The organism is Streptomyces sp. P13-3-3, assembly GCF_050571355.1.
Taxonomy (GTDB): domain Bacteria; phylum Actinomycetota; class Actinomycetes; order Streptomycetales; family Streptomycetaceae; genus Streptomyces; species Streptomyces althioticus.
In genome coordinates, this window is sequence record NZ_CP192228.1 from 3,510,878 (window position 1) to 3,566,924 (window position 56,047).

A 56,047-nucleotide genomic window follows, 5' to 3' on the forward strand; every position below is an offset into this window, starting at 1 on the left:
ATTTGGGCAGCCAGCCCCGCCCTTGACCCCCAGCTGCAGGAGCCACATCCCCGTGACCACGCTTGCGCTCGGCCCCGAGTGGCTGAGCCCGGACTACCTCATCGAGACCTTCAGCCTCCCCGGCATCCTGCTGATCGTCTTCGCGGAATCCGGACTCTTCGCGTTCCTGCCCGGCGACTCCCTGCTGTTCACGGCGGGCCTGTTCGTGGCCGAGGGCACCTACATCAGCCAGCCGCTGTGGCTGGTCTGCACGTTGATCGTGCTCGCCGCCGTGATCGGCGACCAGGTCGGCTACATGATCGGGAAGTTCTTCGGGCCCCGCCTGTTCAGCCGGCCCAACTCCAAGCTCTTCAAGCAGGAGAACCTGGAGAAGGCCCACGAGTTCATGGAGAAGTACGGGCCCAAGGCGATCGTCCTGGCCCGCTTCGTGCCCATCGTGCGGACCTTCGCGCCCATCGTGGCCGGCGCCGGCCGGATGAAGTACCGCACGTTCCTCACGTACAACGTCATCGGCGGCATCGCCTGGGGCACGGGCGTCACCCTCGCCGGTTACTGGCTGGGCCAGATCTCCTTCATCAAGGAGAACGTCGAGGCGATCCTCGTCCTGATCGTCTTCGTCTCCGTGGTGCCGATCCTCGTCGAGTACCTGCGGGAGCGCGGCAAGAAGAAGCGCGCCGCCGCCGAGGCCCCGGCCGCGCAGCAGCACCCGCAGCCGCAGGTCATGGACGACGCCACCACCCAGCTGCGCCGCATCACCCCGGCCGCCGCGCCCCAGCAGCCCCGCCCGCAGCAGTACGGCGGCCAGGGCGGCTACCCGCAGCAGCAGCCCCACCAGCCCTACGGCGGCCACCCGAACGGCAATCCGAACGGATACCCGCAGCAGCAGCCCCGCCGGCAGCCGTACGGCAACGACCAGCAGCAGTACAACCAGCAGCAGTACGACCAGCAGCAGCCGTACAACGGCGGCTACTGAGCGGTCCCTGCCGGGCGGCGGGCGGTGCGCGGGTCAGAAACCCCGCGTCCGCTTCGCCGCCCGTCGCTTCTCCGCCGAGCCGATCCGCAGGAACAGCCGGGAGATCTCCGAACCGAGGTTCACCCCGATCGCGATGGCCATCGCCAGCGCCACCGCCTTGGTGAGCGACGTCAGACCCGAGTCGACCTCGTTCTGCGCGATGCCCAGCAGACCGAAGTACGTGGCCGAACCGGGCAGCAGCGGCCCGATCGCGGCCGTCGTGTACGGCAGCGCCGACGCGAACCGGTAGCGGGCCAGCAGCTGCCCGAACAGGCCGACCACACCGGCCGCCACCGCCGTCGACGCCACCGGCGAGATGTCACCCGCGTCGTGCATCGCCCCGTACACCACCCAGGCGACCCCGCCGTTCAGCGTCACCATCAGCACGGTGGACCGTTCCTGCTGGAGCAGCACCGCGAAGGCCAGCGACAGGCCCAGGGACGCGGCGATCTGGAGCACCGGCTGCGGGTCCGACCCGCCGAGCGCCGCGTCCGGCACCAGATTGGCGCCCAGCTGCACGCCGAAGTACAGCACCGTCAGCACGCCGATCACGATGCCGACGAAGAAGTACAGCACCTCCAGCAGACGCGCCGACGCCGTGATGTAGAAGCCGGTCAGACCGTCCTGCACGCCCGCCACCAGTGCCCGTCCGGGCAGCAGCGCGAACAGCCCACCGGTGATCACCGCGGACGCCTTCACGTCCGCGTGCGCCAGGGTCAGCGCCACCCCGATCGCGGCCGGCGGCGTCGCGGCCACCGTGAACTGGTAGAACTCCGGCAGCCCGCGCCCGGCGCACAGCCAGGCCAGCCGGTCGCCGAGCATGGCGCCGACCGCCGCCGCGACGAACACCAGCAGACCACCGCCGACCAGGACCGAGGCGGAACCGGCGAGCAGCCCGCTCGCGGCCGTCAGCGCCCAGCCCGGATAGGGGTGCCGGTTACGGCGCATCTCCGCCAGCCGCCGGTACGCCTCCTCCAGGGACACCTGGGTCTCGTCGTCGCTGAGGTCGTCCACCAGCTGGTAGACGGCCGCCAGCCGGGTGTAGTCGGGGCTGCGGCGGCGCACCGTGCGGGAGGCCGTCACCGGGTCGTCGACCAGGGACGGCTGGTAGGAGACCGCGAGCAGGGTGAACGTGACGTTGGGCTCGCAGCGGTCCAGGCCGTAGGAGCGGCACACGGCGAACATCGCCGCCTCCACGTCCTCGGCGCCCTCGCCGCCGGCCAGCAGCAGCTCGCCGATACGCAGGCTCAGGTCGAGCACGCGCGGCACGGCCGGGCCGGAGTCGTCGTGCCGCTGCACCGGCTCCGGGGCGGGGCGCTCGGTCACCGGCATGCGCAGCATCGTGCGCATCCGGTCCTGCCAGGGCACGTCCTTGGTCAGCCGGACCAGCGGGACGCCGGCCGGCGGGGTGAACGTGGCATGCCGGGCGCTGTACGTCCTCGGCGTGCTGAACGCCGAGCCCTCCGGCTCGGGCTGCGGGGGCGGGGCGACGTCCAGACCGTCCGGAAGGGCGAATTCCGAGGTGGTCTCGGACTCCTGTCCGGGCTTCGGCACGGCCAGCCCGTCCGGCAGGGCGAACTCGGACGTCGTCGACGACTCGTTGTCGGCGGTCGCCGCGAGACCGGAAGGGGGTACGAAGGCGTTCCTCGCTTCGTCCGACTGCGGCTTGCGGTCCTCCGCGTCCGTCACGTGCCTTTCTCTCCCTGCTGACGACACCGTCCTTCAGTGTGCCCTCTGCCCCGCCAGTATGCGCACGCAGCGCGACGACGGGCCGCACGCGTCGGCGTGCGGCCCGTCGTCACGTCCCGTGGTGCGGGGGCTCAGTGGCCGCCCTGGTCCTTGAAGCGCTTGTAGGACCGCTCGATCTCCGCCTCGGCGTCCACCCGGCCGACCCAGTCGGCGCCCTCGACGGACTTGCCCGGCTCCAGGTCCTTGTAGACCTCGAAGAAGTGCTGGATCTCCAGGCGGTCGAACTCCGACACGTGGTGGATGTCGCGCAGGTGCTCCACGCGCGGGTCCGTCGACGGGACGCACAGCAGCTTGTCGTCGCCGCCGGCCTCGTCCGTCATGCGGAACATGCCGATGGCGCGGCAGCGGATCAGGCAGCCCGGGAACGTCGGCTCGTCCAGGATGACCAGCGCGTCCAGCGGGTCGCCGTCCTCGCCGAGGGTGTTCTCGACGAAGCCGTAGTCGGTCGGGTAGGCGGTCGAGGTGAAGAGCCGACGGTCCAGGCGGATCCGACCCGTCTCGTGGTCCACCTCGTACTTGTTCCGCGAACCCTTCGGGATCTCGATCGTGACGTCGAACTCCACCGGACGCTCCTCCATGATCAGCACATCGTTCTGGTGGTTAAGTGTCCCTCACGCAGGTGTGTGATCGCGAAAGGGGCTGGTGGTCGTGCCAGAGCTGAGGCCTTGGCGGGCCGCGGGACCGCACGTCGTGCGGATCGCGGACGCCGTACGACCGCGTCTGGCGCGGGTCGCCGCGGCCACCGGGCCGTGGTTCACCAGGGGACGCCGGCCGGGATCGCCGCAGGCCCCACGGGTCGCCCGGCCCGGAACCGGCTGGTACACCGCGACCGCCGCCACCGCCGGTCTGGCGCTGGCCGCGGGAGTGGCGGCCGCCGCCGGCCCCTGGGACTCCTCGGGTCAGCGTACGGCCGAGCGGCACCGGGCCGTGGCCCTGGAAGCCTCGCGTGGCACAGATCACGACGGATCCCGGGCGCGCGCCGGCACCCCGCCGCGCGGACCGCAGGCCGCCCCGCCCGCCCCGTCCGTGCTCACCGGCCTCGGCGGCACCGCCACCGCCGCCCGTTCGGCGCCCGCCGGGAAGGCGCTCGCCGCCGTCCTCGACCCGCTGCTGAAGGACCCGGTGCTGGGCCGCCGCTCCGCCGCCGTGGTCGACGCGGCGACCGGCCGCCGCCTCTACGGCGCGGACTCCGGGAACGCGCTCACCCCCGCCTCCACCACGAAGATCGCCACCGCGGTCGCCGCGCTGTCCGCGCTGGGCCCCGACCACCGGCTCACCACCCGTTCGGTCTACGAGCCCGACACCGAGGAGGTCGTGCTGGTCGGCGGCGGCGATCCCACGCTCACCGCCCGCAAGAACGCCAAGGGGGCCGCGAGCCTGCGCGACCTGGCCGCCCGCACGGCGGCCGCCCTCGCCAAGCGGGGCGTGCGCAAGGTGACGCTGTCGTACGACACGACCCTCTACAAGGGCGACACGGCCCACCCGATCGGGCGGGGCAACGAGAACCTCGCCGCCGTCACCCCCCTGATGGCCGACGAGGGCCGCACCGACGACTCCTCCAGCGGACCCGTCAAGCGTGTCGCCGACCCCGCGGCGGAGGCCGCCCGGACGTTCGGCGACCTGCTGAAGGAGCACGGGATCACGGCCACGCCGCCCGGTCCGTCGAAGTCGACCACGCGCGCCACCACCCTCGCGGCGGTCTCCTCGCCGCCGCTCTCCTCGCTCGTCGAGCGCATGCTGACCAACAGCGACAACGACATCGCCGAGGCGCTCGCCCGGCACACCGCCGTGGCCACCGGCAAGCGGGCCGACTTCGCCGGCGCGGGGGCGGCGGTCACCGCCCGTCTGAAGGCGCTGAAGCTGCCCGTGAAGGGCGTCGTGATCAAGGACGGCAGCGGGCTGGACCGGGGCGGGCGGCTCACGGCGGACCTGCTGACCGCCCTCCTCGTCAAGGCGGGCGACCCCGCCCACCCGGAACTGCGCTCCGCCCTCACGGGCCTCCCCGTCGCCGGCTTCACCGGCACGCTGTCCGGTCGCTACGCGGACGGGGCGGCGGGCCTGGTCCGCGCCAAGACCGGCACGCTGACGGGAGTCAACACGCTCGCCGGCACGGTCGTGGACCGCGACGGCCGCCTGCTGGCCTTCGCGTTCCTCGCGAACGACACGGCGGGGGCGGAGGCGGCCCAGTCGACCTTGGACAAGGCCGCGACAGCCTTGGCGACGTGCGGTTGCCGGACGCGGTAGGGGACTTCCGGGACGCGGTACGACGACGCCCTCCGTGGGCGTGGGGAGGCCGCACCCCTCCGGGCTGCGTGACAGCAACGCCCCTCCCGGGGCGCGGGCGGCGTCTTGTGCGGGGCTTGGCGGTGCCCTGTGAGGGGCGTGGACGAAGACGCCCCACAGGGGCGCGGGGAACTGCGCGAAGGGGGTCCGGGGGCGAAGCCCCCGAAATGGGCGGGGGAGTCTCCCTCACCTCTGCAGCGTGCGGCTGCACCGGCACACCTGGACGTGCGGCGTCCTGCCCCCCGTCTTCGGGGGCTCCGCCCCCGGACCCCCGTTCGCGCAGTTCCCCGCGCCCCTAAGGGCGCAGTCCCGCGCGCCCCTGAGGGCGCAGTCCCGCGCGCGGGAGCGCGAAGCCCCCGCGCCGCTGTCAGGGCGCCGTACAGCCGCAGGCTGTGAGGATCTGCCCGTTTCCCCACCCCTCACGTACCGTTGACACATGACGAGCATCGGTGGTGCTGCCTCATCCGGCATGGTCGACTGGAACCTCGCGGTCGCGACCGCGACCAGGCTCATGCGGCCGGGCCCCGACGTGAGCCGGGACGAGGCCCGCGCCGTCGTCGCGGAGCTCCGCCGCCACGCGCGGTCCGCGGAGGAACACGTCCGCGGCTTCACGAACCTCGGCACGCCCGAGACCCATGACACGCCCCTCCTCGTGGTGGACCGCCCCGGCTGGGTGCGGGCCAACGTCGCCGGCTTCCGCGAACTGCTCAAACCCCTGCTCGACAAGATGCAGGAACGACGCGGCACGAGCCCCGGCAACGTGATGATGGGGGCCGTCGGCGGCAAGGTCACCGGCGTGGAGCTGGGGATGCTGCTGTCGTTCCTGGCCTCCCGTGTCCTCGGCCAGTACGAGACGTTCGCCCCCGCCACCCGGGACCTTCCGGCCGGCGCCAACGGCGGCGGACGCTTGCTGCTGGTCGCCCCCAACATCGTCCACGTGGAGCGCGAACTCGACGTGGAGCCGCACGACTTCCGGCTGTGGGTGACGCTCCACGAGGAGACGCACCGCACCCAGTTCACGGCCGTGCCCTGGCTGCGGGACCACCTCGAGGGCGAGATCCAGGCGTTCCTGGCCGAGACCGACGTCGACCCGACGACCGTGCTGGAGCGGGTGCGCGAGGCCGCGCAGTCCCTGGTCGGCGGGCGTCCCGAGGGCGAGGAGGGCGACGAGGGGCGCTCCCTGGTGGAGATCGTGCAGACTCCGGCCCAGCGGGAGATCCTCGGCCGGCTCACCGCCGTGATGTCGCTGCTGGAGGGCCACGCCGACTACGTCATGGACGGCGTGGGCCCCGAGGTCGTGCCGAGCGTCGCGGAGATCCGCGAGAAGTTCCAGCAGCGCCGCGCCAAGGGCGCCTCCCGCCTGGACATGGCGCTGCGCAAGCTGCTCGGCCTGGACGCCAAGCTCCGGCAGTACCGCGACGGCGAGCGCTTCGTCCGCGCGGTCGTCGACGAGGTCGGCATGGAGGGCTTCAACCGGGTGTGGACGTCGCCGAACACCCTCCCCACCAAGGCGGAGATCGGCAAACCGGCGGACTGGATCACGCGGGTGCACCGCAAACCGGAGGCATAGGCGCCGCGCCCCTGTCGCGCAGGGCGTCCGGGCGGCGGCAGACGGACGCCCCGCCAATCACCCGTCCGAGGGACCGTAGGCATGGGGCAGGCGTGCAATGCTCGGGGAACGGCCCGGTTCTGTCACCATCTACACACTCTGCGTGACCGACTCCCGGGCCCAACCCCCCGGACATCATCAGAAGGGAACCGGACATGGGTCCCCATCCTGCGGTCGCGGCGATACGCCTGGCGGTCCGCCGCGTCCTGAACGACATCCTCGCCGAACACGGCCGGACGCCCGGCCGCCTCACGCCCGACGAGCGGTCCTCCTCCCCGCTCGTGCTCGTGGCCTGCTCCGGTGGCGCCGACTCCATGGCGCTCGCCTCCGCCCTCGCCTTCGAAGCCCCCCGCGCCGGTCTGCGCGCCGGCGGCGTCACCGTCGACCACGGCCTCCAGCCGGGCTCCGGCCCGCGCGCCGTCGAGGTCGCCTCCCGGCTGCGCGAACTCGGCCTGGACCCCGTCGAGTCGGTCGCCGTCACCGTCGGCCGCGACGGAGGCCCCGAGGCCGCCGCCCGGGACGCCCGCTACGCCGCCCTCGACGCCGCCGCCGAGCGCCACCGCGCCGCCGCCGTCCTGCTCGGCCACACCCGCGACGACCAGGCCGAGACGGTGCTGCTCGGCCTCGCCCGCGGCTCCGGCATCCGCTCCCTGTCCGGCATGGCCGCGGTCTCGGGGGCCGACGGCCGTTACCGGCGCCCCTTCCTCCAGCTCGACCGCCAGACCGCCCGCAAGGCCTGCATGGTCCAGTCCCTGCCCGTCTGGGACGACCCGCACAACACCGACCCCGCCTACACCCGCTCCCGGCTGCGCCACGAGGGCCTGCCCGCCCTGGAGAAGGCCCTCGGCAAGGGCGTCGTCGAGGCCCTCGCCCGTACGGCCCAGCTCTCCCGTGACGACGCCGACGCCCTCGACGCCTGGGCCGGGAAGGCCGCGGCCGGCGTCCGCGACGACGACGGCCGCCTGGAGTGCGCCGCGCTGCACGACCTGCCGCCCGCCGTGCGCCGCCGCGTGCTGCGCCGGGCCGCCATCGACGCCGGCGCACCGGCCGGTTCGCTGTTCGCCCGCCACATCGAGGAGGTCGACCGGCTGATCACCGGCTGGCGCGGTCAGGGGGCCATCAATCTCCCCGGCCGGGTCGTCGCCCGCCGGCAGGGTGGCAGACTGGTGATTCGGCAGGGCTGAATCCGGACCCCACCGACCGCCTCAGGTCGCGGGGCGGACCGGACCGGCCGGTGGGACGACCGAAAGTGATGCGGGTGGACGCGAACGACATGGGTGCCGACCTCGAGAAGGTGCTCATCACCAAAGAAGAGATCGACGCCAAGCTGACGGAGCTGGCGGCGAAGATCGACGCGGAGTACGCGGGCAAGGACCTGCTGATCGTCGGCGTGCTCAAGGGCGCGGTGATGGTGATGGCCGACCTCGCCAGGGCGCTGTCCACCCCCGTCACGATGGACTGGATGGCCGTGTCCTCGTACGGGGCGGGCACGCAGTCCTCGGGCGTGGTGCGGATCCTCAAGGACCTCGACACGGACATCAAGGGCCGCCACGTCCTGATCGTCGAGGACATCATCGACTCCGGCCTGACGCTGTCGTGGCTGATCTCGAACCTCGGCTCGCGCGAGCCCGCCTCCCTCAAGGTGTGCACGCTGCTGCGCAAGCCCGAGGCCGCGAAGGTCGCCATCGACGTCGAATGGGTGGGTTTCGACATCCCCAACGAGTTCGTCGTGGGCTACGGCCTCGACTACGCCGAGAAGTACCGCAACCTGCCGTTCGTCGGGACGCTCGCGCCCCACGTCTACGGCGGGTGAACCGCGGCGGCCCCGGCCGCCGTACGTGATCGGGAACCCCGGCGGGCTCCGCGGCGTTGGAGCAGGCGTGGACGCCATTGGCGGCTGTCCCTCGCAGCGTCGGGGGCCGATGCTGGGGTACCGTCCGAAGAACAGCCTTTATCAAACTCACTATGGCAGGAGGGACGGGGCGGCACCGCTCCGTATGGATGGACGTGAAGCGATACTTCCGTGGGCCGGTCATGTGGATCGTGCTGGCCGTCCTTGCCGTGGTCGTGTTGATGCAGGTCGTCGGCTCGTCCGGCGGCTACAAGACGGTGGACACGGGCCAGGTCGTCCAGGCGATCAACGAGAACAAGGTCGAGTCGGCCAAGCTGACCACCGGCGACGAGCAGACCATCAAGGTCCAGCTCAAGGACGGCCAGAAGGTCGAGGACAGCTCGAAGATCCAGGCGAGCTACATCGGCGACCAGGGCGTCACCATCGCCAGCACGCTGCAGGACAAGTTCCAGAACAAGCAGATCCCTGACGGCTACACGGTTTCGCCGTCGAAGCAGAACCCCTTCGTGAGCATTCTGCTGTCCCTGCTTCCCTTCGTCCTCATCGTGGTCGTCTTCCTGTTCCTGATGAATCAGATGCAGGGCGGCGGCTCCCGTGTCATGAACTTCGGGAAGTCCAAGGCGAAGCTCATCACCAAGGACACTCCCAAGACGACGTTCTCCGACGTCGCGGGCTCCGAGGAGGCCGTCGAGGAGCTCCACGAGATCAAGGAGTTCCTGCAGGAGCCGGCGAAGTTCCAGGCCGTCGGCGCCAAGATCCCCAAGGGCGTGCTGCTGTACGGCCCGCCCGGCACCGGCAAGACCCTGCTCGCGCGTGCCGTCGCGGGCGAGGCGGGCGTCCCGTTCTACTCGATCTCGGGTTCCGACTTCGTCGAGATGTTCGTCGGTGTCGGCGCCTCCCGTGTCCGTGACCTCTTCGAGCAGGCCAAGGCGAACGCCCCGGCGATCGTCTTCGTCGACGAGATCGACGCGGTCGGCCGCCACCGCGGCGCCGGCCTCGGCGGCGGTCACGACGAACGCGAGCAGACGCTGAACCAGCTGCTCGTCGAGATGGACGGCTTCGACGTCAAGGGCGGCGTGATCCTCATCGCCGCGACGAACCGCCCGGACATCCTCGACCCGGCGCTGCTGCGTCCCGGCCGCTTCGACCGCCAGATCGCGGTGGACCGCCCGGACATGCAGGGCCGCCTCGAGATCCTCAAGGTGCACCAGAAGGGCAAGCCGGTCGCCCCGGACGTCGACCTCGGCGCCGTGGCCCGCCGCACGCCCGGCATGACCGGTGCCGACCTGGCCAACGTGCTGAACGAGGCCGCGCTGCTCACCGCGCGCAGCGACCAGAAGCTGATCGACAACAAGATGCTCGACGAGGCGATCGACCGCGTCGTCGCGGGCCCGCAGAAGCGGACCCGGATCATGTCCGACAAGGAGAAGAAGATCACCGCGTACCACGAGGGCGGACACGCCCTGGTCGCGGCGGCCTCACCGAACTCCGACCCGGTCCACAAGATCACCATCCTGTCGAGAGGCCGCGCTCTCGGCTACACCATGGTCCTGCCGGACGAGGACAAGTACTCCACCACGCGCAACGAGATGCTGGACCAGCTGGCGTACATGCTGGGCGGCCGCGCGGCGGAGGAGCTGGTCTTCCACGACCCGACCACCGGTGCCGCCAACGACATCGAGAAGGCCACGGGTCTGGCCCGCGCGATGGTCACGCAGTACGGCATGACCGAGCGGCTCGGCGCCATCAAGTTCGGCGGCGACAACACCGAGCCCTTCCTCGGCCGTGAGATGGCTCACCAGCGCGACTACTCGGAAGAGGTCGCCGCGCTGGTCGACGAAGAGGTCAAGAAGCTCATCGAGACCGCGCACAACGAGGCGTGGGAGATCCTCGTCGAGAACCGCGACGTCCTCGACAACCTGGTCCTGGCCCTCCTGGAGAAGGAGACGCTGGGCAAGGAGGAGATCGCCGAGATCTTCGCGCCGATCGTGAAGCGCCCGCCCAGGCCCGCCTGGACCGGCTCCTCGCGCCGTACGCCGTCCACCCGCCCGCCGGTCCTCTCCCCCAAGGAGCTGGCCCTGACGAACGGGGCGAACGGCGCCACGCCGGCCATCTCCACCACGAAGAGCGCCACGACGGACCCCGCCCCGCAGCCGGAGCGGACCCCGGAGGAGCGCCCCGAGAGCTGACACGAGGCCCTCGGAGCCCCTCAGGGCCCGGAATGGATGCCGCGTCCCCCTGGTTCTAGCCTGGGGGACGCGGCATTTTGCGTACCCGCAGTTCGAGACGCGTGCCCGTCACGCGTGCAGGCACAGGAACGAGGCACCCATGACCGACCCCGTGACGCTGGACGGCATAGCCCCCATCGGTGAGTTCGATGAGAAGCGGGCCCGGAACGCCGTGCGCGAGCTGCTGATCGCGGTGGGCGAGGACCCGGACCGTGAGGGCCTGCAGGAGACTCCGGCGCGCGTGGCCCGTGCCTACCGGGAGATCTTCGCGGGCCTGTGGCAGAAGCCCGAGGACGTGCTGACGACGACGTTCGACCTCGGCCACGACGAGATGGTGCTGGTCAAGGACATCGAGGTGTACTCGACCTGCGAGCACCACCTGGTGCCGTTCCGGGGCGTGGCGCACGTCGGGTACATCCCGTCGACCAACGGGAAGATCACCGGCCTGTCCAAGCTGGCCCGCCTGGTGGACGTCTACGCGCGGCGCCCGCAGGTGCAGGAACGACTCACCACGCAGATCGCGGACTCCCTGATGGACATCCTGGAGCCGCGCGGGGTCATCGTGGTCGTGGAGTGCGAGCACATGTGCATGTCGATGCGGGGCATCCGCAAGCCCGGCGCCAAGACGATCACCTCGGCGGTGCGGGGCCAGCTGCGGGACGCGGCGACCCGCAACGAGGCGATGAGCCTGATCATGGCGCGCTGAGCCGCGATCACGGACACCGCGGTCACCGACGCTAGGAGGGGCACGGTCCGGACGGACCGTGCCCCTCCTAGCGTCTCGGGTGTCTCAGGCTGCCGGGGCCGTGCCCGGGTGGTCGTCGTCGTCCTCGTCGTCCGGGAGCTTGCAGACGTGCTCCAGCCACTTGGCGGCCGCTATCACGGCGATGCCCGCCACCACGGAGAATCCGGCGTAGATGGCCTGGTCGCGGCGGGCGGGGATGTCCAGGGAGCCCAGCAGCACGACGAACGTGCCGCCGTAGAGGCCGGCGACGAGGGCCGCCACCAGGGCGCTGGCCTGGCCGAAGACCACCGCGCGGGCCGCCTGCAGCGGGTCGACTCCCTTGGCGTCCGGACGGCGCTCGCGCTGTGCCTTGAGGCGGGCGCGCAGGGAGAGCGCGGTGGCCGCGAGGACCGTGGCGATCAGGGCGAGGACGATCGGCGCGGCCACGGGGACGCTCGGGAGGGTTCCCAGCGAGTTCCACAGGCGGGCGCCGGCCCAGGACAGGACACCGGCGACGACGAAGACGCCGGCCAGCACCCTGATGCGCAGCTCTTTCACGGTGTCCCTTCGCGTTCCCCCGGCCGGTGGCCCGGGCTGTGGCCGTCCTCGACCTTAACGGCTACTCGGGCAGCCGGAGTTCCAGGTCGGCGCGCGGCGTGACCCCGTCCCGGGTGACCGCGTCCAGCAGTTCGGCCACCGGACCGTGTCCGGGGAGCTCGGCGGCGGGGTCGGCGTCCAGCCAGGGGGCGAGCACGAAGGCGCGCTCGTGGGCGCGCGGGTGCGGCAGGGTGAGCTGCGGGTCGTCGGAGCGGAGGTCGGCGTAGGCGACGATGTCGACGTCCAGGGTGCGCGGGCCCCAGCGCTCGTCCCGCACGCGGTGGAAGGCCTCCTCGACGGCCTGGGCGCGCTCCAGCAGGGAGGACGGCGGGAGGGTCGTCCTCAGGACGACGACCGCGTTGAAGTAGGACGGCTGGCTGCCGGGCTCGACGCCCCACGGCTCCGTCTCGTACACGGGGGAGACCGCCTTGACCCGGATGCCCGGGGTGTCCTCCAGGGCGTCCACGGCCCCCTGGAGGGTCTCCAGACGGTTGCCCAGGTTGGCGCCGAGGGCCACCACGGCCCGTTTCGGGTTCTGGAGGGTGGTGTCGGCGGCGTCCACCTGCTCGACCACGGAGGCGGGGACGGGCTGGACGGTCGGGTCGGTGTGGCCCGTGGTGGTCGGCCTGGTCATGCGCGGCTCCGGATGATGGTGACGGTCACGTCGTCGAAGGGCACGGTGATCGGCGCGTCCGGCTTGTGGACGCGCACCTCGACCTCCTGCACGACGTCGTGCTTCAGGCAGACCTGGGCGATGCGCTCGGCGAGGGTCTCGATGAGGTTGAGGGGCTCGCCCTCCACGACGGCCACCACCTCCTCGGCCACGATGCCGTAGTGCACGGTCTTCGTCAGGTCGTCGTCGGCGGCGGCCGGGCGGGTGTCCAGGCCCAGGACGAGGTCCACGAGGAAGGTCTGGCCCTCCTCGCGCTCCTTCGGGAACACACCGTGGTGCCCGCGGGCCCTCAGGCCGCTCAGCGCGACACGATCCACGCGAATCACTCCTGCTGTCGTCGGTCCGGCCGGTCGGTGCCCCGTGCGGACGGCACACCGGCCCGTCCTCGAATCTACCCGCGGCGGGCGCCGGCCCCCGCGGTCCGGGGTCGCGGCCGCCGGACGGGTTCCTCGGGCTCTTCGGTCCGTCTGCCCAGGGTGAACGGCATGCTCACGGGCCGGAAGGGGCGGAGGCCCCGGGTCGGGTGAGTTCCGCCACGTGCGGGTCAGGGCGGGGTCGGGGTGTCGTCGTCCTCGTCGTCGTCCTCCTCGGCGAGGACCGGGGAGGCGTGGTGCGACCAGAGCTTCCAGCCGGACGGGGTGCGCCGGTACACGTTGGTGGCGACGACGAGCTGCCCGACCAGCGGCCCCAGCTCCTCGCCCTCCGCGGGGGCGGGCCCTCCGCTGAGGATGTTCTCCGTGCAGGTCACCACGGCCGTGTCCCCGGTGACGGAGACGTGCACGTCGGTGAGGAAGAACTGGATGTAGTCGGTGTTCGCCATGATCAGCGCGTACGAGCGGAGCACCTCGCCGCGCCCGGTGAGCGCCGGCCAGCCGGGGTGCACGCAGGAGACGACGCCCGCGTCGGCGGGGTCGTGGTACTCCTCGTCGACGCCGAGGTCGGCAGGGGTGAGCCAGGCCGAGGCGACCTCCTCGAAGTCGCCCCGCTCCAGTGCCTCGTAGAAGGCGGTGTTGGCGGCCTCGACCTGCTCGACGTCGGTGTGGGGTGCGGTCACCGGGCTCCTTCCGCACCGTGCTCGGGGGATGTGGGGTCGTCGTCGGGGAGCGCTTCCTGTATCGCGTGGACCACCCGTACGGCGTCGGCGCTGGCCCGGACCTCGTGCACGCGCACCGCCCAGGCGCCGGCCCGGGCCGACAGCGCGGAGACGGCGGCGGTGGCCGCGTCGCGTTCGCGGGCGGGCGGGGGCGGGGCGTCGGGGCCCGCCAGCACCCGGCCGAGGAACCGCTTGCGGGACGCGGCGACGAGCAGGGGGTGGCCGAGGCCCAGCAGACGGTCGAGGCGGGCGAGCAGCGCGAGGTCGTGCTCGGCGTCCTTGGAGAAGCCGAGACCGGGGTCGACGATCACGCGGTCGGCGGCGATGCCGCCTTCCAGGACTGCCTCCACGCGCGCGTGGAGTTCGTCGGCGACCTCGGCGACGACGTCCTCGTACACGCCCCGGACGTTGCCGCCCTCGAGGAAGCCGCGCCAGTGCATGACGACGAACGGGGCGCCCGCGGCGGCGACGACGCCGATCATGGCCGGGTCGGCGAGGCCGCCGCTGACGTCGTTGACCAGGGCGGCGCCGGCCGCGAGCGACCGCTCGGCGACGGAGGCGCGCATGGTGTCGACGGAGACGGTGACGCCCTCGGAGGCGAGCCCGCGGACCACCGGGATGACGCGCCTGAGCTCTTCGGCCTCGTCGACGCGGGTGGCGCCGGGGCGGGTGGACTCGCCGCCGACGTCCACCAGGTCGGCGCCCTGCGCGACCAGGCCGAGGCCGTGCTTGACGGCCGTGGAGGTGTCGAACCAGCGCCCGCCGTCGGAGAAGGAGTCGGGGGTGACGTTCACGACTCCCATGACCGCGCACCGGTCCCAGTGGGGGAGGCCCGCGACCTGACGGCGTCCGCTGTGAGTGCTCATACGTTCAGCGTAGGCCCAGGGAGGGTGCCCGGTGCCGCACGGGCCCGCCGCGCGGGAAACCCCGCGCGCGGACATTGGCGGCACCTTTCGGACCGCATTGCCGTGAGGAGGGACGCACGGAAGATCGGCGAGAGCGGGAAAGGAACGGAATCGAGTCCCGGAGGGTCGGGGAGAAGCGGATCTCCTCCGGGAAGACGCGGCCTGCGGCGAGCGGTCGCGGGAGAGGCGCCGAAACGGACCGGAAGGGGCGGGACGGAAGGGCGCCGGCGGGCGGAATCGGAGGGCGGGACGGGACCGGGGCGCACGGGTGGCGAGGCGCGGCCGGGGCCTCGGGACGGGGTGTCCGGCGGAGACCCCGGACAGGGGCCAACCGGAATGCGCGGAGGGCGAGTTGTCCGTCGGCCTGACCCCATAAAGGATCTTGACGAATATTCAATGGACCGCTTTTCACGCGTGGCCCGGTCCCTGACGGCATGTGAAACATTGCGTATGGCTTTCTTTTTGCGGGGCGGGGCACCATCATTCGCCTACGCGCGGTAAGTTTCTGGCCATGCCACGTGGACGTCACCGTCATTCCCCGCCTCTGCACAGGATGCTGCCCCCGTCGGCGATCGCAGGCGTGTCCGTCGTCTGCGCCCTGGCGCCGTGGGTGTTCACCCAACCGGTGGTGCTCCGTCTCCTGGCCGCGGCCGCCGCGGTCACGGCGATCGTGGGCGCCGTCGTGATGCGCCACTGGGACGCCCAGGCGGGCAAACGCGTCGCCGACCTCACGCGCGCGCGGGCGAGCGACGAGTGGCGTTTCGAGGAGAGGGTCGCCGAACTCGAGTCGGACCTCGATGAGTCGCGTGAGCTGCGTATCAAGCTGGAGCAGCGGCTGCGCGCCAAGCGCGCGGAACTGGCGGGGCTGCGCAACGAGCACGCCGCGCTGCTGCGCCGGTACGCGGCGGCCGAGGCGGAGCGCGCGAACGTCCTCGAGGAGCGCCGGGTGCTGGAGATCGAGGCGGCCGTCCCGGCGCGCGCCCTGCCCCCGGGTGCGCCCGCGGCGCCCGCGGCGCCCGAGCCGGAACCCACGGTCCCCGAGGTGACGGCGGACGTGGAGCGGACGGAGGACGCCGGGCAGAAGGAGACGCAGGACGAGAAGTCCTCCGGTGTCTTCTCCCCGGAGGGGTCGAAGCTGTACCTGAAGGCCGACGCGGCACTGGCGCGGTTCGCGGCCCGGCCGGAGACCGACGAGCGGGTCCAGCCGGAGACCGACGAGCTGGCCGAGGCGGAGGCCGGGAGCGAGGCGGACTCCGACGCGCCGGAGGAGACGGACGCGCGGCCCTCCGTGCCGGCCGCGCGCAAGGAGAGCGCCCCCGGAGCGGCGAAGGCCGGGGACGCCCCGGAGAGCCCCGCCGTGAGGGCCACCGCCCCCCGGGGCGGCGGCACCCCCGAGGACGACGGGCCCGAGCCGACGAAGCGGCGCAGGCCCGACCCGGCGCAGGAGGACGAGGCCGGGGGGCAGCCCCGGGCGGCCGGCGACCATGAGCGCGCGGCCGCCCCCACCGCACCGGCCGCCTCCGCCGCACCGGCCGCGCACCGGCCCGCCGGGCACTTCACGGTGCCGACCGCGGTGGCGGTCGTCCCGCCGACGCAGCCCGTGCGGCGGCCCGTGCAGGACGACGGGTTCGACTTCTTCGGCACCAAGAACGCCCGCCGCGAGGCGCTGGACGCCGTGCAGAACGAGGACCTCGCCGACGTCGTCGGCCAGGAGGCGCTCGCGCTGCACAAGGCGGAGGCCGAAGGGCGGTACAAGCCGGCCGCCGAGGAGCCGCGCGCCGGTCAGGTCATCGACCTGACCGCCCACGACGAGACCGAGCACATCGACGTCCAGGGACTGCGCAGCGCGGTGTCCTGAAACCGGCACCCGTCGTGAGAGAGGGCCCCGCCCAGGCGGGGCCCTCTCCCGTGTCCGGGGCCGGTCAGGCCATCCAGCGGTCCGGCAGGGCGTCCCTGCGCCCCGTGCGGGAGCGTTCCGCCTGGGCGTGCAGCAGGGCGGCGGCCTCCTCGGCGGGGCGCAGACGGGCGGTCACGGTGCCGTTGGCTCCGGTGTCCACATGGACGTCGGCGACGCCGTGCGCCCGCTGCCAGGGCCCCTGGGCGAGCCGTACGCTCTGCACCTTGGCGTGCGGCACCAGCGAGAGGCTGCGCCGCAGCAGACCGTGCCGGGAGGCGAACACCGCGTCCGTGACGGCGAGCCCGTGGCCCCGCCACCACACCGGCACGCACCACCGCGCCCCGCGCGGCGGGCGGGAGAACGCCTCGGACGGGGGCACGGTCACCCCCGGCAGGACGCGCGCGACGACCGACTCCGCCATCGCACGCGGGGCCACCGGCAGCAGCAGCGAGTTGGACGAGCCGGCCACGTCCAGCTCCACGCGCACCCAGCCGCGCCTGCGCCACAGCAGCGGCTCGACCAGCCGCACGGTCTGCACCCGGCCGGGCGGCACCGTCTCGTGCGCCCGGTCCAGCAGCCCGTGGTCGATGCGGAGACCGTCGGGCGACTCGCCCAGCGTCCAGTCGTACTCGGCGACGAAGCGGCCCACGCTGCTCGCGCCCGCCGCGCCGAGCATCGGGATGCCGGCCGCGAGCACCGTCCACAGGCTGTGGGTGGCCGTCCACAGCAGGGGCAGGGCGACGGCGGCGACCAGCAGCCAGACCCAGGTCGCCGCGGTCAGCAGGAGCGAGACGGCCAGCACGCCCGGCGGCACCCGCAGCATCTGCTGGGAGGGCGCCTCGCCGACCTCGTGGGCGGTCTCCGGGGCGAAGCCCGCCGCCCGTGCCAGCAGTTCCGCGCGCAGCGCCCGCGCCTCGCCGGCCCCGAGGAAGGCCAGCTCGTCCTTCTTGTCGGTGCCTATGACGTCGAGTTTCAGCTTCGCCACGCCCGCGACCCGCGCCAGCAGCGGCTGCGTGACGTCGATGGCCTGGATCCGCTCGAGACGGATGTGCGCGGTGCGCCGGAACAGCAGCCCGGTGCGCACCCGCAGCTCGCTGTCGGTGACCGCGAAGTGGGTGAACCACCAGCTCAGGAAGCCGTAGAGGGCGGCGGCCGGGATGAGTACGGCGAGCCCGAGCAGCAGCGTGGTCGTGGTGAGCCGGGTGAGCTGGCGCTGCGCGCCGTCGGGGTCGTGCACCGCCCAGCCCATCAGGACGGCCACCGGCGCCCACGCCCGCCGCAGCGGCGTGACGGGGTGCAGCCGCCGCTCGACGACGGGCGGCCGTCCGGTCACGTCCTCCTGGACGCCGGGCGCGGTCACAGCCCCGCCGACCGGGCCTCGCCCAGCTCGGTGAGCCGGTCGCGCAGCCGTTCCGCCTCGTCCGGGTCGAGCCCCGGGATGGTCGCGTCGGTGGCCGCGGCGGCGGTGTGCAACTGCACGCTGGCCAGCCCGAAGTGCCGCTCGACGGGCCCGGAGGTGACCTCCACGAGCTGCATCCGCCCGTACGGCACGACCGTCTCCTCGTGCCACAGCACACCGCGGCTGATCAGCAGGTCGTCGGCGCGCTCGGCGTACCGCCAGGAGCGCCAGTTGCGCTCCAGCATCACCCAGCCCCACAGCAGCAGGGCCAGCGGCAGCACCGCGAAGGCGCCCCAGGCGGGCCCGGCCAGCAGGCCCGGCACCAGCGCGGTGGCCAGGGTCAGCAGCCCCAGCCACACCACCAGCAGCAGCCGCCGCATCGTCAGCAGCCCGGACGGCAGCGCGCGCCAGACCGGCTCCGTACCGCCGTCCGGTTCCGTGCCGGCGTCCGCCGCGGGCACGTCCGCCGTCGCCGGCGTGGGCGTCCCCTGCGCGTCCGCTGTTCCCGTGTCGTGCGGGCTCCCCGTCTCCATGGGGCCAGCGTACGTACGACAGACTGTGTCCATGACTCCCACGACGGAGACCATGGTCGGAATCGGCGGCGCGGCGGAGAGCACCGACATGGTGCTCAACATCGGCCCGCAGCACCCGTCCACGCACGGCGTGCTGCGGCTGAAGTTGGTGCTGGACGGTGAGCGGATCGTCCACGCGGAGCCCGTGATCGGCTACATGCACCGGGGCGCGGAGAAACTCTTCGAAGCCCGCGACTACCGGCAGATCGTCATGCTGGCCAACCGGCACGACTGGCTGTCGGCGTTCTCCAACGAGCTGGGCGTGGTCCTCGCCGTGGAGCGGATGCTCGGCATGGAGGTCCCCGAGCGCGCGGTGTGGCTGCGCACGCTGCTCGCCGAGCTGAACCGGGTGCTCAACCACCTGATGTTCCTCGGCTCCTACCCGCTGGAGCTCGGCGGCATCACGCCGATCTTCTACGCCTTCACCGAGCGCGAGAAGCTCCAGCACGCCATGGAGGAGGTCTCCGGCGGGCGCATGCACTACATGTTCAACCGCGTCGGCGGCCTCAAGGAGGACCTCCCGGCCGGCTGGACGGGACGCGCGCGTGCCGCGGTCGCCGACGTGCGTGCGCACATGGACCGCTTCGACGACCTGGTGCTCGGCAACGAGATCTTCCGCGGCCGCACCCGGGGCGTCGGCGTGCTGTCGGCGGAGGCGGTGCACGCGTACGGGGTGAGCGGGCCGATCGGGCGCGCCTCGGGCGTCGACTTCGACCTGCGCCGCGACGAGCCGTACCTGGCCTACGGCGAGCTGGGCGACGTCCTGAAGGTGGTCACCCGCGAAGAGGGCGACTGCCTCGCCCGCTTCGAGTGCCTGCTGGAGCAGACGCACAACTCCCTGGACCTCGCCGACGCCTGCCTCGACCGGCTGGCCCAGCTGCCGCCCGGCCCGGTCAACCAGCGGCTCCCCAAGGTCCTGAAGGCGCCCGAGGGCCACACGTACGCGTGGACCGAGAACCCGCTCGGGATCAACGGCTACTACCTGGTCAGCAAGGGCGAGAAGACCCCGTACCGGCTGAAGCTGCGCTCGGCGTCGTACAACAACATCCAGGCGCTCACCGAGCTGCTGCCGGGCACGCTGGTCGCGGACATGGTGGCGATCCTGGGGTCGATGTTCTTCGTCGTCGGCGACATCGACAAGTAGCCCTCAAGCGGCGAGGACGTCCCCGACGCCCACCGGCTGCACCAGCCACCCGAAGTCGCCGAGGCCGCCCGGCGCGGTCAGCTCCGCGGCCTCCCCGGCGGCGGCGAGGGCGCGGACGTACCCCGCCGGGTCGCTGCTCGCCAGGGACAGCGGGGGACGCCCGCCGGCGACGCCGAGCGCGCGCAGGGCGTCCCGCTGGGTCAGCAGGCGCGCGCCCGGCAGGGCGGGGGCGGCGGCGCATGCGTCCAGCGCGACGTGCGCCGTGAGGTCGCGGGAGCCGTCCGGAACCGGCGCCGTCTCCCGGCCCTCCCGGAACGCGGTGAGCGTCCCGAACGGCGGTCGCGCGCCGGCGGTGTGCGCGTAGTCCACGGCGACGGCGGCGCCGCGCGTGAGCGTGCCGACGGCCGCCGTCCAGGCCCGGTCCCGGGGGAGCCCGATCTCCGCGCGCAGGCCCTCCTCGGGCGGCAGCGGCCACCACCGGTCCAGCCAGTCCGCGTCGGGGCCGGCGACCGGCTCCCCGAGGCGCTCGGCGCCGTCCGCCCGCACCCGCACGTACCGGGGCGTGCCGGACGCGTCCACCTCGGCGACGTCCACCGGCACGTTGTCCAGCCACTCGTTGGCGAACAGCAGCCCCGTGACGCCCTCCGGCGGCTCGTCCCGCCACACGATCCGGTCGTCCAGGCCCGGGGGGCGCGCGGCCAGCTCGACGGCGTACGGACGCACACGGGCCGACACGTCCGCGGGGAGCGCCCCCAGTACGCCGGTGACCAGTTCGCCGCGTCCCGCCGCCATGTCCACGAAGTCCAGCGCGGGCGGGCGGCCGAGCGCCTCGTCGACCCGGCCCAGCAGCCGCGCCACGGCGCGCGCGTACAGCGGGGAGGCGTGCACGGAGGTCCGGAAGTGGCCGGCCGGGCCCGCGCCGGGCCGGCGGTAGAAGCCGTCCGGGCCGTACAGGGCCTCCCGGGCCGCCTCCCGCCAGCCGCGGAAACCGTCCTCCGCCGTCCCCCGGGTCCCCGCCGTCACCGCATCCCCGCGTCCGCCGTCGCCGTCCTCACCGAGCCAGGCTACGTGCGCGAACCGGACGGGCCTCCACCTTGGGGAGTACACGCGACGGGCGGGGATCGGCCCTCCGGTTGACCCCTGCACGCATTTTGCTTCCCTACGCTGGGTTACGTGCAGCGCCTCTACGACTTCCTCCGCAGGCACCCGACGTGGGTCGACGGCTTCTGGGCCGTGATCCTGTTCGGGATCTCGGTGCTCGGCGGAGCGACCGTGGAGGAGGGCCGGGGCACCGAGCTGCCCGCTCTGACCGTGCCGGTGATGTTCCTGCTGTCCGTGGTGGTGGCGCTGCGCCGCCGGATGCCGGAGCGGATGCTGGTCCTCGCCCTGGCCGTGGGTCTCGGCCAGCTGATCCTCGACGTGCCGACGGCGCCCGCCGACTTCGCCCTGCTGGTGATCGTCTACACGGTCGCGGCCGTGGGCGCCCGCTGGGCCTCCCGCGTGGCGCTGACCGCGGGTCTGTGCGCCGCCCCGCTCGCGCAGCTGCGCTGGCCCAGCCCGCAGGCGAGCACGGCGGAGAACGTCGCCCTGTCGGTCATCCTGGCCGTGCCGTTCGCCCTCGCCTGGGTGCTCGGCGACTCCATACGCACCCGCCGCGCCTACTTCGCGCAGCTGGAGGAGCGGGCCGCCCGGCTGGAGAAGGAGCGTGAGGCGCAGGCCAAGGTGGCGGTCGCCGCCGAACGCGCCCGCATAGCCCGTGAGCTGCACGACGTGGTCGCGCACAACGTGTCGGTCATGGTGGTGCAGGCCGACGGCGCCGCCTACGTCCTCGACGCGGCCCCCGACCAGGCCAGGAAGGCCCTGGAGACCATCTCCTCCACCGGCCGCCAGGCCCTCGCCGAGATGCGCCGCCTGCTGGGCGTGCTGCGCACCGGCGAGCACCAGGAGGCCGGGGAGTACGTGCCGCAGCCGGGGCTCCAGCAGATCGAGGACCTCGTCGAGCAGTGCCGGGAGTCCGGACTGCCCGTGGACTTCAAGGTCGAGGGCACCTCGCGCGAACTGCCCCGCGGCGTCGAGCTGACCGCCTACCGGATCGTGCAGGAGGCGCTGACCAACACCCGCAAGCACGGCGGACCCAACGCGGGCGCCAGCGTGCGCCTGGTCTACTTCGACGACGGTCTCGGCCTGCTGGTGGAGGACGACGGCAAGGGCGCCCCGCACGAGCTGTACGAGGAGGGCGGCTTCGACGGCCAGGGACACGGCCTGATCGGCATGCGCGAACGGGTCGGCATGGTGGGCGGGACCCTGGACGCCGGACCACGGCCGGGCGGAGGATTCCGCATCAGCGCGCTGCTGCCGCTCAAACCGGCGCATTGACCTATACGCACGCCCCCTGTTGACACCTGTCACGCCCCCCGCGGCACCCGACGACCGAGACGACCGAACGGAAGAGGCCCCGATGACGATCCGCGTGATGCTCGTCGACGACCAGGTGCTGCTGCGCACCGGTTTCCGGATGGTGCTCGCCGCCCAGCCGGACATGGAGGTCGTCGCGGAGGCGGGCAACGGCGTGGAGGCCCTGGAGGCGCTGCGGACCACCTCCGTCGACGTGGTGCTCATGGACGTCCGCATGCCGAAGCTGGACGGCGTGGAAGCCACCCGCCGGATCTGCGCGGACGCCGATCCGCCGAAGGTGCTCATCCTGACCACCTTCGACCTCGACGAGTACGCCTTCTCCGGGCTGAAGGCCGGCGCGTCCGGCTTCATGCTCAAGGACGTGCCGCCCGGCGAACTGCTCACCGCGATCCGCGCCGTGCACAGCGGCGACGCGGTGGTGGCCCCCTCCACCACCCGCCGGCTCCTCGACCGGTTCGCCCCGATGCTGCCCAGCAGCGGCAAGCAGCCCGAGCACAAGGAACTGGAGCGGCTCACCGAACGCGAGCGGGAGGTCATGGTGCTGGTCGCGCAGGGCCTGTCCAACGGGGAGATCGCCGCCCGGCTGGTGCTGTCCGAGGCGACCGTGAAGACGCACGTGGGCCGCATCCTCACCAAGCTGGGGCTGCGCGACCGGGTGCAGGTGGTCGTCCTCGCCTACGAGACGGGTCTGGTGCGGGCCGGCGGACACGGCTGAGCGGCGCCCCGGCCCCCGGTAGGGTGCCGCGCATGCTCCTGTGGATCAACGGCCCCTTCGGGGGCGGCAAGACACAGACCGCACACGAGATACGCCGCCGCCTCCCGGGCAGCGTCGTCTGCGACCCCGAGCAGCCCGGCTTCGGCCTCCACCGCATGCTGCCGCCCGAACTGCGCGGCGACTTCCAGGACTTCAAGGCCTGGCGGCAGGGCGTCGTGGAGGTCCTCGACCTCACCCTGACCCGGCGCGAGGGCGTGGTGATCGCGCCGATGACCGTCACCGACCCCGGACACTTCGCCGAGACCGTGGGACGGCTGCGTGAACTGGGCCATGACGTACGGCACTTCACGCTCCTCGCCGAGCGGGAGACGGTGCTGCGGAGGCTCAGGGAGCGCGGGCTCGGGCATCTGATCGGCGGCGGCCTGCGCCGGGAGAGCTGGGCGGTCGAGCGGCTCGACCACTGTCTGGAGCGGCTCACGGAGCCGGAGTTCGCCGAGCACTTGTGGACCGACCACAGCACCGTGCCGAAGACGGCCGACCGGATCGCCGTCCTCGCCGGCCTCACCCTGCGCCCCAACCACGAGGGCCGGCTGCGCACCCGGCTCCGCCAGGCGGGCGTGGGGCTGCGGCACATCCGCCTCGGCTGAACGCCGGGGCGTGCCCGGGCTCAGCGCAGGAGGCCCTCCAGGAAGTCGCTGCCGAGGCGGGCCACGACCGTCACGTCCAGCTGGTGCAGGACGTAGCGGCCGCGGCGGCGGGTGGTGATCAGGCCCGCCTTCTTCAGCACGCCCAGGTGCCGGGATATCTCCGGCGCGGTCATGCCGTGCATCTGCACCAGCTCGCCCGTGGTGTAGGCGCTGCGGGCCAGGTGGCGGCACATGCGCATACGGACCGGGTGGGACAGCGCCGTCATCCGCAGGGCGAGCTGCTCGACCGTCGGCGGTGCGGCGGGCTCCGGGGAGCCCGCCGGGTAGTGCAGCACGGGCTGCCAGCCGTGCCGGTGCAGCACCTGCAGATGCGGCCGGCCGAGGCTGGTGGGGATCAGCAGCAGCCCGCCGTCCCCGGTCGCGGTGTGGCCGTCGCCCAGCTTGTCGACGGTGATCCGGCCCGCCGCCTCGTCCAGCGTGACGGCGGACGACACCGACGCCAGCGCCTCGCCCGGGCCCTTGCGGCGCAGCAGGTCCGTCTTGAGGCGGGCGTCCGCGGCGAGCTGGTGCCGCAGCCGGGACCACGCCTCCGCGAAGAACGCCTCGTCGCAGTCCTGGAGGAACTGCCGCAGCCACGCCCGGGTGCGCGGCGGGTCGGCCAGCAGCCGCTCGGTGAACAGCAGTTGCCGCGGCCCCCGCGCGGCGGCCAGCTCCAGCGAACGGCGGCGCAGCCCCTCGTCGGAGAGCGGGCCGCGCCCCGGCAGGTCGTAAGGGAGGGCGCAGGTGAACTCCAGGGCGACATCGACGAACTGCTCGTCGGACAACTTGTCCAGCAGGTCCAGCTCCTCGGCCAGCGTGCCGCCGGGCAGCGCCCTACGGCCCGGGAGGCCGGCGCAGGCGAGGAACAGGTCGGAGAACGTCGTCCGCCACAGGAAGTCCGCCTCGCACATGCGGTCCGCGAGATGCGGGTCGAGGCGTGCGGTCACCGCCGTCACCCAGGCCTGGAGGCCGGGGTGGTGGGCCGGCTCGGACAGCGCGTGCAGCGCCATGCCCAGCTCGGCCAGCGGAGAGATCACGACGGCGATCCGCTCCGGCCGCAGCCCGCTGATGTCGATGTGCACGCCCATGCCCCCATGGTGCACCGGGCCACCGACACCGGGACCCCGATCGACGGCGGCCGTCGATCGGGGCGACGCGGTGCGGGCTACGCGCCGGTCAGGCGGCGGGCGAAGTCCGCGGCCGCCTCGCGGACGTCGTCGGCCGTCCACTCCAGGGCGGCGGCCCGGACGTAGACCTCGGTGAAGGTCAGACCGGGCCCCTTCGGGTCCCAGTGGTTCGCGAACAGCATGCGGCCGGTCTCCTCGCCCGCCCGGATCGCGGTCTCCGCCACGACCTCCGTCTCGTACGGCAGCCACACCTGGAAGTCGTAGGTGTGCGGCACCTCGGGGTGCACCCGGAAGAAGGGCAGCCCCCCTGCCTCCAGGCCCTCGCGCAGGGCGGCGGCCACCACGCGCGCGTGGCGCACGTACTCCGGCAGGCGGGGCAGCTCCCGGTCGAGCCCGATCAGCGCGGACAGGGCGGTCGGGAACTGCTGGAACACCGCGCCGCCGTACCGGTGCCGCCAGGTCCTCGCCTCCTCGATCAGTGAGGCGGGCCCGGCGAGGGCGGCGCCGCCGTAGGCGTCGAGGGACTTGTAGAACGACACGTAGACGCTGTCCGCGAGGCCCGCGATCTCCTCCAGGGACTTCCCGAAGTGCTCGGTGCACTCCCACAGCCGCGCCCCGTCGAAGTGGACGACCGCGTCGCGCTCCCGCGCGGCCTCCGTCACCTCGGTCAGCTCGTCCCAGGTGGGCAGCACGAACCCGGCGTCCCTCAGGGGAAGCTCCAGCATCAGCGCGCCGAAGGGCTCCGGGAGGTCGCGGACCTCCTCGGCGGTGGGCAGCCGTGGCTCGTTCGCGAAGTGCACCGGGCGCAGGCCGCTGACCTGGCTGAACGCGTTCCGCTCGTACACCTCCGGGTGGCTCAGCGGGTGCAGCGCCACCGCCGGGTTCCCGGTGCGTCCCGCCCAGCAGCGCAGCGCCACCTGCTGCGCCATCGTGCCGGTCGGGAAGAAGGCCGCGGCCTCCGTGCCGAGCAGGTCCGCCACCCGCCGCTCCAGGGCCTCCACGACCCCGTTGCCGTAGATGTCGGCGGTCTCGTCGAGGTCGTAGGCGTCGCCCGCCGCCTCCAGCAGCGCCAGCCGTTCCTCGAGCGGGGCGAGGAAGCCGAGGCGCGCCAGCACGCGCGGGGCGTTGCGCCAGGCCGCGATGCGTCGTTCACGCGGTGTGGGCGCGGCGGCCTCCTCCGTCGTCGGTCCGGTGCCGTCGTGGTCCGCCGTGTCAGTCATGCCCGCGATCATGCCCCGCGCCCCTCCGCGCGGTCACCCTCGATTCCGAACGAGGGCGGGCGGACGCGTCCACGGGAACCCACAGCCTGTGGACAACCGGTGGCCGCCGGAACCGATCGCGTTAACATGACGAGAAATCGTCCGGTACCCCGAGCGGACTGGAACGGGAAGGCCGCCGTCGCGTGAACACAACCCCACAGCCCGATCCCCGGGACCGCCCCGCGCGGCTCACCGTCGGCGTCGTAGGCGCCGGACGCGTGGGCCCCGCCCTCGCCGCGTCCCTCCAGCTGGCCGGGCACCGCCCGGTGGCCGTCTCCGCCGTCTCCGACGCCTCCCGCAGACGCGCCGGACAGATGCTGCCGGACGTGCCGGTGGTGCCGCCCGCCGAGGTGCTGGAGCGGTCCGAGCTGGTGCTGCTGACCGTCCCCGACGACGCGCTGCCGGAGCTGGTCGCCGGACTCGCCGAGACCGGCGCCGTGCGCCCGGGACAGCTCCTCGTGCACACCTCGGGGCGGTACGGCGCGAAGGTCCTCGACCCCGCCCTGCGCGCGGGCGCGCTGCCGCTCGCCCTGCACCCGGCGATGACGTTCACCGGCACCCCCGTGGACGTGCAGCGGCTCGCCGGCTGCTCCTTCGGCGTCACCGCGCCCGACGAACTGCGGCTGGCCGCCGAGGCGCTGGTCATCGAGATGGGCGGCGAGCCCGAGTGGATCGCCGAGGAGAACCGCCCGCTCTACCACGCGGCCCTCGCCCTGGGCGCCAACCACCTGGTCACCCTGGTGGCGCAGTCCCTGGAGCTGCTGCGCACCGCGGGCGTCGGCGCCCCCGACCGGATGCTCGGCCCGCTCCTCGGCGCCGCCCTCGACAACGCCCTGCGCTCCGGTGACGCGGCCCTCACCGGCCCCGTCGCCCGGGGTGACGCCGGCACGGTCGCGGCGCACGTCGCCGAGCTGCGCCGGCACGCCCCCGGGACCGTCGCCGGGTACCTGGCCATGGCCCGCGCCACCGCCGACCGCGCCCTCGCCCACGGGCTGCTGAAGCCGGAGCTCGCCGAGCCCCTCCTCGGGGTGCTCGCCGGACCGTCCGACGCGGCCGGCGGCACCGGAGACACCCCGGGGGACACGACATGAGCGGCACCGCCCGCACCCCGCACGCCCACCCCACCCGTACGCCCCCGCGCGCGTCCCAAAACGGAGCCGCCCGATGACCGCCACCCTGCTGCGCACCGCCGCCGACCTGCACGCCCGCGCGCGCACCGGCCGCCGTGCCGTCGTGATGACCATGGGCGCGCTGCACGAGGGCCACGCCACGCTGATCCGCGCCGCCCGGAAGATCGCCGGACCGGAGGGCGAGGTCGTCGTCACCGTCTTCGTCAACCCGCTCCAGTTCGGCGCCGGTGAGGACCTGGACCGCTACCCGCGCACCCTGGACGCCGACGTCGACCTGGCGGGGAAGTCCGGCGCCGACGCCGTGTTCGCCCCGTCCGTCGACGAGGTCTACCCCGGCGGCGAACCCCAGGTCCGGATCAGCGCCGGCCCCATGGGCGAGCGGCTGGAAGGCTCCTCCCGCCCGGGCCACTTCGACGGCATGCTCACCGTCGTGGCGAAGCTGCTGCACCTCACCCGCCCCGACGTCGCCCTCTACGGGCAGAAGGACGCCCAGCAGCTCGCCCTGATCCGGCGCATGGTGCGCGACCTGAACTTCGGGGTGGAGATCGTCGGCGTGCCCACCGTCCGCGAGGAGGACGGGCTCGCCCTGTCCAGCCGTAACCGCTACCTGTCGCCCGCCGAGCGGCGCACCGCGCTGGCCCTGTCGCAGGCCCTGTTCGCGGGCCGTGACCGGCACGCCGCGCAGGAGGCGCTGCGCGCCCGCGCCCGCGAGGTGCCCGCCTCCCGCGCGCGTGCCGAGGCGCTCAGCGCGATCGGCGAGTCCCGCGCCGCCGCCGACGCGCACGCCGTCGCCACCACCGCCGGCGGACCCGCCGCCATCCGTGCCGCCGCCCGCCTGGTGCTGGACGAGGCCGCCCGCCTCGACCCGCCGCTGCGACTGGACTACCTGGCGCTGGTCGACCCGTCCGACTTCACCGAGATCGGCGACGGCTTCACCGGCGAGGCGGTCCTCGCGGTCGCCGCGCGCGTCGGCGCCACCCGGCTGATCGACAACATCCCCCTGACCTTCGGAACGTTCGGAGACGCCTCGTGACCAGCACAGGCATACGACTGCACGCGCCCGCGCCCGGATGGTCCATCGACGCGGACGTCGTGGTCGTCGGGTCCGGGGTCGCGGGCCTCACCGCCGCCCTCCGCTGCGAGGCGGCCGGACTGACGACCGTGGTGGTCACCAAGGCGCGCCTCGACGACGGCTCCACCCGCTGGGCGCAGGGCGGCATCGCAGCGGCCCTCGGCGACGGCGACACCCCCGAGCAGCACCTCGACGACACCCTGGTCGCCGGCGCGGGCCTGTGCGACGAGGAGGCGGTGCGCATCCTGGTCACCGAGGGCCCCGACGCCGTACGGCGGCTCATCGCGACCGGCGCGCGGTTCGACGAGTCCGGCGACGGCGGCCTGGAACTGACCCGTGAGGGCGGCCACCACCGGCGCCGCATCGCCCACGCGGGCGGGGACGCCACCGGCGCGGAGATCTCCCGCGCCCTGGTCGAGGCGGTCCGCGCGCGGGGGATGCGCACCGTCGAGAACGCGCTCGTCCTCGACCTGCTCACCGACGCCGAGGGCCGCACCGCCGGCGTCACCCTGCACGTCATGGGAGAGGGCCAGCACGACGGCGTGGGCGCGGTGCACGCGCCCGCCGTGGTGCTCGCCACCGGCGGCATGGGCCAGGTGTTCTCCGCGACCACCAACCCGGCCGTCTCCACCGGCGACGGCGTCGCCCTCGCGCTGCGCGCGGGCGCCGAGGTGAGCGACCTGGAGTTCGTCCAGTTCCACCCCACGGTGCTGTTCCTCGGCCCGGACGCGGAGGGGCAGCAACCGCTGGTCTCCGAGGCGGTGCGCGGCGAGGGCGCCCACCTGGTCGACGCCGACGGCGTGCGCTTCATGCTCGGGCAGCACGAGCTGGCCGAGCTGGCGCCCCGCGACGTCGTCGCCAAGGGCATCGTGCGCCGCATGCTGGAGCAGGACGCCGAGCACATGTACCTCGACGCCCGCCACTTCGGCGCCGAGATGTGGGAGAACCGCTTCCCGACCATCCTGGCCGCCTGCCGCGCCCACGGCATCGACCCGGTCACCGCGCCCGTGCCCGTCGCCCCGGCCGCCCACTACGCCTCCGGCGGCGTCCGCACCGACTCCCGCGGCCGGACCACCGTGCCCGGCCTCTACGCGTGCGGCGAGGTCGCCTGCACCGGCGTGCACGGCGCCAACCGGCTCGCGTCCAACTCGCTCCTCGAAGGCCTCGTCTACGCCGAGCGCATCGCCGCCGACATCGCCGCCACCGGCCTCCACACGCGCGTGCCGCAGCCGCTGCCCACGGCGGAGCGCCCCGCGCACCCGCTGCTCCCGCCCGAGGCGCGCCTCGCCATCCAGCGGATCATGACCCGCGGCGCGGGCGTGCTGCGCTCCGAGGAGTCCCTCGCCGAGGCCGCCGACCGCCTGCACCGGCTGCACGCCGACGCGCGCGACGCCCTCGACGAGAACGGCAAGACCGCCGAGCCCGGCGTCGACACGTGGGAGGCCACCAACCTGCTGTGCGTCGCCCGCGTGCTCGTGGAGGCGGCACGGCGGCGCGAGGAGACCCGCGGCTGCCACTGGCGCGAGGACCGGCCCGAGCGCGACGACACGGCATGGCGCCGCCACATCGTCGTACGGCTGAATCCCGACCGATCGCTGGCGGTGCGCACCACCGACACCACAGACTTCCCCCCGACCCTCCCTCAGGCCCAGGAGCAGTGACAGCAGTGACCACCCCCGACCTTCCCCTCGTCTCCTCCGGCGGCTGTGGCGACGGCTGCGCCTGCGGCGCCGGCGAGGAGGACACGTACCTGGAGTGCGGGCTCGACCCCGCGCTCGCCCAGCTCCTCGCCGACGCGGGGCTCGACCCCGTCGAGGTCGAGGACATCGCCAACGTGGCCCTCCAGGAGGACCTGGCACACGGCGTCGACGTGACCACCGTCGCGACCATCCCCGAGGAGGCCGTCGCCACCGCCGACTTCACCGCCCGCGAGGCCGGCACGGTGGCCGGTCTCCGGGTCGCCGAGGCGGTCATGTCGATCGTCTGCACCGAGGAGTTCGAGGTCGAGCGGCACGTGGAGGACGGCGACCGCGTCGAGGCCGGCCAGGTGCTGCTGTCCGTCACCACCCGCACCCGCGACATCCTCACCGCCGAGCGCAGCGCGCTGAACCTCCTGTGCCGGCTCTCCGGCATCGCGACGGCCACGCGCGCGTGGGCGGACGCGCTGGAGGGCACCAGGGCGAAGGTGCGCGACACCCGCAAGACCACGCCGGGGCTGCGCAGCCTCGAGAAGTTCGCGGTGCGCTGCGGCGGCGGCGTCAACCACCGCATGTCCCTGTCGGACGCGGCGCTGGTCAAGGACAACCACGTGGTGGCCGCGGGCGGCGTCGCGCAGGCCTTCAAGGCCGTACGCGAGCGCTTCCCCGACGTCCCGATCGAGGTCGAGGTCGACACCCTGCACCAGCTCCGGGAGGTGCTGGACGCGGGCGCCGACCTGATCCTGCTGGACAACTTCACGCCCGGGGAGTGCGAGGAGGCGGTGTCCCTCGTCGACGGCCGCGCGGCACTGGAGGCGTCCGGACGCCTCACCCTCGCGAACGCGAAGGCGTACGCCGACACGGGCGTCGACTACCTCGCCGTGGGCGCCCTCACCCACTCCTCGCCGATCCTCGACATCGGCCTCGACCTGCGCGCCGCGGAGTAGGACCGGCCATGCTGCTGACCATCGACGTGGGCAACACGCACACCGTTCTCGGTCTGTTCGACGGCGACGAGATCGTCGAGCACTGGCGCATCTCCACGGACGCGCGGCGCACGGCGGACGAGCTGGCCGTGCTCCTCCAGGGCCTGATGGGCATGCACCCGCTGCTGGGTGAGGAGCTGGGCGACGGCATCGACGGCATCGCGATCTGCGCGACCGTCCCGTCCGTGCTGCACGAACTGCGCGAGGTCACCCGCCGCTACTACGGCGACGTGCCCGCGGTCCTCGTGGAGCCGGGCGTGAAGACGGGCGTGCCGATCCAGTTCGACAACCCCAAGGAGGTCGGCGCCGACCGCATCATCAACGCGGTCGCCGCCAACGAGCTGTACGGCGGCCCGGCGATCGTCGTCGACTTCGGCACGGCGACGACGTTCGACGCGGTCTCCGCGCGCGGGGAGTACGTCGGCGGGGTCATCGCGCCCGGCATCGAGATCTCGGTCGAGGCGCTCGGCGTCAAGGCCGCCCAGCTCCGCAAGATCGAGGTGGCCCGGCCGCGCACGGTGATCGGCAAGAACACGGTCGCGGCGATGCAGTCCGGCATCGTCTACGGCTTCGCCGGCCAGGTCGACGGCGTGGTCGACCGCATGGCGCGGGAACTGGCCGACGACCCGGACGACGTCACGGTCATCGCCACGGGGGGGCTGGCGCCGATGATGCTGGGCGAGGCGACGGTCATCGACGAGCACGAGCCCTGGCTGACGTTGATCGGCCTCCGCCTGGTCTACGAACGCAACGTGTCCCGCATGTAGCGCCGGCCACCGCCCCTGCTGCGGGCAGTCGTGCCGCCTTGCAACGCCGTGTGCGGGTTGTACGTGGCTGGGCGCGCAGTTCCCCGCGCCCCTGAGGGACGCCGCCGCTGCGGGCAGTCGTGCCGCTTGGGGCGGCACGGGTGGGCGCAGCGGCACCCTTGCGACGCCGTGTGCGGGTGGTCGGTGGCTGGTCGCGCAGTTCCCCGCGCCCCTTGAGGGCGTTTCGCCCTAGCTGCGGGCAGTCGTGCCGCTTGGGGCGGCACGGGTGGGCGCAGCGGCACCCTTGCGACGCCGTGTGCAAGTCGTCCGTGGCTGGGCGCGCAGTTCCTCGCGCCCCTTGAGGGTGCCGCAGCTGAGGCCGTCGGCACGGCACCCCCGCCCACCCGGGTGGTGGGCGCGCCACACTGGCGATCTTTGGGTGGATTTGTCTGATTAGCGCGTATCGTCGCAGCATGCCCACGCCCTACGGATCCCGCGGCGGCCTGGCGTTCGGTGCGGAGGAGCTGCGTGTGCTCCGCCGCGCCCTCGCCCTCGCCCTGCACCCCAGCCCGGCCACGGCCGACGACGTCCAGGACTGCCTGCGCCTCGCCGCGTCCCTCGACGAGGCGACGCGCGAGAGTGCCCGGCTGCGCGCCTTCCTGGTGGCAGACCTCGGCCGCTACCGCGCCGCCCTTCCAGGCACCGCCGCCGGCTACCTCGCGCTGCTGGAGGAGGCGCTGGGCGCCGGATACCGGCCCCAGCCGGACGATCTGGCCGCCCTGCGCGCCCTGCGCGGCAACCCCACCGCGGCCGCCCTGCTGCGGCACTGCGAGCGCGTCCGGCTGACCGCCCTGCCCGGCGGCCTGGCCTCCGCGGGCCAGCAGCAGGAGCGCGAGCAGCCGCAGAAGAAGCCCGAGGAGCGGCCCTCGGCTCCGCACCCCGCGCCGAACCCGAGCCCCGAGCCCGCCCCCGCCCCCGGCACCCCCCGCCCGACCCGGCGGCCCGTGCCCACGCCCGGCGAGGTCTTCCCCCGGCGCAAACCCGCCACGCCGCCGGGTCAGCACCTGGCCGCCGGCTGACCCGCCCGCCTGGCTACTCTGGACGCATGGACTACGTCTCCGCGCTCCTGCCCCCGGTCGTCATGGCCGTCTTCTTCATCGGCGTGATCCGCGTCATCGTGAAGACGCAGGGCGGCGCCAACAAGACCAAGGAGGACGCCGCCGTCGACGCGGCCCTCGCCCGGACGGAAGGCTCGCCCGCGGGCAAGACCGACGCCTGACCGGGACCACCCCGGCTCCTCAGGGGCGTACGACTCGCCGTCGTACGCCCCTTTTGTCATGGTTCGCCAGGCATCGCGGGCGTCCGGCACGCCATTGACGGGATCTCCCACTATTGTTCTGAGTTGTGCCTCGCCCATTGGGAGAACTCGAAGACGCGGTCATGACGCGGGTCTGGAAGTGGAACCGCCCGGTGACCGTTCGGGAAGTCCTGGAAGATCTTCAGAAGGAACGGTCCATCGCGTACACCACGGTGATGACCGTTATGGACAATCTCCATCAGAAGGGCTGGGTGCGCCGCGAGTCCGAAGGGCGCGCCTATCGATATGAGGCCGTCTCCACTCGCGCCGCCTACGCCGCCGCCCTCATGAACGAGGCGTGGTCGCGCAGCGACAACGCCGCCGCGGCTCTCGTCGCGTTCTTCGGCATGATGAGCGAGGAACAGCGGCAGGCTCTCCAGGACGCCATGAGGATCGTCCAGCTCCCGCAAACGCCCGAAGCCGACGACGACAACGCCGCTACTCCCGCCGACGAGAACCCCGCCTCTCGTGACGAGCCCGGCGGGCGATAGCGTCCGTCCATGTCAGCAGACAGCCCCGAAGTCACCGCAAATGCCCTCACCGTGCGACGGGCGCGCACCAGCGATGTGCAGGCCGTACGCCGCCTCCTGGACGACTACGTCCGTCAGGGCATCCTGCTCGACAAAGCCACGGTGACGCTTTACGAGGACATCCAGGAGTTCTGGGTCGCGGAACGGGACGACAACGCGGAGGTCGTCGGCTGCGGCGCCCTGCACGTGATGTGGGAAGACCTCGCGGAAGTGCGCACTCTCGCCGTGAAGGCGGGCCTGAAGGGCGCGGGTGTGGGCCACCGCCTGCTGGAGAAGTTGCTGGAGACGGCCCGCTGGCTCGGTGTTCGACGCGTTTTCTGTCTGACCTTCGAAGTGGACTTCTTCGGCAAGCACGGCTTCGTGGAGATCGGTGAGACGCCCGTCGACCGCGATGTGTACGCGGAGTTGCTGCGCTCCTATGACGAGGGCGTCGCGGAGTTCCTGGGTCTCGAACGCGTGAAACCGAACACCTTGGGCAACAGCCGGATGCTTCTGCATCTGTGATCTGTGTCAGGGCCCCTATGCGGGTGCCCTATGTCCGAAACGCGCATGTTTCCGGGGTGTGTGCGGCCGCCTGTCCTCTGCCGGGGGTTTGTGTTTTTACGGCAAAAGCGGTTTGCTTTCCGAGGTACTGCAGTACTGCATATAACAAGGGGCGGCGATACGGCGGACGCCGGCTCACCCCGGCCCTCAAGTTATCGATGAAAGGAAATCCGGTGGCACAGAAGGTTCAGGTCCTTCTTGTCGACGACCTCGACGGCGGCGAGGCGGACGAGACCGTGACGTTCGCGTTGGACGGCAAGACCTACGAGATCGATCTCACCACCGCCAACGCGGAGAAGCTCCGCGGCCTTCTCGACCCTTACGTGAAGGGCGGTCGTCGCACCGGGGGCCGCGCTTCCGGCGGGCGCGGAAAGGCGCGTTCCTCCTCGGGCGGCAGCCAGGACACCGCGGCCATCCGCGCCTGGGCCAAGGAGAACGGCTACGAGGTGAACGACCGCGGCCGCGTCCCCGCGTCCATCCGCGAGGCCTACGAGAAGGCCAACGGCTGACCCACGCCCCGCACGGCGGCGCCCGCACCGGAGCGCCGCAGGCGTACGCGGTGGATCTGCGTCGCCACGGTGCCGACCAGACGCACGAGGTCCGGGGGGCCGTCACCGACCCCTCGCGGGCTCCTCGTTCCCATCGCCGACAGCGTCGGCAGCGAGGCCTCCGTCTCGCGACCCGGCTCGGGGGGCCGCAGCCATACGGCGGCCCCCTGCGGACTGTCCGGGCGTCCGTCACCGGGACGCCCCGCGGCCGTGTGTCCATGCGATGCGTCCGGCCCGGTCCCCGCGGTCCACGGGGCGGGGGCGTCCATGAGGCCGCCCTCGCCGAGCGCCCGCAGGTCGAGACCCAGCCCGCCCCACTCCAGCCACTCCAGCAGGCCCGGCACCTCGTCGGCGCCCCCCGGGGCGATCAGCAGCCCCATCCGGTCGCCCTGAACGGCGACCGGGAAGCCCTCCGCGGCCGTGCCCAGCCGCTCCAGAGCCGCACGGCCCGCCTCCACGGGCACGTCCAGGACGTCGAAGCGCACGCCCACCACCAGCCGCGGCGGAACACCGGGCACCGTGGGCCAGCCCAGGACGTTCTCGTACCAGAGGCGGGTCCGGCCGCCGTGACGCCCCTCGCTCGCCTCGCGGGCGGGCGGGTCCGGCCGGCGGGGCGACGGGAGGGCGACGGAGCGGATACCGGCCATGCCCGGGGCAACGCCCGACGGACCCGCGGGTTACGCTGGGTGCCTGAACGTGTGCGCACGGTGTCGAACAAGGGGGCGCTCGGGGGTGAAGCGGGGCGCAAGGTTGTTCGCCCGTAGCGGAGGGAACCCGTGCACTCGGCATGGACAGTCAGTCGCAGCGGGTAAGACATCCCTAGTGGGAGGGGGCGACACGCAGGGCGGGACGGCTCCCGTTCGCCACGGGCGTACTGGCGAAGGGGGTAACTGCCTGGCCTGCGGGAACATCGTCTCGCACCATCGGGTTGGAGCAGATGTCGGCGTGAGCGGGGTCAGGAGGCCATCGACGGTGTCGGCAGTTGGAATGAGCGGTCCCCGCTTGCGGGACTAAGCTGCGGAAGGACAGGGAGGGGAAGTTCCCCCCACTGCCTGACCGCTCTGAGGAGCGATTAACGATGTTCGAGAGGTTCACCGACCGCGCGCGGCGGGTTGTCGTCCTGGCTCAGGAAGAAGCCCGGATGCTCAACCACAACTACATCGGCACCGAGCACATCCTCCTGGGCCTGATCCACGAGGGTGAGGGTGTCGCCGCCAAGGCCCTTGAGAGCCTCGGGATTTCGCTCGAGGCGGTCCGCCAGCAGGTGGAGGAGATCATCGGGCAGGGCCAGCAGGCCCCGTCGGGTCACATCCCCTTCACCCCCCGTGCCAAGAAGGTCCTGGAGCTGTCGCTCCGCGAGGCCCTTCAGCTGGGCCACAACTACATCGGCACGGAGCACATCCTGCTCGGCCTGATCCGTGAGGGCGAGGGCGTCGCCGCCCAGGTCCTGGTCAAGCTGGGCGCTGATCTGAACCGCGTGCGGCAGCAGGTGATCCAGCTGCTCTCCGGTTACCAGGGCAAGGAGACCGCCACCGCCGGCGGTCCTGCGGAGGGCACGCCTTCCACGTCCCTGGTCCTCGACCAGTTCGGCCGGAACCTCACCCAGGCCGCTCGTGAGTCCAAGCTCGACCCGGTCATCGGGCGCGAGAAGGAGATCGAGCGGGTCATGCAGGTGCTGTCCCGCCGTACCAAGAACAACCCGGTGCTGATCGGTGAGCCCGGCGTCGGCAAGACCGCCGTCGTCGAGGGCCTCGCCCAGGCCATCGTCAAGGGCGAGGTGCCCGAGACCCTCAAGGACAAGCACCTCTACACCCTGGACCTCGGCGCCCTGGTGGCCGGCTCCCGCTACCGCGGTGACTTCGAGGAGCGCCTGAAGAAGGTGCTCAAGGAGATCCGCACCCGCGGCGACATCATCCTGTTCATCGACGAGCTGCACACGCTGGTCGGTGCGGGCGCCGCCGAGGGCGCGATCGACGCGGCGAGCATCCTCAAGCCGATGCTGGCCCGCGGCGAGCTCCAGACCATCGGTGCGACCACGCTGGACGAGTACCGCAAGCACCTGGAGAAGGACGCGGCCCTCGAGCGCCGCTTCCAGCCGATCCAGGTCGCCGAGCCGTCCCTGCCGCACACGATCGAGATCCTCAAGGGCCTGCGCGACCGCTACGAGGCGCACCACCGCGTCTCCATCACGGACGAGGCGCTGGTCCAGGCCGCCACCCTGGCCGACCGCTACATCTCGGACCGCTTCCTGCCGGACAAGGCGATCGACCTGATCGACGAGGCCGGTTCCCGGATGCGCATCCGCCGGATGACCGCGCCGCCGGACCTGCGCGAGTTCGACGAGAAGATCGCCGGCGTCCGCCGCGACAAGGAGTCCGCGATCGACTCGCAGGACTTCGAGAAGGCCGCCTCGCTGCGCGACAAGGAGAAGCAGCTCCTGGCCGCCAAGGCGAAGCGGGAGAAGGAGTGGAAGGCCGGCGACATGGACGTCGTCGCCGAGGTCGACGGCGAGCTGATCGCCGAGGTCCTCGCGACCGCCACCGGCATCCCGGTCTTCAAGCTGACCGAGGAGGAGTCCAGCCGCCTGCTCCGCATGGAGGAGGAGCTGCACAAGCGGGTCATCGGCCAGGACGACGCCGTCAAGGCGCTGTCCAAGGCGATCCGCCGTACGCGCGCCGGTCTGAAGGACCCGAAGCGTCCGGGTGGCTCGTTCATCTTCGCCGGTCCGTCCGGTGTCGGTAAGACGGAGCTGTCCAAGGCTCTCGCCGAGTTCCTCTTCGGCGACGAGGACGCGCTGATCTCCCTCGACATGTCGGAGTTCAGCGAGAAGCACACGGTGTCGCGTCTCTTCGGTTCGCCCCCCGGCTACGTGGGCTACGAGGAGGGCGGCCAGCTGACGGAGAAGGTGCGCCGCAAGCCGTTCTCGGTCGTCCTCTTCGACGAGGTCGAGAAGGCCCACCCGGACATCTTCAACTCGCTGCTGCAGATCCTGGAGGACGGTCGTCTGACCGACTCCCAGGGCCGGGTCGTGGACTTCAAGAACACGGTCATCATCATGACGACCAACCTCGGCACCCGGGACATCTCCAAGGGCTTCAACCTCGGCTTCGCCGCCGCGGGCGACACGAAGACCAACTACGAGCGCATGAAGAACAAGGTCTCGGACGAGCTCAAGCAGCACTTCCGGCCCGAGTTCCTCAACCGCGTCGACGACGTGGTGGTCTTCCCGCAGCTCACGCAGAACGACATCCTGCGGATCGTCGACCTGATGATCGACAAGGTGGACGAGCGTCTGAAGGACCGGGACATGGGCATCGAGCTCTCCCAGTCCGCCAAGGAGCTGCTGTCCAAGAAGGGCTACGACCCCGTGCTGGGCGCCCGGCCGCTGCGCCGGACCATCCAGCGGGAGATCGAGGACTCGCTGTCGGAGAAGATCCTCTTCGGCGAGCTGCGCCCCGGTCACATCGTGGTCGTGGACACCGAGGGCGAGGGCGAGGAGCAGACCTTCACCTTCCGCGGCGAGGAGAAGTCGGCCCTGCCCGACGTCCCGCCGATCGAGCAGGCGGCCGGCGGCGCCGGCCCGAACCTGAGCAAGGACGCGTAAGCGCCCTGCCTCACGGCCTGTGAAAGGGGCCGGCACCCGCGAGGGTGCCGGCCCCTTTTCGTGTGCCCGGGGACCGTCAGGAGAGCCGGCCGTCGTAGTCGGGGAGCTTGAAGGTGCGCTCGGCGTGGCCGCCGGAGAGGTCGGTGGCGCTGTTGCCGATGTTGGCGATGATCGTGTAGCCCTTGCGCTCGATGTCGACGCGCTGCGCGGTCTTGTACTCGGCGACGTTCCGGAAGAGGTCGACGAGATTCCGGACGTACAGGCCGGAGGACTCGTAGCCGGCGTGGTCGAGGTTCCACTCGGTCGGCAGGTAGATGATGCCGGGCCGGGCGGTGACGAAGAACAGGTCGACCCCGCGTTCCTCGGCGTACCGGGCGACCTCCAGGACCGGCTCGTTGGCGGGCTGCGGGAAGCTGAAGCCGAAGTCGGTCTCCAGGGCGGTGTTGTCGATGTCGAGGACGATCGCCTGCTTCTCGCCCGGCCGGGCGTCGGCGATGCGCTGCTTCACATAGGGCAGGGCCTGCTCCATGACGGCCCGGCAGTCGCGCTGCCAGGTGTCGTAGTCGACGTCCGCCGCGAGGGCGGGGGCGGTGGCCGGGAGGGCGGCGGTGGCCGCCGTGGGGGCCGCCGCGGTGGGTGTGGCCTCGGCGGGTGCGGCGAGGGCCACCAGGGCGGTCGCGGAGACGGCGGTCACCGATACGCGGCGCAACCAGGGGCGTCGGCTTCTCATGTCGTGGGGGTCCTCTCACGTCCGTGACGCTGCCAACATGTCGTGTGCATGTTCGTGGGCGAGGGTGACGCGAGGTGAACCGTAGGGTTACCGGGCGGTAGGCGACCAGAGGCCTGCGCCACATTTCTGCACCCGCTTTTTCACTCCGCCGGTGACGTGCCGCACAGGAGCCACGTCACGTACGGCCCGGAATAGTAGTGGGGCATCGAAACTACATCGGGCATTTCGTGCGATAGGGCGCTCGACCGGCTTGAAATGGGGCTTTCAGTCCCTGTGAGCCGCGTCTCAGAGGCCGTGCATATCGGTTGGTGTCTACGAATTTCCGTCGTAGGTCACACCTTTGCGCCATTTCGGGCGAAAGGGTTACCACTGAATGGCCACCACGCCACGGGTCCCGTGAGCCGGTGGTTTCCCTCTGCCCCCTCCCCCATGAGGTTTCGATGTTCGAGCGCGTCACGTCCCGTTTCCCCCGTACGTCCGCCACCCGTACCCGTGCGGCCGTCCTGGCCGCCGGCCTGGGCACCTCGGTCGTCCTGGGAGTCGGGGTCGCGGCCGCCGTCGACAACACGGCCGCGTCCACCACGGCCGGCGCCGTGCAGGCGCAGGCGGCCGCCCAGTCCAAGGCCGCCGAGACGCAGGCGAAGGCCGTCCAGGCGCAGGCCGAGAAGGCCCAGAAGGCCGCCGAGGCGAAGAAGGCCGCCGCCGCCAAGGCCGCGCAGGCCAAGAAGGCGGCGAAGGCCGCGGCCAAGAAGAAGGCCGCCTCCTGGATCGACCCGGTGAAGTCCTACAAGCTGTCGGCGAGCTTCGCGCAGAACGGCGGCATGTGGGCGCACAAGCACTCCGGCCAGGACTACGCGGTCCCGACCGGTACCCCGGTCGTCGCCGCGCACGGCGGCACGGTCGTGAAGGCCGGCGGCAACGGCGCCGGTGACGGCCCCGCGTACGGCAACGCCATCGTGATCAAGCACGGCAACAAGACGTACTCCCAGTACGCCCACCTGTCGTCCGTGAACGTGAAGGTCGGCCAGGTCGTGAAGACCGGCCAGAAGATCGCCTCGTCCGGCAGCACCGGCAACTCCAGCGGTCCCCACCTGCACTTCGAGATCCGCACCACCCCGAACTACGGCTCCGCCGTGGACCCGGCGAAGTTCCTGCGCAACCACGGCGTGACGGTCTGACCCGCGAGGAGCGGGCAGGAGCGACCGCCTAGTCGCCGGCCGTGTGCCGGTGGGCCTGGGTGATCAGATCGACGGCGACCTCGAGGACGGCTTCCCGCCGCTTCCCGGGGTCGCTTTCGACTTCCTGGAGGACGTGCATCCCGGCGTGCAGGGTGAACAGGGCGCTGATGCAGCGCACCTGGTCGACCAGGTCGGCGTCGGGGTCGATGAGGATGTCCCGCAGTCCGAGCATCTTCGTCTTGAACATGTCGCCGATGCTCAGCTCGCGGATCGTCGCCTGGTTCTCCTGCATGAAGCGGAAGAGCGGGGCGGCCTCCATCAGCGCCGCGCTGTAGCGGCGGATGATCTCCTGTTTGGTCTCCAGCGAGTGCGGCTGCCGGCGCCCCCACTCGATCAGGTCCTCGATCGGCCGGGAGAGGTCCTCGAAGATGGAGACGAGGATCTCTTCCTTGGTCTTGAAGTGGTAGTAGAGCGCCGCCTTGGTGACGTCCAGCCGCTCGGCGATCTCGCGCAGCGAGGTCTTCTCGTAGCCCTGCTCGGCGAAGAGGTCGAGTGCGACGTCCTGGATGCGCTGGCGGGTGTCCCCGCGGCGCCGCTGCTTGGTGCCGTCCATGGTGCCGCCCATCTTTCCCCTCGAACCCTCTTGACGAAAACTTACTTGACGACCGGCTAGTTGCGCGAGTAGCTTCGCGTCGAAGTCAACTAGCCGGGCGGCAAGTAAGTAAAGACGGGCCACCGAGGGTGGCCGGGGGAGTGGGATCCATGACGGACACAGTGGCGGCGGGGGCCGCACCGTCGGACGGCGTGAAACAGCCGCGGAGCGTGCGGGTCGTGTTGCTCGCCCTCATGATCGCGATGATGCTCGCGATGCTCGACAACATGATCATCGGTACGGCGATGCCGACGATCGTGGGTGAACTGGGAGGCCTGGAGCACCTCTCCTGGGTGGTCACGGCGTACACGCTGGCCACCGCGGCCTCCACCCCCGTGTGGGGCAAGGTCGGCGACATGTACGGGCGCAAGGGCTCGTTCATCACCTCCATCGTGATCTTCCTGATCGGCTCCGCGCTCAGCGGCATGGCGCAGGACATGGGGCAGCTCATCGCCTTCCGCGCGGTGCAGGGTCTCGGCGCGGGCGGTCTGATGGTCGGCGTCATGGCGATCATCGGCGACCTGATCCCGCCCCGGGAGCGCGGCAAGTACCAGGGCATGATGGCCGCCGTGATGGCCCTCGCGATGATCGGCGGGCCGCTCGTCGGCGGCACCATCACCGACAACTGGGGCTGGCGCTGGGCCTTCTACATCAACCTGCCGCTCGGCGTGATCGCCCTCGCCGCGATCGGCGTGGTGCTGCACCTGCCGAGGAAGCGGTCGCAGGCGGGCATCGACTACCTCGGCGTGGCACTGCTGACCGTCGGCATCACCGCGATCGTGCTGGTCACCACCTGGGGCGGCACCGAGTACGCCTGGACTTCCACGCGGATCATGGAGCTGACCGCCCTCGGCGTCGCGTCCCTGGTCGGCTTCGTCCTCTGGCAGACCCGGGCCGCCGAGCCGGTGGTGCCGCTGCACATCTTCCGCAGCCGCAACTTCACGCTGATGTCGGTCATCGGCTTCATCGTGGGCTTCGTGATGTTCGGCGCGACGCTCTTCCTGCCGCTGTACCAGCAGTCCGTGCAGGGCGCCTCGGCGACCAACTCCGGTCTGCTGCTCCTGCCGATGCTCGGCGCGATGCTGGTCACCTCGATGGTCGCCGGCCGGGTGACCACCAACACCGGCCGCTACAAGATCTTCCCGGTGGTCGGCAGTGTGCTGCTGGTCGTCGGCCTGTACCTGCTGTCGACGATGGACACCGGGACCTCCCGCCTCACCTCCGGCGTCTTCATGGCCGTGGTCGGCCTCGGCATGGGCTGCCTGATGCAGATCACCATGCTGGTCGCGCAGAACAGCGTGGAGCTGAAGGACATGGGCGTGGCGTCCTCCACGACCACCCTGTTCCGCACCCTCGGCTCGTCCTTCGGCGTCGCGGTGATGGGCGCGCTGTTCAACCACCGCGTCCAGGACGTCATGGCGGAACGCGCGGGCGCGCTGGGCTCCAAGGTGACCGAGCAGTCCGCCCAGCTCGACGCGGCGAGCCTGGCGAAGCTGCCGGAAGCCGCCCGCGAGGCGTACCAGCACGCGGTCTCCTCCGGCACGCACGGCGCGTTCCTGCTCGGCGCGGTCGTCGCCGTGCTGTCGCTGGCGGCTGCGGTCTTGGTCAGGGAGGTCCCACTGAAGGGCGCGGGGCCGCAACGGGAGGACGCTCCCGTCGCGGAGCCGGAGACGGTCTGAGACGCGGGGAGCTCCCGGGGCGCCCGCGCGCCCCGGACCCCGCAGCGGGAGGGCGTCCGCGTCGGTCTGAGACACCTGGGTTCCCGGGCGCCTCGTCCCCGGTAACCCGCAGCCGGGAGGGAGTGCCTTCGCGCGGTGTCCGCGTCGGTCTGAGACACGGCGGTTCCGCCCCCGGCCCCGCAGTCGGGGGCGGGAACGCCTTCGCGGCGGTGCCCGCGTCGGCCTGGTGGGCATCGGAGACCTCCGAGGCTCCCGTGCCCCGGCCCCGCAGTCGGGACGCGTGAAGGTCTGGGACACCGGGGCCTCCCGAGGGACTCACGCGTGCGGGCCCGCAGCGGGGGACGTCTCCCGAGTCGGAACCCGAGCCAGGGTCCGAGACGCGGGGAGCTCCCGGGGCGCCCGCGCGCTGTCGCAGGGGCTTCCGGGGACCCGGAAGCCCCTTCTCACTGGCCCAGGACCGGATAGCTCCCCGTGTTCGTCGGGGCGTGTTCCGGGAGCCACAGGACGGCCGCGGCGCCCTCGGGGGGTGTGTCGTGCGGGGCGCCCGGCGGGCGGACGTTGCGGAAGGTCAGGCGGGCGCCCAGGACGCGGGCCTGGCCGGCCGCGATGGTCAGGCCCAGGCCGTGGCCCCGGCCCGCCCGGTCCGCGCTGCCGGTGCGGAAGCGGCTCGGCCCCTCGGCGAGCAGCTCCTCCGGGAAGCCTGGCCCGTGGTCGCGGACCCGGACGACACGGCCCTCCACGGTGACCTCGACGGGCGGAGCCCCGTGCCGTGCCGCGTTGGCGAGCAGGTTGAACAGCACCCGCTCCAGCCGGCGGGGGTCGGTGGTGACCTCCGACTCGTGGACCACCCGCACGACCGCGTCCGGGTCCTTCGCCGCGACCCGGCGGGCGACGAACTCGCCGAGCAGGATGTCCTGCAGCTCGGCCCGTTCGGAGGCGCTGTCGAGCCGGGCGACCTCCAGGACGTCCTCGACGAGGGTGCGCATCGCCCGCGCCCGGTCCTGCACCAGCTCCGTGGGCCGACCGGGCGGCAGCAGCTCCGCCGCGGTGAGCAGGCCGGTCACCGGGGTGCGCAGCTCGTGGGCGATGTCGGCGGTCACCCGGCGCTCCGCCTCCAGCCGCTGCCGCAGCGCGTCCGCCATGGCGTCGACCGCGCTGGCCAGGTCGTCGGTCTCGTCCCGCACCACCCCGCCGATGGCGTCCCGTACCCGTACGCCCGTCTCGCCCCCCGCGACCCGGTTGGCCGCCGTGGCCGCCTTGCGCAGTCGCCGGGACAGGTGCCCGCCGATGAGCACGCCGAGCGCGCAGCCGCCGATCACGGTCGCGACGGAGCCGATCCACAGGGCCTGGTCGAGGTCCTTGAGGATGTCCGAGCTGCGGTCGGTGAAGCCGGAGTGCAGCGACATCACGTGCCCGTTCTTCAGCGGCACCGCCGCCCAGATGTCCGGCGCTCCGCCCCGGTCGGCGACGTACGTGGCGCGGCGGCCCTCCTCGACCTTGGCGCGCAGCTCCGCCGGCAGCTGCGGGTCGTCGATCTTGGTGTTGGGGAAGTTCAGCCGCCCGGACAGCTCGTAGTTCCGCTGGGCGATCATGATGCGCTCGTCGGCCAGGTCGCGCGCGTTGTCCAGCATCGACACCCGGGCCGCGTTGTGCACGACCAGGCTGAGCGCGACCGCCACCAGCGCGCCGACCAGCGCGATGGCCGCGCTGAGCTTCCATCTCAGGCCCGCGCCGATGTTGGCCTGCCGTACGAACGCCGTCACCAGGCGCCGGAGGTGTCCCCGCATCCGCCCGCTCAGGCCTTCAGCTTGTAGCCGAAGCCGCGGACCGTCTCGATCCGGTCCTGGCCGATCTTCGCGCGCAGCCGCTGCACATGGACGTCGACCACCCGGGTGTCACCGCCCCACCCGTACTCCCACACCCGCTCCAGCAGTTTGTCGCGGCTGAGGACGGTGCCCGGCGCCGCGGAGAACTCCAGCAGCAGCCGCATCTCGGTCGGGGTGAGCGCGACCGGCCGGCCGGCCTTGCGCACCTCCATGCCCTCGGTGTCGATCTCCAGCTCGCCGAAGGCCAGCACCGGCCCGCCGTCCGCGTCGTCCTGCCCGCCGCCCGCGCCGCCCGCCCGCTCGAAGCGGCGCAGCACCGCGCGGATCCGGGCGACCAGGACCGCGCCGTCGAACGGCTTGGTCACGTAGTCGTCGGCGCCCGCCTCCAGGCCCAGCACCACGTCGATGGCGTCGGCCCGTGCCGACAGCATGATCACCGGCACGGTCGACTCGTCCCGTATCCGCCGGCACAGGCTGACGCCGTCCAGTCCGGGCACCATGACGTCGAGGAGCGCGATGTCCGGCCGGTCGGCCCGGAACGCCTCCAGACCCGACAGCCCGTCGGGCATCGCGGTGACCGCGAAGCCGTCCCGCTCCAGCGTGAGCTGGGTGGCCTCTCGGATGACGTCGTCGTCCTCGACGAACAGGACATGGGTCTGGTCTGCCATCCCGCTGCTCTCAGTTCTCGTGTGGTCCCGGACCGGGCGTGCCCCCGCACCCGCCCCGTCCTCGTGTCTGTGGCCCACTCCACGGGACGCACCGGCCGCGCGACGGGTTCACCCGTTCATCGTGCGAGGGACCGCCGGCGGTTCCCGCTGTGAGCCGTGTCTCAGCCCTCCGGCGCGGGTGTCGGCGCCGCGCCGGCGACCGGCCCGTACTCGTTGTGCGTGCGGTACTTCTCGTCGAACCGGCCCGAGAGCCAGCGGTACGTGATCACGACCTCGCCGGACGGGCTCGACACCGGGTCGCCGCGGTCGTAGACCTGCTTGGTCACCACCAGGTCCCCCCGGTCGATCTCGGCGTAGACCGGCGGCTCCTCCGCGCTGAACACGTTGACGTAGCCGTCGCCCTGGTGCCGGTACACGTACGCGCCGACACCGACCGCGTCGCCGCAGGTCAGCACGTTGACGACGACGTCGTCGCGGGCCTCGCCCGTGAGGTTGCCGTAGCTGACGTCCACCGGGTACTCGTCGGCCACGCAGGGCTTCAGCTCCCGCTTCACCTCGGCCGACACGGCCGGGTCCCCCTTGATCAGCCGCACCGCGTCCACCCGGGCGGGCGTCGGCGACGACGCGGTGGCGGGAGCGGCCGGGCCCGCCCCGGCGTCCACCCGCGCCGGGCCCTCGTCCCGGGCGCCGGTGCCGCTCGCGCCGCACCCGGTCCCGAACAGCACGACGGCGGCGAGCACGGCCGTCGCCGTACTCGCCGTCCGGGCGGTGGACCGGGCCCGTTCGGGCCCCGCGCCGGTCAGGCCGCGCAACGCTCCCGCTCCTCACGCTCCAGCGCGCGTGCGTCCGACTCGCGGGACTCCAGCTCCTCGCGGAGCCGGGCCAGCGCCCGGTGCAGCGTGCTCTTGACCGTTCCGGCCGACATGCCGAGTGCGGCGGCCGTCTCGTCCGTGGACATCTGCTCCCAGTGTCGCAGCACCACGACGCTGCGCTGCTTCGGGGCGAGGACCTTCAGCACGTCCATCAGCAGGGCGCGGTCCGCGTACTGCTCGGTGGCGTCCTCCACGCGCGACTCGGGGAGCTGCTCGGTGGGCACCTCCTCCAGCTTGCGCGCCCGCCACCACTCCGTCCGCGTGTTGATCATGACGCGGCGCAGGTAGGCGTCGGCCAGCCGCTTGTCCTCGATGGTCTCCCAGCGGCCGTACGTGCGCACCAGCGCGGTCTGCAGCAGGTCCTGCGCCTCGACGGGATCCGGGACCAGACGCCGGGCGCTGCGCAGCAGCGCGTCCTGCCGGGTGCGGACGTACTCCTCGAACTCGAGCACCTCTCCCTGCGCCATGGTGTACCGCCTTCCGGTCCCCGTTCCGGCCCGCCCCCGCGGGCCGGCCGTACCGCTCGTGTTCCGTCTCGTGTGCTCCGGTCGAGCACGCGATCGAAACTACGGAGGCGTTGTCACGGCACTGTGCGGAGCACCCTGCGAGCAGCCCTCGGGTGTCCGTCGGTTGTGTAACGGAGGGACGAACGGGACGAAGCGGCGAGGCGTTCGGTACGGATATGCGGCGGTACGCCCGTCGTGCGTGATGCGACGGGCGTGAACCGTGTGACGGGCGAGGGCCCGGGTGAGGACCCGGACTCAGCTCAGCGGCAGCCGGTACAGGCCGCCCGGCATCGGCTCCACCAGGCCGTCCGACACCAGCCCGTCCAGCGCGCGGGCCCGCTGCACCGGCTCGTGCCACACCCGGTCCAGCGCCGCCTGCGGCACCGGCCCGTGGGCCTCCCGCAGCACCGCGAGGAGCCGGCCGCGCACCTGGCGGTCGGTGCCCGCGTACGTCTGTCCGCGGCGCGGCGGCCCGTCGTGCGCGGGCTTGCCCGCCAGCCGCCAGGCGCACTGCGCGGCGATCGGGCAGCGGTGGCACGCCTCGTTCTTCGCCGTGCACACCAGCGCGCCCAGTTCCATGGAGGCGGCGGCCCACCGGGCGGCCGTGGCCGCGTCCTCCGGCAGCAGCGCGCGGGCGAGCCGGCGCTCGGCGGCGGTGGTGGCGTTCGGCGGGTACTGCGTGCCGCTGACCGCGCGGGCGAACACCCGGCGGACGTTGGTGTCCAGCACCGCGTGCCGCTGCCCGTAGGCGAACGACGCCACGGCCGCGGCGGTGTACTCGCCGATGCCGGGCAGCGCCAGCAGCTGGGCGTGGTCGGACGGTACGTCGCCGCCGTGTCGTTCCGTTATGGCCACGGCGGCTCCGTGCAGCCGCAGGGCGCGGCGCGGGTAGCCGAGCCGGCCCCAGGCGCGGACGGCCTCGCCGGGCGCCTCGGCGGCGAGGTCGGCGGGGCGCGGCCATCGGGCCATCCACTGCTCGTAGACGGGCAGCACCCGGTTGACCGGGGTCTGCTGCAGCATGAACTCACTGACCATCACCCCCCACGCGCCGGCCTCAGGGCGCCGCCACGGAAGGTCCCGGGCGTGCTCGTCGAACCAGTCGATGACGGGGGAGTGCAGCGGCTCACCGGGAGCGCGCTCGGACACGGAATCGGCGGCGGTGCCGTACGGGGGCTTCGTGGGAGCAGTCATGACCCGTCGATCCTGCCACGCCGGGCCGCGCGGACGGCCGAGCGCCACGGGGAAGGGGCGTTCGTTCCCCGAGCGGGGCGGGTGCGTGCGTCCGCACGGGGGAGGAGGGGGCGGCTCCGCATGCCGGGCCCTCCCGGAGGGTGACACCGGCCCTGATGATCGGCGGGGGCGGGCACCCGGCGGCCGCCGCGCGCCGCCTGTTCTGGGCGGGGCTTGTCCTCCCGGGTGTGTGCGCTGCCTGGCCCGGGCTGCACGAGCCGCGCCTCCTGCGGCAGCAGACGGCCGGGGCGGGGGTGCTCGCCGCCGCGCCCTCGCCGCGTGTCCCTGACGGCCGCGGTGTGCCTGGCCGGCGCGCCCGCCGAACCATCGGGGCGTGCCCGCACGGGGGCGGGTACCGGGTGCGAGCGCACGTCCCCGAGCGGGCGGGCGGGCTGTCGGCGCCGTCCCGTGCGCCCTCCGCGCCCTTCACCCGCGCCGTGGTCGCGGCGGCGGCCGGCTGGTCCGCGTACACCGAGCCGCACGCGAACCACCACCGGTTCTGCTTCGACGACCATGGCGGCCTGGTTCGCCGTCGGACAGCAGGGCCCGGATCATCGCCTGAATTCCTGGCGGAGGCCGTCACCGACGGGGGCGAGACCGTCGAAACTGGCAAGCGCGCACTGTTCCGACGTGGCCCTGCTCGACGTCCGCATGCCCGTCTGGACGGGGCTCGCCCGGCCTGTGAGGCCGTCCGCACCATCCCGGCTCGTGCTCCGAACACGCCTACATCACACGGGCGTTGACGGTCGGTGCGCTGCCCTGTTGCCCAGGCCGCGCCGTACACGTACGTGAGCGCGGTCCTGGACGGGCTCGGTGTGCGCAATCGTGTACAGGCGGCGATCGTCGCGTACGAGGCGGGTGTCGTGGGCAGGTGACGGGCGGTCAGGGGCGGCGGTGGGAGGTGTGGGGGATAGCGGTGGCCTGTGGGCCGGGGCCGGTGATCCACCGTGCCACAGGTGCCGTTGAGCCGCGCACCGTGGTTGCGAGCCGTGTGGCGGGCCCTGTGGCCAGGGCCACGACGGTCAGCGCGACGGCGGCGCCGAGCAGCAGGCCCGCGGCCACGTCGTGCGGATAGTGCACGCCCACGAACACCCGTGAGAACGCCGCGAGTAGAGCCAGCGGGACGGTCAGCCGGACAAGGGTGCGACGCACCAGGACGAGCGTCGCGGCGGAGGCGCCCGCGATGGTGGCGTGGTTGCTCGGGAAGGACCAGTCGCCGTACGGCGGGCACTCCGCCAGCGAGGGGGCGGCGCCGGCCACCGCACGGCACGGACGTTCCTCCGCCACCACGGACTTGAGGATTTCGCTGCAGACGTACGCCACAGCCGTGGCCAGGGGTGCAAGGGCCGCGATCGCGAACGCTCGGGTGTCGGAGCGCCGTGCGCGCCACCAGCCGAGGGCGAACAGCGCGACGAACACGAGGAGTCCGGCCTCCGTCCCGATCTCGGCCGTGTGCCGCAGCCACGCCGGGGCGTCGTGCGCGTGGTCGGTGATGTCGCGGTAGAGCCCGCTGTCCACGAAGTCCATGGTCACCGACCGTAAGGGAACGGCCGGAACGGTCACATCGAGCGATCGTCAGGTGTCGTACCTGACGGAAGACAAGGGTGGGCGGCCGGTAACCGGGATGATGATCCGGAAAAGTTGCGCGCTGAGCGGCGGGTGGGACAAGCGAACGCCCGGATCTCTCGTACAGTTTGCGCCGTGGGATCTCTGCGCAATCCGGTCGGGCCGCTTCCCTCCTCCATCTACTGGCGTCGGAGGGCCGTACTGCTGTCCATGCTCGCCCTGTTGGCGTTGTTGATCACCTGGGTCGTGGTCTCCGCCGGAGGCAACGGCAAGGGCTCGGACAACGGGGCCAACGGCAAGAATCCCGCGCCCTCCACCATCACGCCGGGGCCGTCCGGTTCGGGTCCCGCGATCAGTCAGGCACCGGGTGGGCGGGACGAGGCCGGGGACGGCGGGTCGGAGGGGGCCGGGGACGGTTCCGGTGACTCCGGGGGTTCGTCCGGCTCCGACGGCGAGGGCGGTGACTCCGACCCCGCGGATTCCGCGGGTGCCGGGGGCGCGGACGGACCGGGCGGCGGCGGCAGCGCCGGCGGCGGGTCCGAAGGCGGTACGTCGGCCGGGGTCGGCGCGGGGGACGCGCTGCCGGCCGGAACCGGGTCCGGACTGCCCAACTGCTCGGCGAACGCGGTCCGTTTCAGTCTGCGGAGTGAGCGCAACACGTACGGGCCGGGGGAGACTCCGACGTTCCTGCTGACGGCGCGGAACACCTCGGGGGCGGACTGCAAGATCGATCTCGGTCCTGAGCGGACCGTTCTGACGGTGTCGCAGGCGACGGACGACGACACGTTCTGGGCGTCGGACGACTGCCCCGGGGAAGCGCGGAGTCTGGCCTTCCGGGTGCCGGCGGGAGACAGCATCACGTACACCGTGAAGTGGGACCGTAAGCCGAGTGCGGCGTCGTGTGCGACGCCGAAGGCTGGGGCGGCGAAGCCGGGGACGTATCTGGTCGAGGCGAAGGCACCCGGGTTCGAGAAGGTGCGGACGTCCTTCGTGCTGAAGGCCGACTGACGTCGTTTTCCTGAGTCGCCTTCGGCTGCGGGCCGGTGGGGGCTTGGCGCGCAGTTCCCCGCGCCCCTTCGGGGGCGCTTCTTCGCCGGTGTTTTACACGTAGCGTTCGAGGATGCTGCTTTCCGCCAGGCGGGAGAGGCCCTCGCGGACGCTGCGGGCGCGGGCCTCGCCGACGCCGTCCACCGTCTGGAGGTCGTCCACGCTCGCGGCGAGCAGCTTCTGCAGGCCGCCGAAGTGCTCCACCAGACGGTCGATGATCGCGCCGGGCAGGCGCGGGACCTTCGCCAGCAGGCGGAAGCCGCGCGGCGACACCGCCGAGTCGAGGGTTTCCGGGGAACCGGTGTACCCCAGCGCCCGCGCCACCGTCGGCAGCTCCAGCAGTTCCGCGTGCGTCAGCGCGTCCAGCTCGTGCAGCGCCTCGTCGACCGTGCGGGAGCGCTTCGCGGTCGGCTCGGGGACGTAGTCCCGTACGACCAGTTCGCGCTCGGGCTCCACGCCCGCGATCAACTCGTCGAGCTGGAGGGCGAGAAGGCGGCCGTCGGTGCCCAGTTCGACCACGTATTCGGCGATTTCGGTGGCGATGCGGCGCACCATTTCCAGCCGCTGCGCGACCGCGGAGACGTCCCGGACCGTCACCAGGTCCTCGATCTCCAGCGCGGACAGCGTGCCCGCGACCTCGTCGAGGCGGAGCTTGTACCGCTCCAGGGTGGCCAGCGCCTGGTTGGCGCGGGACAGGATCGCCGCCGAGTCCTCAAGGACGCGGCGCTGCCCGTCGACGTACAGGGCGATCAGCCGCATCGACTGGGAGACGGAGACCACGGGGAAACCGACCTGCTTGGAGACGCGGTCGGCGGTGCGGTGCCGGGTGCCGGTCTCCTCCGTGGGGATCGTCGGGTCCGGGACCAGCTGCACGCCGGCCCGCAGGATCTTCGACAGGTCCGAGGACAGCACGATGCCGCCGTCCAGCTTGCACAGCTCCCGCAGCCGGGTCGCGGTGAACTCCACGTCCAGCACGAAGCCGCCGCTGCACAGCGTCTCGACGGTCTTGTCCGAGCCGAGCACGATGAGCCCGCCCGTGTTGCCGCGGAGCACGCGCTCCAGGCCGTCACGCAGGGCGGTACCGGGCGCCACGGCGCTCAGCGAGGCGCGCATCAGGCCATCGGAACCGGCACTCCCACCGGACTTTCCGGGAGCTGCTGCCCGGTCGTTGGCTGCCACTGCACTCCTCCGGTCGCAGGTTCTGGGCGCCCCCGCGCTTCGTACGGACGGGCGAGACCTGGGCAAAGTCTACCGGCGGTCCTCCTGCTCCCGTGGGGCCTCTCGCCGACGGGAGCGGGGAAGGACCCGCAGCGCGTCCCCTATGTCCGCCACTTCCAGTACCTTCATGCCCGCCGGGACCTTGCCCGGATCGCCCGGCACCAGGGCGTGCGTGAAGCCGAGGCGGTGCGCCTCGGCGAGCCTGCGCTGCACGCCCGTGACGCGTCTCACCTCGCCCGCGAGGCCCACCTCGCCGATCGCGACGAGGTTCTTCGGCAGCGGGGTGTCGCTCGCGGCCGACGCCAGGGCGAGCGCGACGGCCAGGTCCGCGGCCGGCTCGGAGAGCTTCACCCCGCCGACCGTCGCGGAGTAGATGTCCCTTTTGCCCAAGGCGCTGATCCGGCCGCGCTGTTCCAGCACGGCCAGCATCATCGAGACGCGGGAGGTCTCCAGGCCGGAGGTGGTGCGGCGGGGGGAGGGGATCTGCGAGTCCACGGTGAGCGCCTGCACCTCGGCGACCAGCGGGCGGCGGCCCTCCAGGGTGACGGTCAGACAGGTGCCCGGGACCGGTTCGTCACGACGGGTCAGGAAAAGTCCGCTCGGGTCCGCGAGGCCCGTGATGCCCTCGTCGTGCAGTTCGAAGCAGCCGACCTCGTCGGTCGTGCCGTAGCGGTTCTTGACGCCGCGGACCAGGCGCAGGCGGGCGTGCCGGTCGCCCTCGAAGTGCAGCACCACGTCCACCAGGTGCTCCAGCAGGCGGGGGCCCGCGATGGCGCCGTCCTTGGTGACATGGCCCACGAGCAGCGTGGACATCCCGCGCTCCTTGGACGCCCGGATGAGGGCGCCCGCGACCTCGCGCACCTGCGCCATGCCGCCCGGGGCGCCGTCGATCTCGGGGGACGCCACCGTCTGCACCGAGTCCAGGATCAGCAGCGACGGCTTCACCGCGTCCAAGTGGCCGAGCACGGCGGACAGATCCGTCTCGGCGGCGAGGTAGAGGTGGTCGTCGATGGCGTGGATGCGGTCGGCGCGCAGCCGGACCTGACTCGCCGACTCCTCACCCGTGACGTAGAGGGTGCGGTGCTCGTCGCTCGCGGACTTGGCGGCGACGTCCAGCAGCAGCGTGGACTTGCCGACGCCCGGCTCGCCCGCGACCAGCACCACGGCGCCGGGCACAAGACCGCCGCCGAGCACCCGGTCCAGCTCGGGCACGCCCGTGGAGCGGGCGGTGGCCTGCTTGCCGTCGACCTGCCCGATGGGCAGCGCGGACGTGGTGACCCGGCCCGGCGCGGTCGTCCGCACGGCGGGCGCCGCACCGTACTCCTCGACCGTCCCCCAGGCCTGGCACTCGGGACACCGCCCGAGCCACTTGGCCGTCTGCCATCCGCACTCGGTGCAGCGGTAGGACGGACGGTCCTTGGAGGTCTTGGTACGGGCAGCCATGCCCAAAAGGTAACGGCCCCCTCTGACACCGGGGGCCCGCCCCCGGCCCGGAAGGGCCGCGTGGCCACGCCGACCCGCCGGGCGCACCGCCGCCCGCGATGGCCGGCCCTCGGCCCGGCGGGCCGCCCCGACACCTCGACGGCGAGGGACGCCCGCCCTCGTGCGGGCCGCGGTGCGCGGCCCCCGTGAGCGGCGCACGGCCGGGCGCATCGGTTCTGCCGTGTGCGCCGACGGGCCCGGTCCGCCCGGGTGCCGAGGAGCCGGGGCGCCCAAGCGCCCGCAGTGCCGGCAAGCCCCCTTCCGCCGTGCGGGCGCGGTCCACCCGGTGCCGGTGGCCGCGCAGGGGAGGCCCAGCGGCCCGCAGCGGCTGAAGCCCCTTCCGCCGTGTGGCCGCGGTCCGCCCGGGTGCCGGGGAGGCCGGGGCGGGAAGCCCCGGCGGGGCTCAGGGGGCGCCCGCGGCCACGACGTAGCGCGCCTGCGTCCACGGCGTAGCGCGCCCGCGTCGTGGCCGCTCACGCGGCGGGGAAAGGTTCCTGTCCCCGGATTGAGGGATCGTTTCACCCGTACGGATTAAAAGTGCGCACGGCACCGGAAGGCGTCGCCGCCCGGCCCCTACGGTCGCCGAATGATGAGCAGCGGCCCGGACACCTCGACGCGTACGTCCACCCGTACGAACGGAACCCACCGGACGCACCGGGAAGCGCGCGACCAGGCGGCCGCGCGCACGCTGGCCCGGCGGCCGGCCGCCCGCTACGAGCCGCACTTGGACGGCCTGTTCACCTACTGCCTGTCCGTCCTGTGCGACCACGACGCGGCGACCGCCGCCCTGGCCGACGCGCTCCACCTCGCGGAGCGCCGCGACCGGCACGTCCCGGATGAACTCGGCGGCCTCCGCGCGTGGCTGTACGCCCTCGCCCGCTGGGCGTGTCTGCGCAAGCTGGCCGAGGCCAGGCAGAGCCGTCAGGCCTCCCACGCCGGCGGCCGTTCCGGCAGGAAGCGTGACTCCGCGGGCCACCAGGGAGCCTCCGCCGTGGCCCCCGAGGAGCAGGAGCGGCGCCGCCGTGAACTGGCCGCGCTGGCCTGGCCGGAGGCCGCCGGCACCAGCCCGGAGCAGCGCGAGGCGCTCGAACTCGCCGTCCGGCACCGTCTCGCCGCCCACGAGGTCGCCTCCGTGCTCGGCATGGCCCCGGCCGCGGCCCGCGAACTGCTCGCCACCGCTGCCTGCGAGGTGGAACGCACCCGTGCGGCCCTCGCCGTCGTCGAGACCGGCGCCTGCCCGGGCGTGGCGCACCTCACGGGCGACCAGGGCATGGTGCTCGGCACCACGCTGCGCCGCGAACTCGTCCGCCATGTCGACGACTGCCCGCGCTGCCGCCGTACCGCCGAGCGGGCCGTCCCGGGCCGGTGGCCCGGCACCAGCGTCACCCCGGACACCCTTCCGCTCGTGCCGGCGCCGACCGCCGCCCTGCACACCGCCCTCGCGCACCACCCACGCGCGCGTGGCGCCGCGCCCCGCTTCGACCGGCGCGGCTTCCCCATGAACCCCAAGGACCGGGTCGCCCGCCGTGACCGCCTCCGCGCGCGTGCCGTCACCACGACCGTCGTCGCCACGGTCGTCGCCGCGCCGGTGCTGGCGCTGTGGGCCGCCTACCGGGGCACCCCGGTGGGCGAGGGCGTGGGCGGCGGCCCGTCCTCCGCGCGCGAGGACGGCACCGTGGAGTTCGACGGCGAGGGCGGCGCCGGCTACGAGAACGCCGGCAACGCCGAGCCCCGCCCCACCACCCGCTTCGGCGCCGACGGCGCGCCGGACGTGTCCGTGGAGGTCGTCGAGGTCGCCGGCGCCGGGCACGAGGGCGCCGCGGAGCTCGGCGTGACGGCCGCCCACAGCGGTGACACCACACTGATCACCCTGACCGCGCGGGGCGACGGACCGGTCCGCTGGTCCGCGTCCACCGGCGCCTCCTGGCTCTACCTGAACCGCTCGTCGGGCACCCTCGCCCCGGGCGAGTCGGTCACGATCCGGGTCTTCGTCGACCAGCTGCGCGAGCCGTCCGGCCACTGGCGGGCCACGGTGGCGGTCTCCCCGGCAGGCTCGGTGGTGTCCATCGAGGGATACGGTCCCGCCCCGTCGAGCCCGGTCACCGGCTCCCCGTCGGCCCCGGGCACCCCGAGCGGCCCGCCCCCGTCGCCCTCGCACCCGGACCCCACGACGCCGTCGCCCTCCGACCCCACGCCCACGGACCCGCCCTCCTCCTCGGACCCGGACCCGGAGCCCTCGACGGACGACCCCGCCCCGACCGACCCGTCCCCCACCGAGCCGTCGCCCGCGGACCCCGTGCCCCCGGAGCCGAGCGTCTCCACGCCCGCCGAACCGGGCGCCCCGGACCCGGAAACGCCGTAGCCATGAGAAGGCGCCCGCCCCCGCGCAGGGGACGGGCGCCGGTGACGCCGCGACGGACCGTCAGGACGGGTCCGCCGGGTGCGGCGCCAGCAGCGGCAGCTGCGACGCCAGCCGCTCCTCGCACAGCTCGACCAGGCGGTCGTACCCCGCCTTGCCCATCAGCTCGATCAGCTCCGGGCGGTAGGAGACGTACACCGGCTCGCCCGCGCCGTGCGCCGAGGTCGCCGAGGTGCACCACCAGTGCAGGTCGTGGCCGCCGGGGCCCCAGCCGCGCCGGTCGTACTCACCGATCGACACCTGCAGCACGCGCGTGTCGTCGGGACGGTCGATCCAGTCGTACGTGCGCCGGACGGGGAGCTGCCAGCAGACGTCCGGCTTGGTCTCCAGCGGCTCGCGGCCCTCCTTGAGGGCGAGGATGTGCAGCGAGCAGCCCATGCCGCCCTTGAACCCGGGGCGGTTCTGGAAAATGCACGAGCCCTGGAAGGGACGCGTCTGGCGCTCGCCGTCCTCGTCCTCCGAGATCCACCCGTTGCGGGTGCCCTCCGCGTGGTGCTGCCAGATGTCCGGTGTGAGACGCGCCACATGCTCGGCGACGCGCTTCTCGTCGTCCTCGTCGGAGAAGTGGGCACCCAAGGTGCAGCACCCGTCGTCCGCGCGGCCGGCCTGGATGCCCTGGCAGCCGCTGCCGAAGATGCAGTTCCACCGAGAGGTGAGCCATGTCAGATCGCAGCGGAAGACCTGCTCGTCGTCCGCCGGATCAGGGAATTCCACCCAGGCACGGGCGAAGTCGAGGCCCTGCTCGTCGTCGACAGGCGCCGGATGCGGCGCCTGCGGCGGGGCCGGCACCCGCGAAGGATCCCCGGCCAGCCCGGCCCGCTT

The 56,047-nt window shown here is 72.9% G+C and carries 51 protein-coding genes and 1 pseudogene (1 of these 52 only partly in view); 28 read left to right on the top strand and 24 right to left on the bottom strand.

The genetic code is table 11. From position 1 onward, the window contains the following. Positions 1-52: 52 nt before the first annotated feature. Positions 53-973, top strand: coding sequence for a DedA family protein (locus tag ACQZOG_RS16070; RefSeq protein WP_037640874.1), 921 nt, complete (start codon positions 53-55; stop codon positions 971-973). Between the two features lie 33 nt (positions 974-1,006). Here ACQZOG_RS16070 and ACQZOG_RS16075 read toward each other — a convergent pair whose 3' ends face one another. Both ACQZOG_RS16075 and ACQZOG_RS16080 read right to left on the bottom strand, forming a co-directional pair. Next, positions 1,007-2,701, bottom strand: coding sequence for a threonine/serine ThrE exporter family protein (locus ACQZOG_RS16075; protein ID WP_359577145.1), 1,695 nt, complete (start codon positions 2,699-2,701; stop codon positions 1,007-1,009). Between the two features lie 131 nt (positions 2,702-2,832). Continuing rightward, positions 2,833-3,324, bottom strand: a complete 492-nt coding sequence (locus ACQZOG_RS16080) for an inorganic diphosphatase (protein ID WP_024885835.1) — start codon at positions 3,322-3,324, stop codon at positions 2,833-2,835. 79 nt (positions 3,325-3,403) lie between these two features. Here ACQZOG_RS16080 and dacB point away from each other — a divergent pair, with 79 nt between their 5' ends. From dacB to folE, 6 genes are all read left to right on the top strand, one after another. Beyond that, complete coding sequence (gene dacB / locus ACQZOG_RS16085; protein WP_430741575.1) at positions 3,404-5,005, top strand: D-alanyl-D-alanine carboxypeptidase/D-alanyl-D-alanine endopeptidase; 1,602 nt, start codon at positions 3,404-3,406, stop codon at positions 5,003-5,005. A gap of 475 nt (positions 5,006-5,480) precedes the next feature. Continuing rightward, positions 5,481-6,614: a zinc-dependent metalloprotease gene (locus ACQZOG_RS16090; RefSeq protein WP_078492963.1), complete on the top strand. Its 1,134-nt coding sequence runs from the start codon at positions 5,481-5,483 to the stop codon at positions 6,612-6,614. Positions 6,615-6,808: 194 nt separating this feature from the next. Then, the gene (gene tilS / locus ACQZOG_RS16095; protein ID WP_033274919.1) at positions 6,809-7,837 is read left to right on the top strand and encodes a tRNA lysidine(34) synthetase TilS; all 1,029 of its coding nucleotides are present in this window, start codon (positions 6,809-6,811) and stop codon (positions 7,835-7,837) included. 68 nt (positions 7,838-7,905) lie between these two features. Then, a complete protein-coding gene (hpt, locus tag ACQZOG_RS16100) occupies positions 7,906-8,466 on the top strand; it encodes a hypoxanthine phosphoribosyltransferase (protein WP_033274920.1) in 561 nt (186 codons plus the stop codon). A gap of 188 nt (positions 8,467-8,654) precedes the next feature. Further along, complete coding sequence (ftsH, locus tag ACQZOG_RS16105) at positions 8,655-10,694, top strand: ATP-dependent zinc metalloprotease FtsH (RefSeq protein WP_037640876.1); 2,040 nt, start codon at positions 8,655-8,657, stop codon at positions 10,692-10,694. Between the two features lie 139 nt (positions 10,695-10,833). Beyond that, positions 10,834-11,439, top strand: a complete 606-nt coding sequence (folE, locus tag ACQZOG_RS16110; RefSeq protein ID WP_033274922.1) for a GTP cyclohydrolase I FolE — start codon at positions 10,834-10,836, stop codon at positions 11,437-11,439. 84 nt (positions 11,440-11,523) lie between these two features. Here folE and ACQZOG_RS16115 read toward each other — a convergent pair whose 3' ends face one another. The 5 genes from ACQZOG_RS16115 to folP all read right to left on the bottom strand — a co-directional run bounded on the left by ACQZOG_RS16115 (position 11,524) and on the right by folP (position 14,686). After that, the gene (locus ACQZOG_RS16115; protein WP_033274923.1) at positions 11,524-12,015 is read right to left on the bottom strand and encodes a DUF3180 domain-containing protein; all 492 of its coding nucleotides are present in this window, start codon (positions 12,013-12,015) and stop codon (positions 11,524-11,526) included. Positions 12,016-12,076: 61 nt separating this feature from the next. Continuing rightward, on the bottom strand, positions 12,077-12,688 hold the full coding sequence (folK, locus tag ACQZOG_RS16120) for a 2-amino-4-hydroxy-6-hydroxymethyldihydropteridine diphosphokinase (protein ID WP_430741576.1): 612 nt from the start codon (positions 12,686-12,688) through the stop codon (positions 12,077-12,079). Next, the gene (folB, locus tag ACQZOG_RS16125; protein ID WP_037640881.1) at positions 12,685-13,044 is read right to left on the bottom strand and encodes a dihydroneopterin aldolase; all 360 of its coding nucleotides are present in this window, start codon (positions 13,042-13,044) and stop codon (positions 12,685-12,687) included. The genes folK and folB overlap by 4 nt, the downstream gene beginning before the upstream one ends. A gap of 227 nt (positions 13,045-13,271) precedes the next feature. Beyond that, positions 13,272-13,781: a nuclear transport factor 2 family protein gene (locus ACQZOG_RS16130; protein ID WP_037640882.1), complete on the bottom strand. Its 510-nt coding sequence runs from the start codon at positions 13,779-13,781 to the stop codon at positions 13,272-13,274. Next, positions 13,778-14,686, bottom strand: a complete 909-nt coding sequence (gene folP / locus ACQZOG_RS16135; RefSeq protein WP_430741577.1) for a dihydropteroate synthase — start codon at positions 14,684-14,686, stop codon at positions 13,778-13,780. The genes ACQZOG_RS16130 and folP overlap by 4 nt, the downstream gene beginning before the upstream one ends. A 550-nt stretch (positions 14,687-15,236) precedes the next feature. On the opposite strand from folP, the gene ACQZOG_RS16140 reads away from it, so the two are divergent. Beyond that, positions 15,237-16,583: a hypothetical protein gene (locus ACQZOG_RS16140; protein WP_430741578.1), complete on the top strand. Its 1,347-nt coding sequence runs from the start codon at positions 15,237-15,239 to the stop codon at positions 16,581-16,583. A gap of 64 nt (positions 16,584-16,647) precedes the next feature. Here ACQZOG_RS16140 and ACQZOG_RS16145 read toward each other — a convergent pair whose 3' ends face one another. Together ACQZOG_RS16145 and ACQZOG_RS16150 are read right to left on the bottom strand one after the other, a co-directional pair. Then, on the bottom strand, positions 16,648-17,982 hold the full coding sequence (locus tag ACQZOG_RS16145) for a PH domain-containing protein (RefSeq protein WP_430741579.1): 1,335 nt from the start codon (positions 17,980-17,982) through the stop codon (positions 16,648-16,650). After that, complete coding sequence (locus tag ACQZOG_RS16150; protein WP_033274930.1) at positions 17,979-18,554, bottom strand: PH domain-containing protein; 576 nt, start codon at positions 18,552-18,554, stop codon at positions 17,979-17,981. The genes ACQZOG_RS16145 and ACQZOG_RS16150 overlap by 4 nt, the downstream gene beginning before the upstream one ends. A gap of 31 nt (positions 18,555-18,585) precedes the next feature. Between ACQZOG_RS16150 and ACQZOG_RS16155 the strand changes: the two genes are divergently transcribed. Beyond that, the gene (locus ACQZOG_RS16155; protein ID WP_203550379.1) at positions 18,586-19,737 is read left to right on the top strand and encodes an NADH-quinone oxidoreductase subunit D; all 1,152 of its coding nucleotides are present in this window, start codon (positions 18,586-18,588) and stop codon (positions 19,735-19,737) included. Positions 19,738-19,740: 3 nt separating this feature from the next. Here ACQZOG_RS16155 and ACQZOG_RS16160 read toward each other — a convergent pair whose 3' ends face one another. Next, on the bottom strand, positions 19,741-20,760 hold the full coding sequence (locus ACQZOG_RS16160; RefSeq protein WP_203550378.1) for an SAM-dependent methyltransferase: 1,020 nt from the start codon (positions 20,758-20,760) through the stop codon (positions 19,741-19,743). A 150-nt stretch (positions 20,761-20,910) separates the two neighbouring features. Between ACQZOG_RS16160 and ACQZOG_RS16165 the strand changes: the two genes are divergently transcribed. From ACQZOG_RS16165 to ACQZOG_RS16175, 3 genes are all read left to right on the top strand, one after another. Next, a complete protein-coding gene (locus ACQZOG_RS16165; protein WP_203550377.1) occupies positions 20,911-22,113 on the top strand; it encodes a sensor histidine kinase in 1,203 nt (400 codons plus the stop codon). Between the two features lie 82 nt (positions 22,114-22,195). Further along, complete coding sequence (locus ACQZOG_RS16170) at positions 22,196-22,867, top strand: response regulator transcription factor (RefSeq protein WP_033274934.1); 672 nt, start codon at positions 22,196-22,198, stop codon at positions 22,865-22,867. A 32-nt stretch (positions 22,868-22,899) separates the two neighbouring features. Next, on the top strand, positions 22,900-23,514 hold the full coding sequence (locus ACQZOG_RS16175) for an AAA family ATPase (protein WP_058916314.1): 615 nt from the start codon (positions 22,900-22,902) through the stop codon (positions 23,512-23,514). 20 nt (positions 23,515-23,534) lie between these two features. Here ACQZOG_RS16175 and ACQZOG_RS16180 read toward each other — a convergent pair whose 3' ends face one another. Further along, positions 23,535-24,641 (bottom strand): DUF5937 family protein, encoded by a 1,107-nt coding sequence (locus ACQZOG_RS16180; protein ID WP_033274936.1) that lies wholly within the window; start codon positions 24,639-24,641, stop codon positions 23,535-23,537. Between the two features lie 77 nt (positions 24,642-24,718). Continuing rightward, positions 24,719-25,900 carry a threonine aldolase family protein gene (locus tag ACQZOG_RS16185; protein WP_399568201.1) on the bottom strand — a complete coding sequence of 394 codons (1,182 nt, stop codon included), beginning with the start codon at positions 25,898-25,900 and terminating at the stop codon, positions 24,719-24,721. 182 nt (positions 25,901-26,082) lie between these two features. Here ACQZOG_RS16185 and ACQZOG_RS16190 point away from each other — a divergent pair, with 182 nt between their 5' ends. The 10 genes from ACQZOG_RS16190 (at position 26,083) to ACQZOG_RS16235 (ending at position 34,509) form a co-directional block, all read left to right on the top strand. Beyond that, positions 26,083-27,030 (top strand): Rossmann-like and DUF2520 domain-containing protein, encoded by a 948-nt coding sequence (locus ACQZOG_RS16190; RefSeq protein ID WP_037640887.1) that lies wholly within the window; start codon positions 26,083-26,085, stop codon positions 27,028-27,030. Positions 27,031-27,103: 73 nt separating this feature from the next. Continuing rightward, complete coding sequence (gene panC, locus ACQZOG_RS16195) at positions 27,104-28,102, top strand: pantoate--beta-alanine ligase (RefSeq protein WP_033274938.1); 999 nt, start codon at positions 27,104-27,106, stop codon at positions 28,100-28,102. After that, on the top strand, positions 28,099-29,802 hold the full coding sequence (locus ACQZOG_RS16200) for an L-aspartate oxidase (protein ID WP_380827916.1): 1,704 nt from the start codon (positions 28,099-28,101) through the stop codon (positions 29,800-29,802). Before panC ends, ACQZOG_RS16200 begins: the two co-directional genes overlap by 4 nt. A 5-nt stretch (positions 29,803-29,807) precedes the next feature. After that, positions 29,808-30,785 (top strand): carboxylating nicotinate-nucleotide diphosphorylase, encoded by a 978-nt coding sequence (gene nadC / locus ACQZOG_RS16205; protein ID WP_037640889.1) that lies wholly within the window; start codon positions 29,808-29,810, stop codon positions 30,783-30,785. 8 nt (positions 30,786-30,793) lie between these two features. After that, positions 30,794-31,591: a type III pantothenate kinase gene (locus ACQZOG_RS16210; RefSeq protein WP_430741580.1), complete on the top strand. Its 798-nt coding sequence runs from the start codon at positions 30,794-30,796 to the stop codon at positions 31,589-31,591. Positions 31,592-32,043: 452 nt separating this feature from the next. After that, on the top strand, positions 32,044-32,649 hold the full coding sequence (locus ACQZOG_RS16215; protein WP_033274942.1) for a hypothetical protein: 606 nt from the start codon (positions 32,044-32,046) through the stop codon (positions 32,647-32,649). Between the two features lie 26 nt (positions 32,650-32,675). After that, the gene (locus ACQZOG_RS16220; RefSeq protein WP_033274943.1) at positions 32,676-32,849 is read left to right on the top strand and encodes a hypothetical protein; all 174 of its coding nucleotides are present in this window, start codon (positions 32,676-32,678) and stop codon (positions 32,847-32,849) included. 125 nt (positions 32,850-32,974) lie between these two features. Beyond that, positions 32,975-33,418: a BlaI/MecI/CopY family transcriptional regulator gene (locus ACQZOG_RS16225; RefSeq protein WP_078492967.1), complete on the top strand. Its 444-nt coding sequence runs from the start codon at positions 32,975-32,977 to the stop codon at positions 33,416-33,418. 9 nt (positions 33,419-33,427) lie between these two features. Next, entirely contained in the window at positions 33,428-33,961 is a 534-nt protein-coding gene (locus ACQZOG_RS16230; RefSeq protein ID WP_033274945.1) for an amino-acid N-acetyltransferase, read from the top strand. A gap of 212 nt (positions 33,962-34,173) precedes the next feature. Continuing rightward, entirely contained in the window at positions 34,174-34,509 is a 336-nt protein-coding gene (locus ACQZOG_RS16235; RefSeq protein WP_033274946.1) for a histone-like nucleoid-structuring protein Lsr2, read from the top strand. Here ACQZOG_RS16235 and ACQZOG_RS16240 read toward each other — a convergent pair. After that, the gene (locus ACQZOG_RS16240) at positions 34,488-35,195 is read right to left on the bottom strand and encodes an SCO3374 family protein (RefSeq protein ID WP_430741581.1); all 708 of its coding nucleotides are present in this window, start codon (positions 35,193-35,195) and stop codon (positions 34,488-34,490) included. The two genes, ACQZOG_RS16235 and ACQZOG_RS16240, sit on opposite strands and share 22 nt — an antisense overlap. A 431-nt stretch (positions 35,196-35,626) precedes the next feature. Here ACQZOG_RS16240 and ACQZOG_RS16245 point away from each other — a divergent pair, with 431 nt between their 5' ends. Next, on the top strand, positions 35,627-38,152 hold the full coding sequence (locus ACQZOG_RS16245; protein WP_033274948.1) for an ATP-dependent Clp protease ATP-binding subunit: 2,526 nt from the start codon (positions 35,627-35,629) through the stop codon (positions 38,150-38,152). A 76-nt stretch (positions 38,153-38,228) separates the two neighbouring features. Here ACQZOG_RS16245 and ACQZOG_RS16250 read toward each other — a convergent pair whose 3' ends face one another. Continuing rightward, positions 38,229-38,882 carry an HAD family acid phosphatase gene (locus ACQZOG_RS16250; RefSeq protein ID WP_261675398.1) on the bottom strand — a complete coding sequence of 218 codons (654 nt, stop codon included), beginning with the start codon at positions 38,880-38,882 and terminating at the stop codon, positions 38,229-38,231. Between the two features lie 440 nt (positions 38,883-39,322). Here ACQZOG_RS16250 and ACQZOG_RS16255 point away from each other — a divergent pair, with 440 nt between their 5' ends. Continuing rightward, positions 39,323-40,060, top strand: coding sequence for a M23 family metallopeptidase (locus ACQZOG_RS16255; protein WP_354793561.1), 738 nt, complete (start codon positions 39,323-39,325; stop codon positions 40,058-40,060). 28 nt (positions 40,061-40,088) lie between these two features. Here ACQZOG_RS16255 and ACQZOG_RS16260 read toward each other — a convergent pair whose 3' ends face one another. Next, positions 40,089-40,673, bottom strand: coding sequence for a TetR/AcrR family transcriptional regulator (locus tag ACQZOG_RS16260; protein ID WP_033278019.1), 585 nt, complete (start codon positions 40,671-40,673; stop codon positions 40,089-40,091). 149 nt (positions 40,674-40,822) lie between these two features. Between ACQZOG_RS16260 and ACQZOG_RS16265 the strand changes: the two genes are divergently transcribed. Continuing rightward, positions 40,823-42,391, top strand: coding sequence for an MDR family MFS transporter (locus ACQZOG_RS16265; RefSeq protein ID WP_203550372.1), 1,569 nt, complete (start codon positions 40,823-40,825; stop codon positions 42,389-42,391). A 443-nt stretch (positions 42,392-42,834) separates the two neighbouring features. Here ACQZOG_RS16265 and cseC read toward each other — a convergent pair whose 3' ends face one another. The 5 genes from cseC to ACQZOG_RS16290 all read right to left on the bottom strand — a co-directional run bounded on the left by cseC (position 42,835) and on the right by ACQZOG_RS16290 (position 47,454). Then, complete coding sequence (gene cseC / locus ACQZOG_RS16270; protein ID WP_033278015.1) at positions 42,835-44,178, bottom strand: two-component system sensor histidine kinase CseC; 1,344 nt, start codon at positions 44,176-44,178, stop codon at positions 42,835-42,837. An 8-nt stretch (positions 44,179-44,186) separates the two neighbouring features. Then, positions 44,187-44,885, bottom strand: a complete 699-nt coding sequence (gene cseB / locus ACQZOG_RS16275) for a two-component system response regulator CseB (RefSeq protein WP_033278014.1) — start codon at positions 44,883-44,885, stop codon at positions 44,187-44,189. A gap of 161 nt (positions 44,886-45,046) precedes the next feature. Then, complete coding sequence (locus ACQZOG_RS16280) at positions 45,047-45,697, bottom strand: hypothetical protein (protein ID WP_033278013.1); 651 nt, start codon at positions 45,695-45,697, stop codon at positions 45,047-45,049. Then, positions 45,685-46,224 (bottom strand): SigE family RNA polymerase sigma factor, encoded by a 540-nt coding sequence (locus ACQZOG_RS16285; protein WP_006129593.1) that lies wholly within the window; start codon positions 46,222-46,224, stop codon positions 45,685-45,687. The genes ACQZOG_RS16280 and ACQZOG_RS16285 overlap by 13 nt, the downstream gene beginning before the upstream one ends. A 294-nt stretch (positions 46,225-46,518) precedes the next feature. Continuing rightward, positions 46,519-47,454 carry an A/G-specific adenine glycosylase gene (locus ACQZOG_RS16290; protein WP_037640901.1) on the bottom strand — a complete coding sequence of 312 codons (936 nt, stop codon included), beginning with the start codon at positions 47,452-47,454 and terminating at the stop codon, positions 46,519-46,521. Positions 47,455-48,275: 821 nt separating this feature from the next. Between ACQZOG_RS16290 and ACQZOG_RS16295 the strand changes: the two are divergent. Next, positions 48,276-48,368: pseudogene (locus tag ACQZOG_RS16295) on the top strand (DNA-binding response regulator); the annotation flags it as partial. Between the two features lie 7 nt (positions 48,369-48,375). On the opposite strand, the gene ACQZOG_RS16300 reads toward ACQZOG_RS16295, so the two are convergent. Then, positions 48,376-49,020 (bottom strand): phosphatase PAP2 family protein, encoded by a 645-nt coding sequence (locus ACQZOG_RS16300; RefSeq protein ID WP_430741582.1) that lies wholly within the window; start codon positions 49,018-49,020, stop codon positions 48,376-48,378. Between the two features lie 174 nt (positions 49,021-49,194). Between ACQZOG_RS16300 and ACQZOG_RS16305 the strand changes: the two genes are divergently transcribed. Further along, a complete protein-coding gene (locus tag ACQZOG_RS16305; protein WP_193454501.1) occupies positions 49,195-50,067 on the top strand; it encodes a hypothetical protein in 873 nt (290 codons plus the stop codon). Between the two features lie 93 nt (positions 50,068-50,160). Here ACQZOG_RS16305 and disA read toward each other — a convergent pair whose 3' ends face one another. Further along, entirely contained in the window at positions 50,161-51,285 is a 1,125-nt protein-coding gene (gene disA / locus ACQZOG_RS16310; protein WP_037640905.1) for a DNA integrity scanning diadenylate cyclase DisA, read from the bottom strand. Between the two features lie 69 nt (positions 51,286-51,354). Further along, complete coding sequence (radA, locus tag ACQZOG_RS16315; RefSeq protein WP_037640906.1) at positions 51,355-52,767, bottom strand: DNA repair protein RadA; 1,413 nt, start codon at positions 52,765-52,767, stop codon at positions 51,355-51,357. Positions 52,768-53,392: 625 nt separating this feature from the next. On the opposite strand from radA, the gene ACQZOG_RS16320 reads away from it, so the two are divergent. Next, positions 53,393-55,168, top strand: coding sequence for a BACON domain-containing protein (locus ACQZOG_RS16320; RefSeq protein ID WP_430741583.1), 1,776 nt, complete (start codon positions 53,393-53,395; stop codon positions 55,166-55,168). Between the two features lie 60 nt (positions 55,169-55,228). On the opposite strand, the gene ACQZOG_RS16325 is transcribed toward ACQZOG_RS16320, so the two are convergent. After that, on the bottom strand, positions 55,229-56,047 hold the 3' portion of the coding sequence (locus tag ACQZOG_RS16325; protein ID WP_033278005.1) for a hypothetical protein. Its footprint extends 57 nt past the window's final position; only the last 819 of its 876 coding nucleotides appear in the window; its start codon lies beyond the right edge, outside the window; its stop codon occupies positions 55,229-55,231.

Excerpts from the sequence above, each read along its gene's own strand:
- ACQZOG_RS16090 (WP_078492963.1), top strand. The coding sequence starts at position 5,481 with ATGACGAGCATCGGTGGTGCTGCCTCATCCGGCATGGTCGACTGGAAC.
- tilS (WP_033274919.1), top strand. The coding sequence starts at position 6,809 with ATGGGTCCCCATCCTGCGGTCGCGGCGATACGCCTGGCGGTCCGCCGC.
- hpt (WP_033274920.1), top strand. The coding sequence starts at position 7,906 with ATGCGGGTGGACGCGAACGACATGGGTGCCGACCTCGAGAAGGTGCTC.
- ftsH (WP_037640876.1), top strand. The coding sequence starts at position 8,655 with ATGGACGTGAAGCGATACTTCCGTGGGCCGGTCATGTGGATCGTGCTG.
- folE (WP_033274922.1), top strand. The coding sequence starts at position 10,834 with ATGACCGACCCCGTGACGCTGGACGGCATAGCCCCCATCGGTGAGTTC.
- folK (WP_430741576.1), bottom strand. The coding sequence starts at position 12,688 with ATGACCAGGCCGACCACCACGGGCCACACCGACCCGACCGTCCAGCCC.
- folP (WP_430741577.1), bottom strand. The coding sequence starts at position 14,686 with ATGAGCACTCACAGCGGACGCCGTCAGGTCGCGGGCCTCCCCCACTGG.
- ACQZOG_RS16140 (WP_430741578.1), top strand. The coding sequence starts at position 15,237 with ATGCCACGTGGACGTCACCGTCATTCCCCGCCTCTGCACAGGATGCTG.
- ACQZOG_RS16150 (WP_033274930.1), bottom strand. The coding sequence starts at position 18,554 with ATGGAGACGGGGAGCCCGCACGACACGGGAACAGCGGACGCGCAGGGG.
- ACQZOG_RS16155 (WP_203550379.1), top strand. The coding sequence starts at position 18,586 with ATGACTCCCACGACGGAGACCATGGTCGGAATCGGCGGCGCGGCGGAG.
- ACQZOG_RS16170 (WP_033274934.1), top strand. The coding sequence starts at position 22,196 with ATGACGATCCGCGTGATGCTCGTCGACGACCAGGTGCTGCTGCGCACC.
- ACQZOG_RS16175 (WP_058916314.1), top strand. The coding sequence starts at position 22,900 with ATGCTCCTGTGGATCAACGGCCCCTTCGGGGGCGGCAAGACACAGACC.
- ACQZOG_RS16180 (WP_033274936.1), bottom strand. The coding sequence starts at position 24,641 with ATGGGCGTGCACATCGACATCAGCGGGCTGCGGCCGGAGCGGATCGCC.
- ACQZOG_RS16185 (WP_399568201.1), bottom strand. The coding sequence starts at position 25,900 with ATGACTGACACGGCGGACCACGACGGCACCGGACCGACGACGGAGGAG.
- panC (WP_033274938.1), top strand. The coding sequence starts at position 27,104 with ATGACCGCCACCCTGCTGCGCACCGCCGCCGACCTGCACGCCCGCGCG.
- ACQZOG_RS16210 (WP_430741580.1), top strand. The coding sequence starts at position 30,794 with ATGCTGCTGACCATCGACGTGGGCAACACGCACACCGTTCTCGGTCTG.
- ACQZOG_RS16215 (WP_033274942.1), top strand. The coding sequence starts at position 32,044 with ATGCCCACGCCCTACGGATCCCGCGGCGGCCTGGCGTTCGGTGCGGAG.
- ACQZOG_RS16220 (WP_033274943.1), top strand. The coding sequence starts at position 32,676 with ATGGACTACGTCTCCGCGCTCCTGCCCCCGGTCGTCATGGCCGTCTTC.
- ACQZOG_RS16230 (WP_033274945.1), top strand. The coding sequence starts at position 33,428 with ATGTCAGCAGACAGCCCCGAAGTCACCGCAAATGCCCTCACCGTGCGA.
- ACQZOG_RS16240 (WP_430741581.1), bottom strand. The coding sequence starts at position 35,195 with ATGGCCGGTATCCGCTCCGTCGCCCTCCCGTCGCCCCGCCGGCCGGAC.
- ACQZOG_RS16245 (WP_033274948.1), top strand. The coding sequence starts at position 35,627 with ATGTTCGAGAGGTTCACCGACCGCGCGCGGCGGGTTGTCGTCCTGGCT.
- ACQZOG_RS16250 (WP_261675398.1), bottom strand. The coding sequence starts at position 38,882 with ATGAGAAGCCGACGCCCCTGGTTGCGCCGCGTATCGGTGACCGCCGTC.
- ACQZOG_RS16255 (WP_354793561.1), top strand. The coding sequence starts at position 39,323 with ATGTTCGAGCGCGTCACGTCCCGTTTCCCCCGTACGTCCGCCACCCGT.
- ACQZOG_RS16260 (WP_033278019.1), bottom strand. The coding sequence starts at position 40,673 with ATGGACGGCACCAAGCAGCGGCGCCGCGGGGACACCCGCCAGCGCATC.
- ACQZOG_RS16265 (WP_203550372.1), top strand. The coding sequence starts at position 40,823 with ATGACGGACACAGTGGCGGCGGGGGCCGCACCGTCGGACGGCGTGAAA.
- cseC (WP_033278015.1), bottom strand. The coding sequence starts at position 44,178 with ATGCGGGGACACCTCCGGCGCCTGGTGACGGCGTTCGTACGGCAGGCC.
- cseB (WP_033278014.1), bottom strand. The coding sequence starts at position 44,885 with ATGGCAGACCAGACCCATGTCCTGTTCGTCGAGGACGACGACGTCATC.
- ACQZOG_RS16285 (WP_006129593.1), bottom strand. The coding sequence starts at position 46,224 with ATGGCGCAGGGAGAGGTGCTCGAGTTCGAGGAGTACGTCCGCACCCGG.
- ACQZOG_RS16290 (WP_037640901.1), bottom strand. The coding sequence starts at position 47,454 with ATGACTGCTCCCACGAAGCCCCCGTACGGCACCGCCGCCGATTCCGTG.
- ACQZOG_RS16300 (WP_430741582.1), bottom strand. The coding sequence starts at position 49,020 with ATGGACTTCGTGGACAGCGGGCTCTACCGCGACATCACCGACCACGCG.
- radA (WP_037640906.1), bottom strand. The coding sequence starts at position 52,767 with ATGGCTGCCCGTACCAAGACCTCCAAGGACCGTCCGTCCTACCGCTGC.
- ACQZOG_RS16320 (WP_430741583.1), top strand. The coding sequence starts at position 53,393 with ATGATGAGCAGCGGCCCGGACACCTCGACGCGTACGTCCACCCGTACG.